General features: G+C 66.9%; 55 protein-coding genes, 1 tRNA gene and 1 pseudogene (2 of these 57 only partly in view). 28 read left to right on the top strand and 29 right to left on the bottom strand.

Features of this window, described 5'->3' with window-relative positions; genetic code table 11:
• Both OG921_RS18200 and OG921_RS18195 read left to right on the top strand, forming a co-directional pair.
• Positions 1–62 carry the 3' portion of a copper resistance D family protein gene (locus OG921_RS18200; protein ID WP_266113902.1) on the top strand. 904 nt of this gene lie to the left of the window's left edge, so only the last 62 of its 966 coding nucleotides appear in the window; the start codon falls outside the window, past its left edge; its stop codon occupies positions 60–62.
• Positions 63–197: 135 nt separating this feature from the next.
• Positions 198–1,298: a glutamate--cysteine ligase gene (locus tag OG921_RS18195; RefSeq protein ID WP_266113901.1), complete on the top strand. Its 1,101-nt coding sequence runs from the start codon at positions 198–200 to the stop codon at positions 1,296–1,298.
• Here the strand turns inward: OG921_RS18195 and OG921_RS18190 are convergent, their stop codons facing one another.
• Positions 1,299–2,852 (bottom strand): succinic semialdehyde dehydrogenase, encoded by a 1,554-nt coding sequence (locus tag OG921_RS18190; RefSeq protein ID WP_266113900.1) that lies wholly within the window; start codon positions 2,850–2,852, stop codon positions 1,299–1,301.
• A gap of 131 nt (positions 2,853–2,983) precedes the next feature.
• Between OG921_RS18190 and OG921_RS18185 the strand changes: the two genes are divergently transcribed.
• The gene (locus OG921_RS18185) at positions 2,984–3,364 is read left to right on the top strand and encodes a DUF5313 family protein (protein WP_266113898.1); all 381 of its coding nucleotides are present in this window, start codon (positions 2,984–2,986) and stop codon (positions 3,362–3,364) included.
• 35 nt (positions 3,365–3,399) lie between these two features.
• Here the strand turns inward: OG921_RS18185 and OG921_RS18180 are convergent, their stop codons facing one another.
• The 3 genes from OG921_RS18180 to OG921_RS18170 are packed head-to-tail and all read right to left on the bottom strand — an operon-like array spanning position 3,400 to position 4,691.
• Positions 3,400–3,843, bottom strand: coding sequence for an SRPBCC domain-containing protein (locus tag OG921_RS18180; protein ID WP_266113897.1), 444 nt, complete (start codon positions 3,841–3,843; stop codon positions 3,400–3,402).
• A gap of 45 nt (positions 3,844–3,888) precedes the next feature.
• Complete coding sequence (locus OG921_RS18175; protein WP_266113896.1) at positions 3,889–4,242, bottom strand: metalloregulator ArsR/SmtB family transcription factor; 354 nt, start codon at positions 4,240–4,242, stop codon at positions 3,889–3,891.
• Positions 4,239–4,691 (bottom strand): SRPBCC domain-containing protein, encoded by a 453-nt coding sequence (locus OG921_RS18170; RefSeq protein WP_266113895.1) that lies wholly within the window; start codon positions 4,689–4,691, stop codon positions 4,239–4,241. Before OG921_RS18170 ends, OG921_RS18175 begins: the two co-directional genes overlap by 4 nt.
• A gap of 151 nt (positions 4,692–4,842) precedes the next feature.
• Between OG921_RS18170 and OG921_RS18165 the strand changes: the two genes are divergently transcribed.
• A complete protein-coding gene (locus tag OG921_RS18165; RefSeq protein ID WP_266113894.1) occupies positions 4,843–5,244 on the top strand; it encodes a MarR family winged helix-turn-helix transcriptional regulator in 402 nt (133 codons plus the stop codon).
• A gap of 35 nt (positions 5,245–5,279) precedes the next feature.
• On the opposite strand, the gene OG921_RS18160 is transcribed toward OG921_RS18165, so the two are convergent.
• Together OG921_RS18160 and OG921_RS18155 are read right to left on the bottom strand one after the other, a co-directional pair.
• On the bottom strand, positions 5,280–6,131 hold the full coding sequence (locus tag OG921_RS18160) for a CoA ester lyase (RefSeq protein ID WP_266113893.1): 852 nt from the start codon (positions 6,129–6,131) through the stop codon (positions 5,280–5,282).
• A gap of 108 nt (positions 6,132–6,239) precedes the next feature.
• Positions 6,240–6,476: pseudogene (locus OG921_RS18155) on the bottom strand (3-phenylpropionate dioxygenase); the annotation flags it as partial.
• A gap of 26 nt (positions 6,477–6,502) precedes the next feature.
• On the opposite strand from OG921_RS18155, the gene rraA reads away from it, so the two are divergent.
• Positions 6,503–7,000 (top strand): ribonuclease E activity regulator RraA, encoded by a 498-nt coding sequence (rraA, locus tag OG921_RS18150; protein WP_266113892.1) that lies wholly within the window; start codon positions 6,503–6,505, stop codon positions 6,998–7,000.
• Positions 7,001–7,023: 23 nt separating this feature from the next.
• Here the strand turns inward: rraA and OG921_RS18145 are convergent, their stop codons facing one another.
• Positions 7,024–7,851, bottom strand: a complete 828-nt coding sequence (locus OG921_RS18145) for a hypothetical protein (RefSeq protein WP_266113891.1) — start codon at positions 7,849–7,851, stop codon at positions 7,024–7,026.
• A 204-nt stretch (positions 7,852–8,055) separates the two neighbouring features.
• Positions 8,056–8,277, bottom strand: a complete 222-nt coding sequence (locus tag OG921_RS18140) for an RNA-binding S4 domain-containing protein (RefSeq protein ID WP_266113890.1) — start codon at positions 8,275–8,277, stop codon at positions 8,056–8,058.
• A gap of 145 nt (positions 8,278–8,422) precedes the next feature.
• Here OG921_RS18140 and lysX point away from each other — a divergent pair, with 145 nt between their 5' ends.
• Entirely contained in the window at positions 8,423–11,668 is a 3,246-nt protein-coding gene (gene lysX, locus OG921_RS18135) for a bifunctional lysylphosphatidylglycerol synthetase/lysine--tRNA ligase LysX (protein ID WP_266113951.1), read from the top strand.
• 21 nt (positions 11,669–11,689) lie between these two features.
• Entirely contained in the window at positions 11,690–12,367 is a 678-nt protein-coding gene (locus tag OG921_RS18130) for a histidine phosphatase family protein (RefSeq protein WP_266113889.1), read from the top strand.
• On the opposite strand, the gene OG921_RS18125 is transcribed toward OG921_RS18130, so the two are convergent.
• The 3 genes from OG921_RS18125 to OG921_RS18115 form a co-directional block, all read right to left on the bottom strand.
• The gene (locus OG921_RS18125; protein ID WP_266113888.1) at positions 12,292–12,978 is read right to left on the bottom strand and encodes a ZIP family metal transporter; all 687 of its coding nucleotides are present in this window, start codon (positions 12,976–12,978) and stop codon (positions 12,292–12,294) included. The two genes, OG921_RS18130 and OG921_RS18125, sit on opposite strands and share 76 nt — an antisense overlap.
• Before the next feature lie 72 nt (positions 12,979–13,050).
• Positions 13,051–13,953 (bottom strand): cutinase family protein, encoded by a 903-nt coding sequence (locus tag OG921_RS18120; RefSeq protein ID WP_266113886.1) that lies wholly within the window; start codon positions 13,951–13,953, stop codon positions 13,051–13,053.
• A gap of 149 nt (positions 13,954–14,102) precedes the next feature.
• Positions 14,103–14,618, bottom strand: coding sequence for a hypothetical protein (locus OG921_RS18115; protein ID WP_266113885.1), 516 nt, complete (start codon positions 14,616–14,618; stop codon positions 14,103–14,105).
• An 84-nt stretch (positions 14,619–14,702) separates the two neighbouring features.
• Here OG921_RS18115 and OG921_RS18110 point away from each other — a divergent pair, with 84 nt between their 5' ends.
• On the top strand, positions 14,703–15,041 hold the full coding sequence (locus tag OG921_RS18110; RefSeq protein WP_266113883.1) for a helix-turn-helix domain-containing protein: 339 nt from the start codon (positions 14,703–14,705) through the stop codon (positions 15,039–15,041).
• Here OG921_RS18110 and OG921_RS18105 read toward each other — a convergent pair.
• Together OG921_RS18105 and OG921_RS18100 are read right to left on the bottom strand one after the other, a co-directional pair.
• Positions 15,038–15,193 (bottom strand): ClpP family protease, encoded by a 156-nt coding sequence (locus OG921_RS18105; RefSeq protein ID WP_266113882.1) that lies wholly within the window; start codon positions 15,191–15,193, stop codon positions 15,038–15,040. The genes OG921_RS18110 and OG921_RS18105 overlap by 4 nt on opposite strands.
• Before the next feature lie 20 nt (positions 15,194–15,213).
• Positions 15,214–15,822 carry a ClpP family protease gene (locus OG921_RS18100; protein WP_266113881.1) on the bottom strand — a complete coding sequence of 203 codons (609 nt, stop codon included), beginning with the start codon at positions 15,820–15,822 and terminating at the stop codon, positions 15,214–15,216.
• A 9-nt stretch (positions 15,823–15,831) separates the two neighbouring features.
• On the opposite strand from OG921_RS18100, the gene OG921_RS18095 reads away from it, so the two are divergent.
• Positions 15,832–16,326, top strand: a complete 495-nt coding sequence (locus tag OG921_RS18095; RefSeq protein ID WP_266113880.1) for a VOC family protein — start codon at positions 15,832–15,834, stop codon at positions 16,324–16,326.
• A gap of 368 nt (positions 16,327–16,694) precedes the next feature.
• Here the strand turns inward: OG921_RS18095 and OG921_RS18090 are convergent, their stop codons facing one another.
• The 6 genes from OG921_RS18090 to gltB form a co-directional block, all read right to left on the bottom strand.
• Positions 16,695–17,021, bottom strand: a complete 327-nt coding sequence (locus tag OG921_RS18090) for a hypothetical protein (protein WP_266113879.1) — start codon at positions 17,019–17,021, stop codon at positions 16,695–16,697.
• On the bottom strand, positions 17,022–18,371 hold the full coding sequence (locus OG921_RS18085; RefSeq protein ID WP_266113878.1) for a hypothetical protein: 1,350 nt from the start codon (positions 18,369–18,371) through the stop codon (positions 17,022–17,024).
• A 1-nt stretch (position 18,372) separates the two neighbouring features.
• The gene (locus OG921_RS18080) at positions 18,373–18,672 is read right to left on the bottom strand and encodes a WXG100 family type VII secretion target (RefSeq protein ID WP_266113877.1); all 300 of its coding nucleotides are present in this window, start codon (positions 18,670–18,672) and stop codon (positions 18,373–18,375) included.
• A 5-nt stretch (positions 18,673–18,677) separates the two neighbouring features.
• The gene (locus OG921_RS18075; RefSeq protein WP_266113876.1) at positions 18,678–18,998 is read right to left on the bottom strand and encodes a WXG100 family type VII secretion target; all 321 of its coding nucleotides are present in this window, start codon (positions 18,996–18,998) and stop codon (positions 18,678–18,680) included.
• A 149-nt stretch (positions 18,999–19,147) separates the two neighbouring features.
• Positions 19,148–20,614, bottom strand: coding sequence for a glutamate synthase subunit beta (locus OG921_RS18070; protein ID WP_266113875.1), 1,467 nt, complete (start codon positions 20,612–20,614; stop codon positions 19,148–19,150).
• Positions 20,607–25,250, bottom strand: a complete 4,644-nt coding sequence (gltB, locus tag OG921_RS18065) for a glutamate synthase large subunit (RefSeq protein ID WP_266113874.1) — start codon at positions 25,248–25,250, stop codon at positions 20,607–20,609. Before gltB ends, OG921_RS18070 begins: the two co-directional genes overlap by 8 nt.
• A 607-nt stretch (positions 25,251–25,857) precedes the next feature.
• Here gltB and OG921_RS18060 point away from each other — a divergent pair.
• Positions 25,858–27,384, top strand: coding sequence for a DUF4407 domain-containing protein (locus tag OG921_RS18060; RefSeq protein ID WP_266113873.1), 1,527 nt, complete (start codon positions 25,858–25,860; stop codon positions 27,382–27,384).
• An 18-nt stretch (positions 27,385–27,402) separates the two neighbouring features.
• Here OG921_RS18060 and OG921_RS18055 read toward each other — a convergent pair whose 3' ends face one another.
• A complete protein-coding gene (locus tag OG921_RS18055) occupies positions 27,403–28,620 on the bottom strand; it encodes an acyl-CoA dehydrogenase family protein (protein WP_266113872.1) in 1,218 nt (405 codons plus the stop codon).
• 158 nt (positions 28,621–28,778) lie between these two features.
• Here OG921_RS18055 and sfnG point away from each other — a divergent pair, with 158 nt between their 5' ends.
• The 8 genes from sfnG (at position 28,779) to OG921_RS18015 (ending at position 37,696) form a co-directional block, all read left to right on the top strand.
• Positions 28,779–29,894 carry a dimethylsulfone monooxygenase SfnG gene (gene sfnG, locus OG921_RS18050; RefSeq protein ID WP_266113871.1) on the top strand — a complete coding sequence of 372 codons (1,116 nt, stop codon included), beginning with the start codon at positions 28,779–28,781 and terminating at the stop codon, positions 29,892–29,894.
• Complete coding sequence (locus OG921_RS18045) at positions 29,891–31,030, top strand: SfnB family sulfur acquisition oxidoreductase (protein WP_266113870.1); 1,140 nt, start codon at positions 29,891–29,893, stop codon at positions 31,028–31,030. Before sfnG ends, OG921_RS18045 begins: the two co-directional genes overlap by 4 nt.
• A 40-nt stretch (positions 31,031–31,070) precedes the next feature.
• Entirely contained in the window at positions 31,071–32,231 is a 1,161-nt protein-coding gene (locus tag OG921_RS18040; RefSeq protein ID WP_266113869.1) for an LLM class flavin-dependent oxidoreductase, read from the top strand.
• A 102-nt stretch (positions 32,232–32,333) separates the two neighbouring features.
• Positions 32,334–33,413, top strand: coding sequence for an ABC transporter substrate-binding protein (locus tag OG921_RS18035; RefSeq protein WP_323182813.1), 1,080 nt, complete (start codon positions 32,334–32,336; stop codon positions 33,411–33,413).
• On the top strand, positions 33,413–34,264 hold the full coding sequence (locus tag OG921_RS18030) for an ABC transporter permease (RefSeq protein WP_266113868.1): 852 nt from the start codon (positions 33,413–33,415) through the stop codon (positions 34,262–34,264). The genes OG921_RS18035 and OG921_RS18030 overlap by 1 nt, the downstream gene beginning before the upstream one ends.
• Positions 34,265–34,275: 11 nt before the next feature.
• Entirely contained in the window at positions 34,276–34,986 is a 711-nt protein-coding gene (locus tag OG921_RS18025) for an ABC transporter ATP-binding protein (protein WP_266113867.1), read from the top strand.
• A 35-nt stretch (positions 34,987–35,021) separates the two neighbouring features.
• A complete protein-coding gene (locus OG921_RS18020; RefSeq protein WP_266113866.1) occupies positions 35,022–36,410 on the top strand; it encodes an LLM class flavin-dependent oxidoreductase in 1,389 nt (462 codons plus the stop codon).
• Between the two features lie 53 nt (positions 36,411–36,463).
• A complete protein-coding gene (locus OG921_RS18015) occupies positions 36,464–37,696 on the top strand; it encodes an MFS transporter (protein ID WP_266113865.1) in 1,233 nt (410 codons plus the stop codon).
• Between the two features lie 161 nt (positions 37,697–37,857).
• Here OG921_RS18015 and OG921_RS18010 read toward each other — a convergent pair whose 3' ends face one another.
• Together OG921_RS18010 and OG921_RS18005 are read right to left on the bottom strand one after the other, a co-directional pair.
• On the bottom strand, positions 37,858–38,181 hold the full coding sequence (locus tag OG921_RS18010; RefSeq protein WP_266113863.1) for an antibiotic biosynthesis monooxygenase: 324 nt from the start codon (positions 38,179–38,181) through the stop codon (positions 37,858–37,860).
• 28 nt (positions 38,182–38,209) lie between these two features.
• Entirely contained in the window at positions 38,210–39,697 is a 1,488-nt protein-coding gene (locus OG921_RS18005) for an MFS transporter (RefSeq protein ID WP_266113949.1), read from the bottom strand.
• 213 nt (positions 39,698–39,910) lie between these two features.
• Here OG921_RS18005 and OG921_RS18000 point away from each other — a divergent pair, with 213 nt between their 5' ends.
• The 3 genes from OG921_RS18000 to OG921_RS17990 all read left to right on the top strand — a co-directional run bounded on the left by OG921_RS18000 (position 39,911) and on the right by OG921_RS17990 (position 43,208).
• Positions 39,911–40,435: a TetR/AcrR family transcriptional regulator gene (locus OG921_RS18000; protein WP_266113862.1), complete on the top strand. Its 525-nt coding sequence runs from the start codon at positions 39,911–39,913 to the stop codon at positions 40,433–40,435.
• A gap of 70 nt (positions 40,436–40,505) precedes the next feature.
• Positions 40,506–41,816, top strand: a complete 1,311-nt coding sequence (gene guaD / locus OG921_RS17995; protein ID WP_266113861.1) for a guanine deaminase — start codon at positions 40,506–40,508, stop codon at positions 41,814–41,816.
• Positions 41,817–41,933: 117 nt separating this feature from the next.
• On the top strand, positions 41,934–43,208 hold the full coding sequence (locus tag OG921_RS17990) for a nitrate/nitrite transporter (protein WP_266113860.1): 1,275 nt from the start codon (positions 41,934–41,936) through the stop codon (positions 43,206–43,208).
• Here OG921_RS17990 and OG921_RS17985 read toward each other — a convergent pair.
• The 4 genes from OG921_RS17985 to OG921_RS17970 form a co-directional block, all read right to left on the bottom strand.
• Positions 43,205–44,266 (bottom strand): putative zinc-binding metallopeptidase, encoded by a 1,062-nt coding sequence (locus OG921_RS17985; protein WP_266113859.1) that lies wholly within the window; start codon positions 44,264–44,266, stop codon positions 43,205–43,207. The two genes, OG921_RS17990 and OG921_RS17985, sit on opposite strands and share 4 nt — an antisense overlap.
• A 90-nt stretch (positions 44,267–44,356) precedes the next feature.
• Positions 44,357–45,220 carry an exodeoxyribonuclease III gene (locus OG921_RS17980; RefSeq protein ID WP_266113858.1) on the bottom strand — a complete coding sequence of 288 codons (864 nt, stop codon included), beginning with the start codon at positions 45,218–45,220 and terminating at the stop codon, positions 44,357–44,359.
• A 61-nt stretch (positions 45,221–45,281) separates the two neighbouring features.
• Positions 45,282–46,391, bottom strand: coding sequence for an ABC transporter ATP-binding protein (locus OG921_RS17975; protein WP_266113857.1), 1,110 nt, complete (start codon positions 46,389–46,391; stop codon positions 45,282–45,284).
• Between the two features lie 187 nt (positions 46,392–46,578).
• Positions 46,579–48,369, bottom strand: a complete 1,791-nt coding sequence (locus OG921_RS17970; RefSeq protein ID WP_266113856.1) for a sugar phosphate isomerase/epimerase and 4-hydroxyphenylpyruvate domain-containing protein — start codon at positions 48,367–48,369, stop codon at positions 46,579–46,581.
• Positions 48,370–48,448: 79 nt separating this feature from the next.
• Here OG921_RS17970 and OG921_RS17965 point away from each other — a divergent pair, with 79 nt between their 5' ends.
• The 5 genes from OG921_RS17965 to pcaG all read left to right on the top strand — a co-directional run bounded on the left by OG921_RS17965 (position 48,449) and on the right by pcaG (position 52,947).
• Complete coding sequence (locus tag OG921_RS17965) at positions 48,449–49,093, top strand: TetR/AcrR family transcriptional regulator (protein ID WP_266113855.1); 645 nt, start codon at positions 48,449–48,451, stop codon at positions 49,091–49,093.
• Positions 49,094–49,234: 141 nt separating this feature from the next.
• Positions 49,235–50,137 carry a shikimate dehydrogenase gene (locus tag OG921_RS17960; RefSeq protein WP_266113854.1) on the top strand — a complete coding sequence of 301 codons (903 nt, stop codon included), beginning with the start codon at positions 49,235–49,237 and terminating at the stop codon, positions 50,135–50,137.
• 42 nt (positions 50,138–50,179) lie between these two features.
• The gene (locus OG921_RS17955) at positions 50,180–51,526 is read left to right on the top strand and encodes an MFS transporter (RefSeq protein ID WP_266113853.1); all 1,347 of its coding nucleotides are present in this window, start codon (positions 50,180–50,182) and stop codon (positions 51,524–51,526) included.
• Between the two features lie 75 nt (positions 51,527–51,601).
• A complete protein-coding gene (gene pcaH / locus OG921_RS17950; RefSeq protein WP_266113852.1) occupies positions 51,602–52,396 on the top strand; it encodes a protocatechuate 3,4-dioxygenase subunit beta in 795 nt (264 codons plus the stop codon).
• Positions 52,393–52,947, top strand: a complete 555-nt coding sequence (pcaG, locus tag OG921_RS17945; RefSeq protein ID WP_266113851.1) for a protocatechuate 3,4-dioxygenase subunit alpha — start codon at positions 52,393–52,395, stop codon at positions 52,945–52,947. The genes pcaH and pcaG overlap by 4 nt, the downstream gene beginning before the upstream one ends.
• Before the next feature lie 9 nt (positions 52,948–52,956).
• Here the strand turns inward: pcaG and OG921_RS17940 are convergent, their stop codons facing one another.
• Both OG921_RS17940 and OG921_RS17935 read right to left on the bottom strand, forming a co-directional pair.
• Positions 52,957–53,961, bottom strand: coding sequence for a hypothetical protein (locus OG921_RS17940; protein WP_266113849.1), 1,005 nt, complete (start codon positions 53,959–53,961; stop codon positions 52,957–52,959).
• Between the two features lie 98 nt (positions 53,962–54,059).
• Positions 54,060–54,593 (bottom strand): LpqN/LpqT family lipoprotein, encoded by a 534-nt coding sequence (locus tag OG921_RS17935; protein ID WP_266113848.1) that lies wholly within the window; start codon positions 54,591–54,593, stop codon positions 54,060–54,062.
• 75 nt (positions 54,594–54,668) lie between these two features.
• On the opposite strand from OG921_RS17935, the gene OG921_RS17930 reads away from it, so the two are divergent.
• Complete coding sequence (locus OG921_RS17930) at positions 54,669–55,280, top strand: class I SAM-dependent methyltransferase (RefSeq protein ID WP_266113847.1); 612 nt, start codon at positions 54,669–54,671, stop codon at positions 55,278–55,280.
• A gap of 95 nt (positions 55,281–55,375) precedes the next feature.
• Here OG921_RS17930 and OG921_RS17925 read toward each other — a convergent pair.
• A tRNA-Leu gene (locus tag OG921_RS17925) sits at positions 55,376–55,458 on the bottom strand.
• Positions 55,459–55,689: 231 nt separating this feature from the next.
• Between OG921_RS17925 and OG921_RS17920 the strand changes: the two genes are divergently transcribed.
• On the top strand, positions 55,690–56,715 hold the 5' portion of the coding sequence (locus tag OG921_RS17920; protein ID WP_266113846.1) for an FhaA domain-containing protein. 498 nt of this gene lie beyond the right edge of the window; 1,026 of the gene's 1,524 nt are visible here — the first part of the coding sequence; it begins with the start codon at positions 55,690–55,692; its stop codon lies beyond the right edge, outside the window.

The following is a 56,715-nucleotide window of genomic DNA, read 5'->3' as shown; positions in this document are numbered from 1 at the left end:
CGGAGGTGTGCGCCACCGCCGCGGTCTTCGGGCTGGCCGCCGTGCTCGCCACCGCCGCCTGACCGTGCGCACCCCCTTTCTTGCCGACTGAACGGAACCGTTCAGTCGATCTGATCGCATGAACGGTACGTTCAGTCGATCCGGGCGCGCCCTCCCAGCTTGGGTGTGGCGGGGTTGAAACCGGGTATTCCGGACTCGTGAGCGCGAGCGCGGGTGAACTGCCGACCATCGGTGTCGAGGAGGAGCTGCTCCTCGTCGACCGGGCGACGGGGCATCCATCCGACCGCAATCGCGACGTGGCCGATGCCGCGGACGCGCTCGGTCTGGAGCTGCAACTCGAACTGACAAGTTGTCAGGTGGAGACCACGACGCCGGTCGTGTCGAGCAGCGCCGAGTTGCGTCACCACCTCGTCGAGCTGCGGTCGAAGGTCGTCGAGGCCGCGGGGTCGGTTGGGCTCGTCGTGCTCGCCGTCGGTATCCCGCCCGCGGTGCCCGACGGGTTCCCCATCACCGACACCCCGCGCTACCGACGGATCGCGCAGCACTACGGGATGATCGCCCATGAGCAGGGCATTTCCGGGTGCCACGTCCATGTCGCGGTCCCGGATCGCGAGGCCGCCGTGCAGGTGAGCAATCATCTGCGTCCGGCCCTGCCGATTCTGCTTGCCCTGACGGCGAATTCGGCGGTGTACCGCGCGGCAGACAGCGGATTCGCCAGTTGGCGGCACATCCTGTGGTCGCGCTGGCCGGCCGCCGGTCCCCCGCCGCACCTTCACTCCGCCGCGCACTACGACGCGCACAAACAGATGCTGCTCGACACGGGCTTGCTGCTCGACGACGGCATGCTCTACTGGGATGTCCGTGCCTCGGAGAACTTCCCCACCGTCGAGGTTCGGGTCAGCGATGTTCCGGCGACTGTCGACGAAACCGTCACCTACGCGACGATCGTGCGCGCGCTTGTGCTGACCGCGCTGCGTGAACTGGAAGCCGGGCGCACAGCGAACGAGGTTGCCGACGCGCAACTGAATGCAGCGCTGTGGCTCGCCGCCCGGGATGGGCTGTCGGGCAATGGAATCGACCCGGCTACCGGGGCCGCTCGACCGGCCACCGACCTGCTGGATACGCTGCTCGAACGGATTCGCCCAGCGCTCGAAGACCTCGGCGAGTACGACAAGACCGTCATGGATCTGCGTGAGCGAAAGGCGAATGGCAACGGCGCAATCCGGCAACGTCGCGCGTTCCTCGACGGCGGCATCGACGCGGTGCTCACCGAGTCCGCCCGCCTCACTCGAGCGTGATCAGCGCCCGGGCAGGCGCTGCACCACACGGAACAGCGGGACGAACGAGCGCTGCCACACGTTCTGCGACACACCCTTCGGTGGATCCAGGGTCATCACCCGACTGGTCGCAACGGTCTGCGATTCGGTGTACTTCAGCAGACCGTCCGGCCCGTGCCGCCGTCCGACACCCGACGCCTTCATGCCACCCATCGGCGCGGCGGTGCTGCCGAACGCCGGTGCGTACCCCTCGTCGACATTCACCGTGCCGCTGCGCAATCGGGCGGCGATCGCCTCGCCCTCGGCCTTGCTACCGGCCCAAACACTGGCGTTGAGTCCGTATTCGGTGTCATTGGCGCGGTCGATGGCCTCGTCGACGCTGTCCACCGGATAGATCGACACGAGCGGTCCGAACGTCTCGTTGCGCGCACACTCCATTTCGTCGGTGACTCCGGTGAGCACGGTCGGCTCGTAGAACAGCGGGCCGACATCGGGGCGCGCCTTGCCACCCGCAATCACCTTGGCGCCCTTGACCTTCGCATCGTCGACGTGCCCCGAGACGGTCTTCACCTGGTCCTCGGAGATGAGACTGCCCATGTCCGCGGCGAAGTCGTAACCGGCACCAAGTTTCATCGCGCGGACGCGGGCGCCGAACTTCTCGGTGAACTCGTCGGCCACCGCGCGGTCGACGTAGATCCGCTCGATCGAGATGCACAGCTGCCCCGCGTTGGAGAAGCACGCCCGGGTCGCGGCGCGCGCGACCACGTCGAGGTTCGCGCCCTTGGTGACGATCATCGGGTTCTTGCCGCCGAGTTCGGCCGAGAATCCGATCAACCGCCGGCCGCACTGCTCGGCCAGCGTCCGGCCTGTGCCGGTGGATCCGGTGAACATCAGGAAGTCACAGTTGTCCACGATGGCGGTGCCCACCACCGAACCGGGGCCGGGCACCACGGCGAACACGTCGCGCGGCAGTCCGGCCTGGTACAGCAGTTCTGCGCAGGCGAGGGTGCAGTACGGCGTCTGGCTGTCCGGTTTCACGACAACGGCGTTGCCCGCGATTAGCGCCGGAATCGAATCCGAGATCGAGAGCGTGATCGGGTAGTTCCAGGGCGAAATGACGCCGACCACGCCCTTGGGGTGGTAGTTGACGACGGCCTTGGTGAGCGAGGGCAGCAGGCCCTGCACACGCTTGGAGCCGAGCAGCTTCGGCGCGGTCCGTGCGTAGTAGCGCGTGTTGAGCAGGACGTCGACGACCTCTTCCTGCGCCGCGGCACGAGCCTTGCCGGTCTCGGCCTGCGCGACGTTCATGAGGAACTCGCGCTTGGCGACGACGAGCTCACGGAATCGCTCGAACACCGCGACGCGATCGCGTACCGGCAGCTTCGCCCAGCGCTCCTGCGCCGCGCGCGCCTTGGCGAACGCCGCGGTCACGTCCTCGGCGGTGCCCACCGGGATCGTGGCGATCTCCTTACCGGTGAAGACCTCCTCGACGGATCGGGACTGCCGCGCGGCGGGGTCCTCGATCGCGGCGAGGCCGCGCATACGGGCGAAATCGGCAGCGGACGGAGCAGGCATCGTCGCTCTCCTACTAATCAGTAACTCGGGGTTACACACAAACTACCCCTGCCGGCCGAGTGAGACGAGCCTCAGGTCGGGAATGATGCGCTGATTTGGCGTTTTGTCCCATCCGAGGCAGTCTTTATTGCATGTCCGCACCGACCCGCCCAACCTGGATACAGCGCATCCGGTACACGTGCGGGGCAACCCTGCCCGACTCGATGCGCGACTGGGTGTTGGCCGACCTGACCGGCCCGGGCGCCACCCGCCGCTACCTGATGCGGTTCCTGCTCCCGATGATCCCGGTACTCGCGCTGTTTCTGCTCGTCCCGGGACCGATGTGGATGGGGTGGGCGATGATGGCCCTGCTGTTCATCCCGCTGGTCTACTTCACGATCGCCCTGATGTACGTCTATCGCAGGCACCGACTGGTCAAGCATGGCCTCGACCCGGAGCTCGCCAACTCGGCCGGGCGTGCCCGCGATGATGCGGTCCGCTCCGACTATGAGCGCCGGCACGGTCGCGGCTGAACCGGGGCGCGCTCCCGGTCCGAGCCCACGAACAGTTATTTCCAGTTTCCGAGCCTGACGTCGTTCGGATTCGGCGCGCCCTGCCCGGTTTCGAGGAGGGACTTCAGGCTCAGCAGGAAAGCCGCCCACTTGGTGCTGCAGTGGTACATGAACTCCACCGGCTGCCGCCAGCCCTGGTGCTGGAACAGCACGATGGTGTACTCGTCGGCCCGCTCGAGCCTCCAGTCGATATGCGTGCCGATCCACTCCTCCGGTCCGTCGATGACCTCCCACAACACGTGTTCGTTGGGTGCGAGATCGAGGACCTTCATGTCGAATCCGCCTTCCTCGAAGCGGAATTGGAGTACGCCGCCGGTCGCGCCGCCCTCGCCGGTGGTGTCGTCGGTCCACCAAGCGGCGAGTCCCTCGGCGGTGGTCAATGCCGAATAGACCTCGGCCAGCGGCGCTTTGACGCCGATCCTGTGCAAGATGTCCACCATTTCGGATCTTCCTTTCTGCGTGTTTCTTACTGTCCGTTTCTCTTGCTAGGACTCTTCTTTTCGTTCGTCCTTCGCGAACTGGATCGCCTCGGCGATCCGCTTGATCCGTTGCAGTCGCGCGTCCCACGCCGTTCCCACCGAGTTCAGTTGCGCGACCGCGCGAGCAAGTTGCGCCTCGTCCACGCGGTACCTCCGCTCTCGCCCGACCGGCACGACGTACACGAGACCGACCCGATCGAGCACTCCGAGATGCTTGGCGATGGCCTGCCGGGTCACGGGCAGGTGCTCGCTCAGGCTCGTGGCGGTGCCATCACCGCCGGCAAGGAGCAGATCCAGCATCCGCCGACGGGTCGGATCGCCTATCGCGGACCATAATTCGTCGTCGACGATGTTGCTCACTGACTTCGCACCAGCCGCGCGAGGTACTCGCCGAGCCGGGGCAGGTAATGATCCCAGCCGGTGACATGCTCACCGTGCTGCTCCGCGACCTTTGCCTCCTCCCAGCCCATCTCGCGGAATCCGGTTTCGGTGAGCAGGATTCGCGTACCGGTGCCGGACGCAACGAGTTCGAAGGTGACCAGCAAGGACGCGGCGCCGTCCTCGACCTTGTCGCCGGGGTAGCACCAGCGGAACGAAAACAGCCGGGGCGGATCGGCGTCGACCACGGCCATCGCACGGACTTCGACCCGGTCGCCCCACACGAGCTCCCCGACCGCCCCCGGTGCCGAATCGAAGTGCGCGTCGTCGGTCCACCACTGTGACACGTGCTCGGGCTTGCTGACCACCTCGTAGACCACCTCGGGCGAGGCCTCGACGTAGATCTCGCGTTCGATGCTGCCGTATTCCATTCCGGTCACCCTCCGATGTGCAACGTTTGGTTGCACATCACGGTAGACCAGGTCCGAGTGTCGCGCAACCATTGGTTGCACTGCCCGCAGTTGAATCGACGCCCAGGTGTTCGGCCGCCTGCACCGCATCTATCTGCGGTAACAGTCGTCGTTGGCGGCGGCGTTCGAGGAGCACGGCATCAACATGGCCTCGTTCGATGTGTCTGCCGCACTTCGTCGCTCGGGACCGCCGTTCCGGAAGACATCGGGCCAGCCGGCCGAGAGTTCGCTGGTCACCACCGGTGGGATCACGCTGCGGGTGGACCGGTTGGAAAAGGCCGGACTGGTCGTGCGCGTGCGCGATCCGGAGGACCGCCGGGTGGTCTACGCGTGCCTCACCGAGGAGGGCCTGCGCGTCATCGACGCGACCGCCGCGGCGCACTTCGGCAACGAATCCCGAATGCTGGCCGGCCATTCCGCGGACAAGCGCAAGCAGCTCGCCAGGCTACTGCAAGAGTTGGAGCCCTCCATCGTCACCAACGAATCCGCTGAGCTGGAAGAGGATTCGGTGTAACCCTGGGAAACGCGCAGCTACTACGGTAAGAAGGATCAGCCCAAGCCATAGGCGTCGGCGAGTTCGCAGACTCGCCGCGATCTGCCGAGCGCCGGGAGCTCGCTGCCGTCGGCAACGTCCCCGCCCCGGTCCTCGAAACTGCGCAGCAGCCGGCGGGCGCGTGTCACCTCGGCCGTGCTGGGGCTGGCCGCCTGGTTGATCACCGGCGCCTGCGTTTCATCGAGCGTCAGTTTGCCGGTCATGCCGAGCTCGATCGCGGTCCGAGTCCGAGCACGAACCACGTCGTGGTCGGGGTCGAGCGTCGGGCCGTCGATCGGGCCGGGCAGCGTGGCGATCCGACTGGCGATCACGAGCCGACTGCGCGGGTAGGCCATGGCAAGGTCGGTCGCGGCGGTGCCCGTGTCGCGGCGGTAATCGCCGGTGCCGAAGGCGAGGCGAAAGACGCCGGGCACCTGGGCGATTCGTACCGCCTCCTCGACGCCGAGGGCGGACTCGATCAATGCGATCACCGGCAAGCGATCGCCCAGCGCGTTCCGGGTCCGGGCAACGTGTTCGCCCGATTCGGACTTGGCGAGCATGACCCCCTGCACACCCTGCCAGGTACCGACCGCGGCGATGTCGGCGCGCCAATGCGGTGTGTCGACGGCATTGATCCGCACCCACGCACAGCCACCGGCGGCAAACCACCGTGCTGCCGTCACCCGTGCCGCATCCTTGTGGGCCGCGGGCACGCCGTCCTCGAGGTCGAGCACGACGGCGTCCGCCCGTTGCCGCGCTTCGGCCTCCGGTGGGCGGGTGGCCGCTCGCAACAGCCAGGTCCGCGCATACTCCGGGGCAACCCGCATCGCCACATCCTGCGTTGTCGCCACATCCTGCGTTGCAGTCATCGGCGGCATCCTTTCCTCGACGTCTACGTCAACGACTACCGAGTTGGGCGCGCGAGCTGAAGTTACTGTGCAAAATGTTCACAACCGCTAGGCGTTGACGGGCTCGGGCGCCATGCCGTCCAGCATCACCCGATCCTGTTCGAGCACCACCCAGTACCGCTCTTCGAGAACCGTGCGGTAGAGGAAACGCCACACATCGCGCTCCCAGCCCGTCACCCGGCGGTAGCGCCAGAAGAACTCCGCGGTGGTCTCCGCGTCGATCGGGGTCCCCATGCCGACGATGCCGAACGGCCCGCCCGGGCCAGGTCGATTGCCGATTTCCACGTACTCCGCGCCGACCAACAGCGCGCCCGGTGACTACCGTGTTCGGCGTGACCGAATCCTCCACATCCGAGATCAAGAACATCGCCACCGCCGACCTCGCCGACGAGATCGGCCCGGACATCCGCAGCTGTGACACCCAGTTCATCCAGTACGGACGGCGCGAGGCGTTCTCCGGCCGGATCACCACCATTCGATGCTTCCAGGACAACCTGCTGGTCAAGCAGACCCTCAGCGAGGCGGGAAACGGCGGCGTCCTCGTCGTGGACGGCGGCGCCAGCGTGCACACCGCCCTGGTCGGCGACATCATCGCCGGCCGCGGGGTGGACAACGGCTGGTCGGGTGTCATCGTCAACGGCGCCGTCCGCGACTCCGCGATCCTGCGCACCCTCGACATCGGCATCAAGGCGCTCGGCACCAACCCGCGCAAGAGCACGCAGACCGGATCGGGCGAGAAGAACGTGCCGGTCGAGATCGGCGGCGTCACCTTCGTGCCGGGCGAGATGGTCTACAGCGACAGCGACGGCGTGGTGGCGCGCGCCGAGTAGCGCGACCGCATCGCTCTGGGCGGTCAGGAAACCTCGGTGATACCCACGGTCGGGAAGAAGAAGCACGACGTTTCGCCGTTGCGGACCGTGCCGAAGACCGCGGCGAGCACCGTGCCTTCGCCGGTCTCCACCGGCACCGCACGCACGCCACCGAGCGGCATGCTCGCGGTGAGGAACGACGTGACGGCCTGGGCAACCATCGGACGCACCGCGGTCGGCACAGTGGTCGGGATCGCCGCCTCGGCGGTCTCGGCGACCGTGCCCATCGGTGCGAAGCCACCCTTGAGCGTGCTCAGGTTGAACCACGCCACCTGCATCCCGCCGGTCTTCGCCGCCTGATCACCGGCCGGCGTGGCGGGATCGGAGGCCAGACCGTAGGGGACGAATGCGAACAGCGTCTGGCCGGGTTGCACCGCGTTCACCGGTCCGAGCAGCGGCACATTGAGCTTCGGCCACGGTCCGGGCACCGCGCCCGCCGCGGCGGGCGTCGCGTGGAGCGGTAGTGCCGATCCGCCTGCGCAGAACGGCGCCGCCGTTGGGTACAGGAACGGGTCGATGCCGAGCTTGGCGAGTCCCTGCACAGCCGACTGGTAGCCGGTCATCAGGTCGGATGCATTGGCTGCCTCCGCGACGCCCATCGCGATGATCGACTCCGCAGCACCGAGGCTCGTCGGATCGTCGTTTCGGGCCTCGAGCGTGTCGACCGCGACGGCTAGCGCGGACGGCGCCGGACCGGGGTCACTGTTCGCGATCCCCGGCATGACGAGACCCACCCCGGTCGGGACGGCGATGCCGGTACCAGCGAGGCACACCAGCCAGAACCTGGCACGAAGGATCCGAGACAAGCGCATGAGGGCTCCCTGCACGCAAGGCCACAGCCGACCCTGTGACTGGTGTTACTAATGTGACAGTTGTTACTGCTGTGATTAGTGTGGGTACAGGGTTGGACTCGTGCAATCTCTGCCGCGCGCCGTTACCGAACCGGAACGCTCGGCGCTGTCAGGCCGCGACGACGCGGACGGCGCTGTCAGGCCGCGACGACGCGGACGGCGCTCTCAGGCCGCGACGACCCGCGCCGTGTGGCCCGCGACCGTGACCAGGTCCCCCGTGCGCAGTTGCCGCCCGCGACGGAGCTCGACTTCGTCGTTCACCCGCACGAGTCCCTCGGCGATCAGGCCCTTGGCCTCCGAGCCGCTCTCGATGAGATTGGCGAGCTTGAGGAACTGGCCGAGCCTGATGGAATCATCGCGAATCGGCACATCGGTTGGATCGGACACGCCTCCATCCTTCCGCGTCCACGCCACACGCGAAAGCCGGGGTCGAAGCACGGAAATCGGGGCGCTGACCCGCTAGTTTCGACTCGTGACCGCGACTGTCGACCCACCCGCGACCGATACCTCCGCTCTGCCGCCGCGGCGCGTGATCGGACACAAACATGGGCGGCTGAACCAAGTGCCGCATATCGCCGGTTTGGTGATGGGCGTCTTCGCCCTGCTGTGCGTGCTGTGGAGCATCTCACCCGCACTGCGGTACGTCGTTCACGACCTGCGCGAGTACATCGACAAGTACTACTTCGACGCGCCGGACACCAGCCTCGCGTGGGCGCTCGTCCTCGCGCTCCTCGCGGGCGCACTGGCCTCGCGCAAACGCATCGCGTGGTGGCTCCTCACGACGTATCTGGTGCTGATCGCGCTGGTGAACCTTGCCACCGTGCTCCAGGAAGACAACGTCCACGCCGCCATCGCACTCGGCGTGCACGTCGTGGTCATCGGCATCCTCATCGCTTCCTACCGCGAGTTCTACACACACGTGCGGCGTGGCGCGGTGTGGAAGGCGCTGGGCGTGCTGATCGCCGGCCTCGCGCTGGGCACCCTGGTCGGCTGGGGCATCGTCGCGCTGTTCCCCGGCACCCTGCCCGAGGACCAGACGTTCTTCTGGGCAGCCAACCGCGTCACCACCCTGGTGTTCTTCGACAACGACCAGTTCGATGGACGCCCGCACGGGTTTGTGAACACACTGCTCGGCCTGCTCGGCGCCCTGGCGCTGCTCGCTGCGGTGATCACGCTGTTCCGGTCCCAACGCGCCAGCAACGCACTCACCGGGACGGACGAGTCCGCGCTGCGCGGGCTGCTCGACCGCTCCGACGTCGAGGATTCACTGGGCTACTTCGCCACCCGTCGCGACAAGGCAGTCGTGTTCGCCGCGTCCGGCAAAGCCGCGGTGACCTACCGCGTCGAGTTCGGCGTGTGCTTGGCCAGTGGCGACCCGATCGGCCAGCACGAGGCCTGGCCGCAGGCCATCGATGCCTGGCTCGAACTTGCCGAGAATTTTGGTTGGACACCCGCCGTGATGGGCGCAAGCGAACTCGGCGCCACCGAATACAGTCGCGCCGGGTTGAACGTGCTGCAACTAGGTGACGAGGCGATCATCCAGTGCAAGGGCTACTCGCTGAGCGGGCCGGAGATGAAACCGGTACGCCAGGCGGTCAACCGGGTGCACAAACTCGGCGTCACCGTTCGGATCCGGCGGCACCGCGACATCCCGGACGACGAGCTGGCACAGGTCGTCCGGTGCGCCGACGACTGGCGCGACACCGAAACCGAGCGGGGCTTCTCGATGGCCCTCGGCCGCCTCGGCGACTCGACCGACGGCGACTGCCTGCTTGTCGAGGGGGTCGATCCGAGCGGCACCGTGCTCGGCATGCTTTCACTGGTGCCGTGGGGGCGAACCGGCGCATCGCTCGACTTGATGCGACGAAACCCCAAGGCGCCCAACGGAATCATCGAAATGATGGTGTCCGAACTCGCGCTGTCCGGGGTGGTCGCCAGGATCTCGTTGAACTTCGCGGTGTTCCGGTCGGTATTCGAGGAGGGTGGTCGCATCGGCGCCGGCCCGATCCTGCGGATGTGGCGGGGTGTACTGCTGTTCTTCTCCCGCTGGTGGCAGCTCGAAGCGCTATACCGATCGAACGTCAAGTTTCAGCCGGAGTGGGCGCCGCGTTACCTGTGCTTCGAGGACAACCGGCAGATCCCACGGGTGGGGATCGCCTCGGCGCTGGCGGAGGGATTCCTGCCCCGGCTAATACACGACGACACCCACAGCCACACCGGCGTCCGGGCCGCGGTGCCGCCGACCGTCGCCGGCCTGCATGCCGACGGCAGCGCACCGGATTTCGTCCAAGCCGAAGCGCAGGTCCTTTCCACCGGGCCGCGCCGACCGGAGCAGGTTCGCGTCCGCATGGCGAAGCTCGATCGGATCGAGTCCGCGGGAATCGACCCATACCCGGTCGCCTACCCACCGACGCACTCCGTGGCGGCGGCACTCGAACTGCCGAGCGGGACAATGGTTCGCCTCGCCGGACGGCTGCTGCGGATCCGTGACTACGGCGGCGTCACCTTTGGGCTGCTGCGCGACTGGTCCGGCGATATTCAACTGCTGATCGAACGGTCCCGCGCGGGCGCGGAGGCGTGCGACGAATTCGGCGCAGAGTTCGACCTGGGCGACCTGATCGAGGTGAGCGGCAAGCTGGGCCGCAGCCGGCGCGGCGAGTTCTCCATCCTGGCGACGGACTGGCGGATGATCGGCAAATGCCTGCACCCGCTGCCGGACAAGTGGAAGGGCTTGTCCGATCCCGAGACTCGGGTGCGGCAGCGCTACGTCGACCTCACGATCAATCAGCACTCGCGCGAATTGCTGGTCATGCGCAGTGCGGTGGTGAAGTCGCTGCGCGATTCGCTGGCCGCGCGCGGATTCCTCGAGGTGGAGACCCCGATCCTGCAGCAGGTGCACGGCGGGGCGAATGCGGCACCGTTCCGCACCCATATCAACGCCTACGACCTGGACCTGTATCTGCGCATCGCACCCGAGCTGTACCTCAAGCGGCTGTGCGTCGCGGGAATGGAGAAGGTCTTCGAGATCGGCCGGGTGTTCCGTAACGAAGGGGTCGACTTCAAGCACAACCCGGAGTTCACCATCCTGGAGGCCTACGAGGCGCACAGCGACTACGAGCACATGATGGTGCTGTGCCGCAAGCTGATTCAGGCTGCCGCGCTGGCCGCGCACGGCCGCGAGATCATTCTGCGGCCCGGACCCGACGGGGAGATGGTCGAAGTCGACATCTCCGGGGAGTGGCCGGTGCAGACGATGCACGGCGCTGTCGCCGAGAAGCTCGGGGTCGACGTGACGCCGCAGACCCCGCTCGACGAACTGCGCAGGCTCTGCGACGAGAACGAGATCCCCTACCAGCCCGGCTGGGACGAGGGCGCGGTCGCGCAGGAGATGTACGAGCACCTGGTGGAGGATCACACCGAGTTCCCGACGTTCTACACCAACTTCCCCACCTCGATGTCACCACTCACCCGCCCACATCCGACCATTCCCGGTGTCGCGGCGAAATGGGACCTCGTCGCGTGGGGCATCGAACTCGGGACTGCCTACAGCGAACTCACCGATCCGGTCGATCAGCGCAACCGCCTCACCGAGCAGTCGATGCTCGCCGCCGGTGGTGACGAGGAGGCGATGGAACTCGACGAGGACTTCCTGCAGGCGCTCGAGCACGCGATGCCGCCGACCGGTGGGCTCGGGATGGGTGTGGACCGGATCGTCATGCTGATCACCGGCGGGAGCATTCGCGAGACGCTGGCCTTCCCGCTGGCGAAGCCGAAGTAGCTCACCGCATACGGTATCGGTGTGCAGTTGCTCCTGATCAGGCACGGCCTGCCCGAACACAGCCCCGGCGACAGTGACCCCGTCCTCGACGAACTCGGTCGTCGCCAGGCCGAGCGCGTTCCCGACGCCATCGCCCGGCACAACGTGTCGCGGATCGTGAGCAGCCCGCAGCGCCGCGCCCACCAGACTGCCGAGCCCACCGCCGAAAGGCTCGGTCTCGATGTGGAGATCGTGGACGGCCTCGCCGAGTATGACCGTGAGCTGCCGTTCTACATCCCGGTCGAGGACGCCAAACGCCAAGCCGGCTTCGAGCGGCTCATGCAGGGCGAGCTGCCCGAGCAGATCGATGTGCCGGCGTTCAAGAAGCGCGTGATCGAGGCGACCGACGGCGTGATCGACTCGTCGGAGCACAGCGCGTCGGTCGCGCTGTTCGCGCACGGCGGCGTGATCAACTGCTATCTCCAGCATGTGCTCGGCAACGAGAAGAGCCTCGGGTTTCAGATCGACTACTGCTCTGTGACGCGGATCCTGGTCTCGCGCAGCGGCCGCCGCGCTGTCGCGGCGGTGAACGAGACCGAGCATGTGTGGGATCTGCTGCCGCGCAATATTTCCCGCAACACCGCTCAGGCGCCAAGGGAGAACGCGACAACGAATCCCGCCGCGGTGGAGATGCCGACCCACCAACCACCCTCACGGTAGGCCTCCGGCATCAACGAGTCGGCCAGCACCGCGATGGTCGCGCCGCCGGCGAAGGCCTGAACGGTCGCGATGGCACCCGCGGGTATTTCGTCGGCCACCAGGTTCGCCGCAGGCACCACGAGCGCGAGCACCACCGCGGTCGCCGTCCACATCCCGAGCGCCCGCGGCATCGCGAACCCGGGTTTGCCGCGCATCGACGCCGCGCCCGCGACTGCCTCTGGCAGATTGCCGACCGCCACCGCGACCAGCAACACGAGCCCGCCCTCCGACAGCGAAACTCCGAGTGCCGTGTTCTCCGGGATACCGTCAAGCAGCGCGCCGATCATCAACGCGGGGCCCAGCGCCGCCGGACCGAGCTTGTTCTCAACCAGACGATCGGCCACGACGTAGACCACCGCGCCGAGCAGCAGCGTGCCGCCCGCGATCAGCATGCCTTCCTGCTCGAATGCGGGCGCGAACAGCTCGGTGCTCACCGCCGCCACCATTGCCCCGGAGCCGAACGCCATCAGCGCGGCGAGCACTGGGCGTGGCAGTTGGTAGCGCAGACCGACAACCGCGCCGAGCAGGATGGGCAGGGCTGTGCCCAGCCCGTACAGAATCGCTTTGGTCACCGGCGGGCCTTACCCTCGGCGCAGCAATCCCGAAACATCAAGCGACGGCGCGAATTCCCGCAGATCGGACATTTACGCCACGTCCAGCAACCAGTTTCGCAACCATTGCGTTGCGGTCGCGCCGTTCCGATCCACGACGTAGTTGCGGTAGTCCTGATGGATGCCGGACTGGTAGAAGGTGCGCAGTTCCTGCTCCCGCCGCTCGTTGGCCTGGTCGTTGAACTGCTGTTGCAGCACGCCGACGCCGCCCGCGGCGAGCAGGTCGTTGACGATCGCGCCGCCCTCCTGTGAGTACCGCCAGATATTTGCCGGGCTCGGATCCGATAGCTGCGCAAAGAAACCGGCACCCCTGACGAAGAAGTCGTCACTGGCGGTCGAGCAGTAGAGATCGCCCGCGGCGCAGAAGGTGCGGGTCTGCTGGCTCACCCAACCGAACCCGCCGACTCGAGGCCCGCCTGCACCCGCGCCGCCGACCGGCGGACCGACGAGCGCATCGGTCGGTGAGCGCCGCGGATCGGAGAGCAATCCGACCGCGGCGACCTTGTTCGCCGGTATCGCACCGATACCCGTGCCGATCTCCGCGGCCAGGTCACCGGCGGCGTCGGCACCCTGGCTGTACCCAAGCAACGCGATTCGGGTGCCCGGACACGCGCCGACCATCGACGTCACCATGCCCCGCGCGTTGTTCACCGCCTGCTGCTTCGAGACGCCGTACACGTCGGCTTCCCAGGGGAACGCGGTCGCCGGGTATCCGACGTAGTCGGTGCGAATGTTGCGCGGCAGGCCGTTGGTGACCGCGCCGAGCAGGCCCACGTCGTTGCCGTGTTCCCAGGTGCCGGGGATCGCCACGACGTACAGGCTCGGGCAGCCGGGTTGGGCGGCAGCAGATCCGGCGCCGACCGTGGAGCCGACGACCGCTGCCGCCGCGAGGCAGGCAAAAGTGGAGAACAGTGCGAGGGCTTTGCGTGCGCGCATCGTGACCGGCTTTCAGCGAAATCACCGACGCCACCTCGGCGTCCACCACCCCGCACCGTGGCCGATGCGGGATCGGCATTTGAAAAGTACCCCCGGTCGAGCGGTCGCGCCAGGAAGCGTCACGGAGATTCATGTGCTGGTTACGCCGATCAGCCGACCGTCACTCCGGAGAGCCGGGCGAAGTGCGCCGCGATCCGCCACTCGGCCCAGCCGTGCGCCTCCGCGATGCCGTCCGCGATCGTCCGCAAGTACGCCTCGACCGGCCGCGTCGGGGCCACCTCGGCGCTGCCGTGCGTGCTCGTGAACGTGTACATCGGGGCGTCATCGAGGACACCCACCTCGAGCACTCGGTCGTACACCGGCGGTTCCTGTGCTCGGATGTCGTCGAACTGCTCGCGCGTCACCAGGTAGCCCCGCGCGGGCGTCGGACCCGGTACGAGCGGGTCGTAGTAGGCGCGGCCACCGCCCCAGGTGTGGGATTCGCCGGCGAAGAAGACCGATCCGGGCAGCGTGATCGGCACCATCCGCCGCGGTGCGGCGCTGTCTCTGGCGCCGGTGTGCTCGATGCGGCCACCTGGTGGGCGGCCGCCCTCCAGGTAGCACGCCAGCCGTGCGGCCGACATGTTCGAGCCGTAGGCCACGTACCAGACACGCGATGTGGTCACATTTCGAGTCTGGCACGAGAGCGCGCCGCTCTGCTCTCAGCGGAACGCCTGCCACGGTTGGTCACGGCGGTGCCACCATGGGTCATGGCCGACATCCTGCGCTTTCACCCGAACCGCAATGCACCGGAACGCGAGCACGAGCCCGAACCGCTCTGGCGGGAGGCACTCGGGCGCAGCCTGCGCGCCGCTCGTGAGGACCGCGGCGATCGGCTCGTCGACATCGCCGACCGGGCCGGGATCTCGCCGCAGTACCTGTCCGAGATCGAACGCGGGCGCAAGGAACCGTCGAGCGAGATGATCGCCGCGGTCACCGGCGCACTCGGCATCGGCCTCGGCGGGTTGCTCGGCGGGATCGCCGACGAGCTGAACCAGCGCTGCATGCCGAGCCGCCGACCGGCCGGACCGGTCCTGCTGGCCGCTTAGACCCGCTCGTCGAGCACGTGGTCGGCCAGTCCGTAGCCGACGGCGGCTGCCGCATCGAACACCCGGTCCCGGTCGGTGTCGTGGCGCAGTTCCTCGACGGTGCGCCCGGTGTGTTTGGACAGGATCGCCTCGAGCTGCGCACGGATCCGCACCACCTCGTCGGCCGCCAGGATCAGGTCCGGGATGGTGCCGCGGCCCTGTGGCGAACCGGCATGACCTGGCCGAACTCGTCGACGATGTGGTCGATGAAGCCGTAATCGCGGGCCTGCGCGGCGGTGAACCACCGGTCGTGCAGCGAGTCGGCGAAGATCCGGTCGGGCGGCTGCCCGGTGTCGGCGGCGATGAGGCCGAGCACGGTGTCGCGGGTATGGCGCAGATCGTCGGCCTGCACCTCGACCTCGACGGCCGAACCGCCGATGCCCGCCGACCCCTGATGCATCAGGATCCGTGCGTGCGGCAGCGCGAACCGCTTACCGGGCGTGCCCGAGGAGAGCAGGAACTGCCCTGCGCTGCATGCCAATCCGAGGGCCATGGTGGCGACATCGCACGGTGCAAGCCGCATCACGTCCCGGATCGCCAGCATCGAGGGCACCGATCCGCCGGGCGAGTGGATCCAGAAGGCGATGTCCTGCTCCGGATCTTCCGCGGCCAGCGACAGAATCTGCGTCGCGAGGACAGTGCCGTTGTCGTCGTCGAGTGGTCCGTCGAGCACCACCACGCGCTGATGGAACAGCCGCTCGCGCAGCCGGTAGTCGAACATCGGAGTCTTGTCGTCGCTCATGTTTCGACAATGCCTGCCGCCGTGCAGGTTTGGGACGCCGTGCTGCGCTGGGCAGATCTGCCGTGGGCAGCGCCCTTGACAATCCCTCGTACGCTCGAATCTATGCGCCTATTCCGAGTGATTGTTCCAGTGCTCGACATCGATCAAGCGGCGACGTTCTACTCTGCGCTGTTGGGAAATCGCGGTGAACGAGTGACCAGCGGACGCCACTACTTCGACTGCGAGGGAATGCTTCTCGCCTGCCTTGATTCGTTGGCCGATGGTGACTCTCAGGCGTCCCCTCCGAATACCGGGCATTGCTACATCTCGACGAACGAACAACTCGACGCCGTCCGCGAGCGTGCCATCCTGGCTGGCGCCAAACCAGATCCTAAGCGCGGCGACATAACCGTCCAACCGTGGGGTGAGCGGTCTTTCTACGCGCGCGATCCGTGGGGGAACCCCTTCGCAATCGTCGAAGCGGGCACCGAGTACGTAGGTGGAGAGTTCAACTGGCCGGGGTAGCGCGCGCGCCGGGGCTCCAGGTTGGTTCGTGACACAAAACGGAAGCCGCAGGTCTTGACAATATCTTCAGCTTGGGACCGAATATCAGCCGATCGGCACCTCGGTGAGCTTCCAGGATGCCGCGGCGCCCTAGTGCTCCGAACCGGGCGAACTGAGCTGCATCAGCAGCAACCGGACTGTCGCGCCGTGCTGGCGGGCCAGTGCGTCTCCGGCCTGGCTGCGTTTCGGCTCCACCCCGCGCGACACCCGCAAGTCGGCTGGGTGCGGGCGAATTCGACGACATGTTCGGTCAGCCGGGCGTTCGCTTCGTCGGCGGTGTGTGTGCATCCATGTCGAAGGTGTAGGAAATCACCATCCGATTCTTCGCGCTAGCGACGATCTTCCAGGTGCGAGGTCATGAACTCGATGAACTCCCCCAGGTACTCCGCTGCCCCATCGCGTACCGGCTCTTCGGTCGGCGTGCCCGCGAGCACATCTGCGCGCAGCGAGACCGCGCCCTGCAGAATGGCATCACCCACCCGGGCGCGCTCGTCGGCCTCCATGCGAAACAACGAGACTGCCTCGTAGTAGTCCTGCAGCGTCTCGACGTCGGCGGGATCGCTCACAGACCGACGGGCACGCGACAAAACCATGCGGTACAGGGCTTTTCGCAGGGTGAACGTGCCTTCGTCGGTCTGGGCGAAAATGATTGCCATCTAGAATCCAATCCTCAAAATCTTGGCCTGCTCCTTCGGAGGTAACGAGTCCACGTACTCTCCGATCGCTTCCCTCGACTCCTCGCTGAAGCCGGTCAAGTCTATGATCGTGCCGTCGTTCGATTTTCGCAGGTGGGCGTCGATCGAATCCTCGAACTGTTGTTCCGCTCTTGGACTCCAGTGGTCCGAGGTTGCCGGATTGCCCATCTGGTCGTAGGTGTTGCCGTTCTTGTCGACGTATTCGCCGTCGCGCTCGTCGGGAACCCCGCGTAACCCCAGCTCCGGCCACGCCTCCTGGGCGCGACGCAACGTCTCCTGCTCGGCCGGGCGAAGTCGGTCGAAGTTCGGGTCCTCGGCCGGGTTGTTCGCGCCCGGCGCGTCACCGGCAACGGACGCGACGGTCAACGCCGTGATCGCGGACAGCGCGACGATGCTCAGTGCTTCACTGCTGAAGGTAATTCCGCCCAGAGCCGCAAGGAACGTTCCGCCCAGCGACGCGATCGTCCCGGCGGCCATGTCCAGTGCCGCTCCGGACACCGCCAACGATCCTGCTCCCGCGACGATCACGACGGCGATTACCGCGATCGAGATCGCCGCACCCACAATCATCGCGGTTACCTGCGTATCCACCTCGTCGCGGAACTCCACCAAGGCGCCATGGTGAGCGAACACGGAGTTGGACATGTCGTTCGAGACGAGTTGGATATCGGTCACGTTCCTGGCGAGGGTCTCGATGTGCCCGCTGAGATTCTTGATGTCCGGGGAATCGAATCGGGCCAGCGAGTCGCGCAGCGAATTGAGCTTTGCGGGGGCACCGCTGATCGTCTGGTGATCGGCAAAGGTGCGCCACGCCGTCGCGGCCTTGCTCAGCTTGTCCGTGTCGCCGTCCGGAATCTCGCCGCCGGCGATCTTCGCGGTCGCCTTCTCGAGCAGCTCCGGGTAGTTGGTGTCCAGACCGTTGCCGTTTTTCTTCGAAGAAGCCACGCCGGTGACGGAGAACGGCCCATAAGGCAGGTCGGTCGGCACCTTGCTGGGGCGTGTCGGAGCCGGCCCTCGATTCGGGTCGCGGTTCGCGCTGTAGTTGTGCCAGTCCCAGTTGTATCCGCAGGCGATGAAGATGTCACCGAGACGTTGTGTCGCCCGGGCGAATTCCGTGGCTGCGGACGTGAACGCGACTGCGCGATCGTCGTAGCTCTTCGCCCACGCCATGGCGGCCTGGTAGCCGCCGGCCATCCCGCCGGTGGCCAGCAGCGTCGACTGCAGTGGGTTGTATGCCGATTGGAATTCCTTCGACAGTTGGTAGCACGTCGTCGCGGCATCGTAGTACGACTGTGGTTCGACAGCGACCATGTCAGCCTTCCGTCATTCTCCGGTTGGCTTCCATTGCGGTCGAATAGCTTTCGTGCGCGTTGCGGGCGGCGGTCTCCATGTCCGTCAGCCCGTCGACGATCTCACGCACCGCCACCGCCCAATCGCGGTGCTCATCGGCGTACGCGTCCGCCGCGTAGCCACTCCACTTGCCCTCCTGGATCAACTGGGCCACCCGCGCGTCCAGCGACTCGAGCAGGTCGGTGACGAATCCGCCGAAACCCCGCACCGCCGAGGTCACCCGGTCGATCTCGTCGAGATCGAATTCGAATTTCGAGGTCATGGCGGTCAGTCGACCGCGACCGAGCGGACCGTCGCGGCGTTGGCATCGTCGGTCGCCTGATAGCCGGCTGCGCTGACGCCGAGCTTTTCGGCCAGGTCGGTCAGTGCATCCCATACCCCGAGCGCACCCTTGTGCACCTCGTCCCAACCGGAGCGATAGCCATCGGCCGCGGTGCCCTTCCACGTGTCCAGCAGTTGCGCGACGTCGCGATCGAGCGCTCCCGAGCCCGATTTCAACTGCTCGGCAACGTCGGCGGCGAATTGTCCGAGCGCCTGCACCTCTTCGGGGACGACGTGGACATGCGGGCGTGCGTCACCAGAAGTCATTTCCCCACCCCCCGGTCGGTAACAGGCAGGAGTCTAGCGCGCGTCGGACGTCCCGCGCGCCCAGGCTTCGGACGGACACCCGCAAAAACCGAAGGCCACCCGGCACGATGCTGCGCGGGTGGCCTTCGGTGAGCTCGAATCGAGCGAAACTACCTCTGCGCGACCATTGTCGGAACGATCGGTGCGGGCAGCGCGCTATGGCCCTCGAGGAACTTGTCCACGGCGGCCGCGGCGGCGCGACCCTCGGCGATGGCCCACACGATCAGCGACTGGCCACGGCCCGCGTCACCGGCGACGAAGACGCCCGGCACGTTGGTTGCCCAGTCGTCGGTGCGTGCGACGTTGCCGCGGTCGGTGTACTCCACACCGAGACCGTCGAGCAGCCCGGCCTTTTCGGGTCCGATGAAGCCCATGGCGAACAGCACCAGGTCCGCTTCGAGGGTGAACTCGGAGCCCTCGACCTTCTCGAACCTGCCGTCGACCATCTGCACTTCGTGCGCTTCGAGGGCGGTGACCTTCCCGTCCTTGCCGACGAACTGCTCGGTGTTGACCGAGTAGACCCGCTCGCCACCCTCTTCGTGCGCCGAAGACACCCGGTAGATCATCGGGTAGGTCGGCCACGGGTTGTTGACGCCGCGCAGTTCGGGCGGCTGCGCCATGATCTCGAACTGGTGAACGCTCTCGGCGCCCTGCCGATGCGAGGTGCCGAGGCAGTCCGCGCCGGTGTCGCCGCCGCCGATGATGACGACCTTCTTGCCCTTCGCGGTGATCGGCGGCTGGCCGCTCTCGTCGAGCACGTCGTCGCCCTGCTGCACGCGGTTGGCCCACGGCAGGAATTCCATCGCCTGGTGGATGCCGTCGAGTTCGCGGCCCGGGATCGGCAGGTCGCGGCCCACGGTGGAGCCGTTGGCCAGCACGATGGCGTCGAAGTCTGCGCGCAGCTGCGCGGCCGAGATGTCGACACCCGCGTTGACGCCGGCGCGGAAGACAGTGCCCTCGGCCTCCATCTGCGCGAGCCTGCGGTCGATGTGCCGCTTCTCCATCTTGAATTCGGGGATGCCGTAGCGCATCAGGCCGCCGATGCGGTCCGCACGCTCGAACACCGTCACGGTGTGTCCCGCGCGGGTCAGCTGCTGCGCGGCCGCGAGACCCGCTGGGCCCGAACCGATCACGGCGACCTTCTTACCGGTCAGCCCAGTCGGGTACACCGGCTGCACCCAGCCCTCGTCGAAGGCGTGGTCGATGATCTCGACCTCGACCTGCTTGATCGTGACCGGATCCTGGTTGATGCCGAGCACGCACGAACCCTCACACGGCGCCGGGCACAGCCGCCCGGTGAACTCCGGGAAGTTGTTGGTCGCGTGCAGGCGGTCGATCGCCTCGCGCCACCGGTCCTTGTAGACCAGGTCGTTCCACTCCGGAATCAGGTTCCCGAGCGGACAGCCGTTGTGGCAGAACGGGATACCGCAGTCCATGCAACGGCTGGCCTGACGCTGCAGAGTGGCGTCGTCGAAGTCTTCGTAGACCTCTTTCCAGTCCATCAGGCGCAGCGGCACCGGGCGACGCTGAGGTAGCTCCCGCGACGTGTGCTTCATAAATCCGCTGGGGTCACCCACGAGCTGCCTCCATGATCGCCTCGTCCACGTCGACGCCGTTCTTCTCGGCCTCGGAAATGGCGAGCAGTACCTTCTTGTAGTCGCGCGGCATCACCTTCACGAAGTGATTCACCTGCTGCGACCAGTCGCTCACGATGCGCTCGGCAACCGGTGAGCCCGTCTCGTCGCGATGCCGCGCGATAATGTCGCGCAGCCACGCGAAGTCGTCACCCTCGAGTTCTTCGAGGTCGACCAACTCGGTGTTGAGGTTGGCCTCGAAAGTGCCGTTCGGGTTGTAGATGTAGGCGACACCACCGGACATCCCGGCACCGAAGTTGCGACCGGTCTCACCGAGCACGACCACCTTGCCGCCGGTCATGTACTCGCAGCCGTGGTCGCCAACGCCCTCGACGACTGCGGTCGCACCGGAGTTGCGCACGCCGAATCGCTCACCCACGATGCCGCGGATCAATGCCTCGCCGTTGGTGGCACCGAACAGGATCACGTTGCCCGCGATGATGTTCTCCTCGGCGACGAACGCGGCCGGCGCGTCGAGCGGCGGACGCACCACGAGGTGGCCGCCGGACAGGCCCTTGCCGACGTAGTCGTTCGCATCGCCGAAGACGCGCAACGTGATTCCGGCCGGGACGAACGCGCCGAAGCTATTGCCCGCCGATCCGGTGAAGGTGATGTCGATGGTGTTGTCGGGCAGGCCGGCGCCACCATAGAGCTTGGTCACCTCGTGGCCGAGCATGGTGCCGACCGTCCGGTTCACGTTGGTGATCTTGGTGTCGAACTTGACCGGCTTGCCACGCTCGAGCGCATCGCGGCTCTGCGTGATCAGCTGCTGATCGAGTGCCTTGTCCAGGCTGTGGTCCTGCGACTTGGTGCAATACAGGTCCTGGGACATGAACGGCGTCTCGACCGTGGTCAGGATCGGCGAGAGGTCCAGCTTGCTCGCCTTCCAGTGCTCCTTGGCCTTGGTCGTGTCGAGCAGGTGCACCTGCCCGATTGCCTCGTTCATGGTGCGGAAGCCAAGTGCGGCAAGCAGTTCGCGCACCTCTTCGGCGATGAACTTGAAGAAGTTCTCGACGAATTCGGGCTTGCCGTCGAAGCGCTGGCGCAGCACCGGGTTCTGGGTTGCGACGCCGACCGGACAGGTGTCGAGGTGGCAGACCCGCATCATGATGCAGCCGGACACCACCAGCGGTGCGGTCGCGAAACCGAATTCCTCGGCGCCGAGCAGCGCGGCAACGACGACGTCACGGCCGGTCTTGAGCTGGCCGTCGACCTGCACGACGATACGGTCGCGCAGACCGTTGAGTAGCAGCGTCTGCTGCGTTTCGGCGAGGCCGAGCTCCCACGGGCCACCCGCGTGCTTCATCGAGGTCAACGGTGTAGCGCCGGTGCCGCCATCGTGCCCGGAGATGAGCACGACGTCGGAGTGCGCCTTGGACACACCCGCGGCGACCGTGCCGACACCCGGCTCGGACACAAGTTTCACGTGAATCCGAGCAGCCGGGTTCGCGTTCTTCAGGTCGTGGATCAGCTGGGCGAGATCCTCGATCGAGTAGATGTCGTGATGCGGCGGTGGCGAGATCAGCCCGACGCCCGGGGTGGAGCCACGGACCTCGGCGACCCACGGGTACACCTTGTGCGGCGGCAGCTGGCCACCCTCGCCGGGCTTCGCGCCCTGCGCCATCTTGATCTGGATGTCCGTGCAGTTGGTCAGGTAGTGCGCGGTGACACCGAAGCGGCCGGACGCGACCTGCTTGATCGCGCTGCGTCGCCAGTCACCGTTCTCCTCGACCTCGAAGCGCCGCGGATCCTCGCCGCCCTCACCGGAATTGGACCGGCCGCCGAGCCGGTTCATCGCGATGGCGAGCGTCTCGTGCGCCTCCGCCGAGATGGAGCCGTAGCTCATCGCACCGGTGGAGAACCGCTTGACGATGTCCGATACCGGCTCGACCTCGTCGATCGAGATCGGCGCGCGCTCCTCGGTGCGGAAGCGGAACAGGCCGCGCAACGATGCCAGCCGCGCGGACTGATCGTCGACGAGCTTCGTGTACTCCTTGAAGATCGAGTACTGCCCGCTGCGGGTGGAGTGCTGCAGCTTGAACACCGTGTCCGGGTTGAACAGGTGATACTCGCCCTCGCGACGCCACTGGTACTCGCCGCCCACCTCGAGCTCGCGGTGTGCGCGCTCCTTCGGGTTGGGCAGGAATGCGGTCGCGTGCCGCGCGGCGACGTCGCCGGCGATCTCGTCGAGGCCGATGCCGCCGAGGTGGCTGCGCAGGCCGGTGAAGTACTCGTCGACGAGTTCCTGCGACAGGCCGATGACCTGGAACAGCTGTGCACCGGTGTAGGACGCCAGCGTGGAGATGCCCATCTTCGACATCACCTTTAGCACGCCCTTGCCGGCCGCCTTGACGAAGTTCGCGACCGCCTTGTCGTAGTCGATGCCGGTCAGCCCACCACGGTCGAGCATGTCCTCGATCGACTCGAAGGCCATGTACGGGTTGATCGCGGACGCGCCAAAGCCGACCAGCATCGCGAAGTGGTGCACCTCACGGGCGTCACCCGCCTCCACGATCAGGCCGACCATGGTGCGGGTCTTCTCCCGGACCAGGTGGTGATGCACGGCGGCAGTCAGCAGCAGCGACGGGATCGGCGCCATCTTCTCGTTCGACTCGCGGTCGGACAGCACGATGATGCGGGCACCGCCGGCGATCGCCGTCGAGACCTGGGTCTGAATCGCCTCCAGCGACTTGCGCAGCCCCTCGCCGCCCTCGGCGACCGGGTACAGCCCGCGCACGACCACGGAACGCAGTTCGTTCCTGGTGCCCTCGTCGTTGATGTGGACGAGCTTCGCGAGGTCGTCGTTGTCCAGGATCGGCTGCGGCAGCACGACCTGCTTACACGATTGCGGACCCGGGTTGAGCAGGTCGCTCTCCGGACCGAGAACGCCCCCGATGCTGGTGACAACCTCTTCGCGGATGGCGTCCAGCGGCGGATTGGTGACCTGCGCGAACAGCTGCGAGAAGTAGTCGAACAGCAACCGCGGCCGAGCGGAAAGGACCGCGATCGGCGTATCGGTGCCCATCGAACCGATGGCCTCGGCGCCGGTCTTCGCCATCGGCGTGAGCAGGATGTTCAGCTCTTCGTTGGTGTAGCCGAAGATCTGCTGGCGGATCAGCACGCGGTCGTGCGACATGTGGATGTGCGGGCGGTCCGGCAACTTGTCGATCATGGTCAGGCCGGCGTCGAGCCACTCCTGGTAGGGGTGCTCGGCGGCGAGTGCGTCCTTCACCTCGTCGTCACCGACGATGCGGCCCAGCTCGGTGTCGACGAGGAACATCCGGCCCGGCTGCAGACGGATCTTCTGCACGACCTTCGACGGCTCGATGTCGAGCACGCCGACCTCGGAGGCCATCACGACGAGGCCGTCGTCGGTGACCCAGATGCGGCTCGGGCGCAGTCCGTTGCGGTCGAGCACGGCACCGACCACGGTGCCGTCGGTGAAGGTGACCGACGCCGGGCCGTCCCACGGCTCCATCAGCGTCGAGTGGAATTGGTAGAACGCCCGCCGCGCGGGGTCCATCGTGTCCTGCTTCTCCCACGCCTCGGGAATCATCATCAACACGGCGTGCGGCAGGCTGCGCCCACCCAGGTGCAGCATTTCGAGCACCTCGTCGAAACGCGCGGTGTCGCTGGCACCCGGGGTACAGATCGGGAAGATCTTCTCCAGCTTGTCCGTGCCACCGAACACGTCCGAGGAGATGAGCGCCTCGCGGGCGCGCATCCAGTTCTCGTTTCCGGTGACGGTGTTGATCTCACCGTTGTGCGCGACACGCCGGAACGGGTGCGCCAGCGGCCAGGACGGGAACGTATTGGTGGAGAAGCGGGAGTGCACCAGGCCGAGCGCGCTCTCCACGCGCTCGTCCTGCAGATCCAGGTAGAACGCCTTGAGCTGCGGCGTGGTCAGCATGCCCTTGTAGACGATGGTCCGGCCGGACAAGCTCGGGAAGTAGACACCCTCCGGCACCGAGCTGCCGCGATGTGCGTTGGAGGCGAGTTCGTGCTCGATGCGCTTGCGGATGACGAACGCGCGACGCTCGAGGTCCATGCCGGTGACGGGGATGCGCGAACCCGGCCGCGGGCCGATGAACAGCTGATGCAGCGTCGGCATCGCGTCGCGTGCGAGCGCGCCCAGCGACGATTCGTCGGTGGGCACGGCACGCCAGCCGAGGACGGCGAGGCCCTCTTCTTCGACGATCTGCTCGACACCGATGCCGGCTTTGCGCGCCTCGGCGCGGGCCTGCGGAAGGAACGCGATGCCGGTGGCGTAGGAGCCCTCTTCGGGAAGTTCGAAGTCCACGACGGCGCGGTAGAACTTGTCCGGAACCTGCAGGAGAATTCCGGCGCCGTCACCCGTGTTGGGTTCGGCGCCCGCGGCACCACGATGCTCGAGATTCACCAGGGCGGTGATGGCCTTCTCGACGATGTCCCGGCTGCGACGACCATGCATATCGACAACGAAAGCGACACCACAGGCGTCGTGCTCGTTGATAGGGTCGTAGAGGCCGACCGGTCCGGGGGACCTGTGGCCTGGAAGCGCGGTCTGCCCGCTGCGCGGGCTCCGCTCGAATTCCTTCATACCTAGCCTTCGTATGCATCGATAACCAGCGCCGTCGGTGGTCATCCCGGTGCAGAGGGATCTGCGATTGTCGACCTGCAACGCCGCAGGACTGCGTTGTCTGCCTGCAACGTCGCAGGACTGCGCTGTCTGCCTGCAACTTCGCAGGACGTCGGGTCGCGACACGATCTCGCGATCGATATTGCGGATAGCGACTACCCGAACGCTGGTAGTTCTTCGAGCGATGTCTACAGCGTCGTCGACAGCGCCCCGGTAAATCTGCTTTCCGCACGCAGACACCGAAGGTCATTCGGCATCAGTTCGCAACGATAAGTCAAAACCTTGGGAAACTACCAACCAAGGGCATCCTTATAGACCCTTCTACCTGGGAAATGTCGGCGCCGGTGCCGCATTTGGTTAACCCCAGTGTAAGGCAGGTTTTGCACACCTCTGCACGAACAAGGTTGTGGCGCTACCGACAAGTAAGAAGCTTGTGAACCTTCCCACAGCGGGGTACCCGGACCGGTTCTCGCAGACCGGTTGCTGAGATGGTGGAGAGAGCAAGATCACGCCCGCCCCGCTCGATGGGGAGTGCTTTCCGGCGGGCATGAAATTGAAGGGGGAAGTCGTGAACTCGGAAGTAACGTCGCGACCGAAATCGGCCGGCGCACGCGCGTCCGAATCGGTCGGCGCACGCGCCGGGGCCGGACTCACCTGGCTCGGCGGCGGGCACCGGGCAGAGCTGCCCGAAGCAGACGAGCGATCCACCTTCGCCGTCGTGGGGGCACTCGTCGCGCTCGTCGGAATACTGTCCTGGCTGGTCGCGAGTGCCGCGCTCGTACAGGCGACGACCTGGCCGTGGCCTGCTGCGGGATTCGCCGCGATTCCGATCGGCCTCCTGGTCAGCGCGGTGGCCAGGGCGATCTCGGGCGGTGCACGCGACAGCCGCGGCCTCGCCGGCCGGGTCGGTGTCGCGCTCGTCGTGGGCGTCGTCGTCGGCGAACTGCTCGCCACCGTCTTGTTCTCCGGCGCCGTGGACCGCCGGCTTGCCGACGCGGCACAGGCCGACGCCGCGACCGCGCCGGCCGTCGTGCGGGCGCAGGACGAACTCGACCGGGCGCGCGCGGATCGCGTCGCCCTCGACACCGCGGTCACCGAGGCACGGACGCTGCGCGACGAGGCCCTGATCACGGCGCGCTGCGAATTCAACCCGTCGCCCGAATGCCCGCCCGCCCAGATCACCGGCGTGCCCGGGAGTGGGCCGGAGGCGCTGACCGCCAACGAACGGCTCGACGACGCGCAGGCGGAACTCAACTCCGCGATCGATGCCCGCGACGAACGGGCGCAGCAGCTCGAATCGACGATCACCGACCGCGACGCGGCGCTGACGCAGGCACACGACGCCGCGGCGGTCCAGGCTTCGAACGGACTCGGCGACCGGTGGGCGGCGATGAACAGCTACACCGCGGACAACCCCGGGGCGCTCGTGCTGCGGCTGGTGTCGATCGCCTTCATGACGATGCTGACCCTGCTTCCCATGCTGCTGCGTCGTTGGCGAGGCGAAACCACACAGGATCGGCATGTCGCCGCTCGCGCCGCGCAGGATCGCGCGGTGGTCGCGGCCGATACCGCGATCGTGCAGAACCGTGAGCAGGCCCGCGTCGCGGTGCTATCGGGTCCTTCCGCAGGCCCCACTCCCGTGTCTTCGGAGCGGGTGCAGCCGGACCGCGCGCTCGAAGCCGGACCTGCATCAGCCCCATCAACCGAACTGGTGCCTGCGCCGAGTGGTTCGTCGAGCCCGGCCCTGCTCGACTCGATCGAATCGGTGACCAAGGCCGCCACCCGCTGGGTGAGCCCCTTCGTCCCGCAGGCCGTCGCCCGTGCGATCGACAGCACCGCCAACTATCCGGTGCGGATGGCGCGAACGGTCATCGAAGAAGTCGAGGAGTTCACCGTCACGGTCAAGCGCACCTCCCGCGTCACCGTGCACACCGAGGAGGTCGGGCCCAGCGACGACCAGCAACCGATCATTCTCGACGAGGCACAGCACGATGACGTTCGGCACGCGCAGCTGCAACGGACGGAGCCCCCGACCGAGCGCCGTTCGGCACTGGTCGAGGGCTCCCCACCGCGCACCCTTCCCCGGGGCCGCTGATCCGGCCCCTCCAACCGGTCAGCTGTACCAGGTGGGCTGCGGCAGTTCTCCGGTCAGCACCCAGCGGCCGACCTCGCGGCGCTTGTACGCCACGGGGTCGTGCAGCGTGTGCGTACGCACGTTGCGCCAGAACCGGTCGAAGCCGTACTTGCTCGCCGTAGCTCGTGCGCCGAGCGCCTCGAACACCGTCGAGGTGATCTCGAGCGACACCTCGGTCGCCCGCGCCTTGACCGCCGCGACGCGAACCTCGTGATCGCCGCGCTGCTGTTCGGTGATGTTCCACGCGTCGTCGTGAATCCGCTGCCCCTCCTGCGCGACCGCGTCGGCAAGAGCTTCGGCCGCCCACAGCTTCGCGGTGAGATCGCCGTAGATGTCGATGATGTAGGGCTCGTCGACGGCCTTGTCCACCGTGCTGTGTAGCCATGCCCGCGTGTTGGAGCGCGTGTAAGCGGCGGCGGTTTCCAGTGCGCCGCGGGCGATGCCGAGATAGAAGTTGACGAACACCAGCTGGATCGTCGGGACGTTGAGGGTGTTGTAGACCCTTGGCTGGAACTGCTTGTCGACGAAGCCCGCCGCGTCCGACCAGGGCACCCGCACACCGTCGATCCGCACGCCACCGCTCTCGGTGACGCGCTGACCGATGTTGTCCCAGTCGTCGAGGAACTCGAGGCCCGTCGAATCCGAGGGCACGATCGCGAAGATATGCGTCTCCGTGCCTTTCAAGACACCTTCGAGCACCGTCACATCGGAAACCCGACTGCCGGTGGAGAAACTCTTGCGCCCGTTGAAAACCAGGGTGTCGCCCTCGTCGATGATCACGACGTCCTCGTCGCGTGGGTTCACCGCACCGCCGAAGAACCACGCCTGCGCCGTCGCCGCCGCCTCCACCTGCTCGATCTGCTCGCGGGTGCCGACCAGCCGGGCAGCCCAGAACCACAGATAGTGGTAGCCGAGCAGTTGGCCCAACGACCCGTCCGCGCCGGCGATGATCCGGATCACGCGGTACGCGGTCGGCCAATCCTGGCCTCCGCCACCGTGTTCGGTGGGCCCGAGCAGCGTGACCAGCCCGGATTCCTTGAGCAACCGGACTTCCTCGACCGGCGCCTCGGCCGCGCGGTCGCGCTCCACTGCGTCGACGGCGAGCAGCGCCGCCACCTCCGAGGCGCGAGTCAGCCACTGTTCGGGGGTCTCGGGCCGGGTCGTCCAGTTGCGGTTGCGATTCTCGATGGTCGTCATGCCAGGTAGTCAACGTCGCAGAGCGGGACCCACCCCACACTTCTGCTCGGCGTGACGCGAACCGGAGTGCTGTTCATGGGAGTTTCGGACTGTCAACACTTTTGCGCAACACATTCCTATCGGTTGGTCGGCACGCCGGGGCCGGACACCCTGCATGAATGAGTACCGAGCGCATCGCCGAACAGATCAAGTTCGCATACTGGGTGCCGAACGTCAGCGGCGGCCTGGTGACCAGCGATATCGAACAACGCACAAGCTGGGACTACGAGTACAACAAGAAGCTCGCGCAAACCGCGGAGAACAACGGCTTCGAGTACGCACTGAGCCAGGTCCGCTACGAGGCGAGCTACGGCGCCGAATACCAGCACGAGTCGACCAGCTTCAGCCTCGCGCTGTTGCTGGCCACCGAACGACTCAAGGTGATCGCCGCGGTACATCCCGGCCTGTGGCAGCCCGCCGTGCTGGCAAAGCTCGGTGCCACCGCCGACCACCTGTCTAACGGCCGGTTCGCAGTGAACGTCGTCAGCGGCTGGTTCAAGGATGAATTCACCCATCTCGGCGAGCCGTGGCTCGAGCACGATGAGCGGTACCGACGCAGCGCGGAATTCCTGCAGGTGCTGCGCAAGATCTGGACCGAAGACGACGTCGACTTCCGGGGCGACTTCTACCGCATCCACGACTTCACCCTGAAGCCGAAGCCGCTCAACACCCCCGAACGACCGAATCCCGAACTGTTCCAAGGTGGTAACTCCGCCGCGGCTCGCCGCAATGCCGGACGGTTCTCGGACTGGTACTTCAGCAACGGCAAGGACTACGACGGGGTCACCGAACAGCTCGACGACGTGCGCACCGTCGCGCGCGAACACGATCGCGAGGTGCGGTTCGGGCTGAACGGCTTCATCATCGCCCGCGACACCGAGAAGGAAGCCCGCGAGACACTGCGCGAAATCATCGCCAAGGCGAACAAGCCTGCCGTCGAAGGCTTCCGCAACGCCGTCCAGCAGGCGGGTGCGTCGACCGCGGACAAGCAAGGCATGTGGGCGGATTCGAGCTTCGACGATCTCGTGCAGTACAACGACGGCTTCCGGTCCCAGCTGATCGGCACGCCGGAGCAGATCGCCGAACGAATCGTGCACTACCGCACCCTCGGGGTCGATCTCGTCCTGGGCGGCTTCCTGCATTTCCAGGAGGAGATCGAATACTTCGGCGCCCGCGTGCTGCCATTGGTGCGCGAACTCGAGGCCGACCGCCGGCTCGCACCCGCCGGCGCATGACGCTCCTCGGCACTGCCGCAAAGCTGGCCGACTCGTTTCGCGAGTCGGCCGGCGTGCGTGATGCCCACCATTCGTTGCCCTACACCGAGATCGAGGAGCTGTCCGCCGCGGGCGTCTACGCGGCGAGCGTGCCCGCCGAATACGGCGGCGCGGACCTACCGCCCTCCCAGATCGCGGAGATTCTGCGCCTGCTTGCGGTCGCCGACCCGAACATTGCGCAAATCCCGCATAGCCACTTCGTCTACGTGCACCTGCTGAAGCTCGCCGGCACGCACGAGCAGAAAGAGTTCTTCTTCCGGGAATTGCTCGACGGCAAGCGATTCGCGAATGCGCAGTCCGAACGCAACACCCGCACCATCGCCGAGGTCAACACGCGCTACCGCGACGGCCGACTCGACGGGATCAAGTACTACTGCACCGGAACACCTTTCGCGCACTGGATTCCGGTGCTGGCGCAGAGTGCGGCCGGACAGGTCGTGATCTTCGTGCCCGCCGACGCGTCGGGGGTGCAAGTGGACGAGGACTGGGATGCGCTCGGTCAGCGCACCACCGGAAGCGGCACGGTCACCGTCGACAACGTGGCCGTCCGGCCCGAATGGGTGATCCCGCGCGCACCGGCGTTCGACGGCCCGACCGGCTTCGGTGCATATGCGCAATTGCTGCACGCCGCGATCGACACCGGCATCGCGCGGGGAGCCCTCGAAGATGCGGTCGCGTTCGTACAGACGAAAGCCCGGCCCTGGTTCGAGGCGGAGGTAGAACGAGCAGTCGATGATCCGTTGCTTGTGCAACGGTTCGGTGAACTCGGTGTCGCGGTCGCCTCGGCCGAAGCCACGCTGGCCGCTGCCGGGCGCGCGGTGGATCGGGTGGTGGCCGAACGGACCGACACCGCAGCGACCGAGGCATCCATGGCCGTCGCGGTGGCGAAGGTGGTCTCCGATCGCAGCGCGCTCGAGGTGTCTTCTGCGCTGTTCGAGGCAGGTGGAACTCGAAGTGCAGCAGCTGGTTCCGGACTCGATCGACACTGGCGCAACGCCCGGACGCACACCCTGCACGATCCGATTCGCTGGAAGTACCAGCACATCGGGCGCTCCGTGCTGCGCGGCGAAGCACCCCCGCGCCACGGCCTTGTCTGAATCGCCGCCGTATCTGAATTGCCCACAGAGGAGTTTTCGAATGAGCTTGTCATTTCACTGGTTTCTCCCGACCTACGGTGATTCGCGCGGACTGATCGCCGGCGGGCACGGCACCTCGATGTCCGGGGACCGGCCCGCCACGTTGCGCTACCTCAACCAGATCGGTGCGGCGGCCGAGGACAACGGTTTCGATGCCGTACTCACCCCGACCGGTGCTTGGTGTGAGGATGCGTGGCTCACCACGGCCGCGATGATCGAAACCACCGAGACGCTAAGGTTTCTCGTCGCATTCCGTCCCGGCCTGGTCAGCCCGACACTCGCCGCGCAGATGGCGGCCACGTTCCAATGGCAGTCGAATGGCCGCCTGCTGCTCAATGTCGTCACCGGCGGCGAGGCGCACGAGCAGCAGGCCTACGGTGACTTCCTCGGCAAGGACGAGCGCTACCAACGCTGCGGCGAATTCCTCGACGTCGTGCGCAGCCTGTGGACCTCGGACGAGCCGGTAACATTCGAGGGCCGCCACATTCGGGTACGCAACGCCCAGCTCGGCCGCCGCCCCGACCCCCTCCCCCCGGTGTTCTTCGGCGGCTCGTCCGGCCCCGCCGGCCCGGTCGCGGCGAAGTACGCCGACACCTACCTCACCTGGGGTGAACCACCGGCCGCGGTGGCCAAGAAGCTGGACTGGATACGTGGTCTGGCCGTCGACAACGGTCGCATCCTGGACTACGGCCTCCGCGTACACGTGATCAGCCGGGACACCTCCGAAGCCGCGTGGGCCGAGGCCGACCGACTGCTCGACGGCATCAACCCCGCCGATATCGAACGGGTGCAAGCGAACCTGCGCCGCAGCGAGTCCGAGGGTCAGCGCCGAATGCGCGAACTTCATGACGGGGCACTGTCGTCCGACCACTCCGACCGTCGCCGGCTCGAGGTGGCACCGAACCTGTGGGCCGGTGTCGGGCTGGTGCGCGGCGGCGCGGGCACGGCCCTGGTCGGCTCGCACGGGGAGGTCGCCGACCGCCTTGCCGAGTACGCACGGACCGGCATCCGGCATTTCATCCTGTCCGGCTACCCGCACCTCGAGGAGGCGTACTGGTTCGGCGAGGGAGTGCTGCCGATCCTGGAGCGACGCGGGCTGTGGACCCACCCACACCGGGCCGATCGCGGGCCGGTGTCGGTCCCGTTCGCCTCGGCACACTGAGTTCGCGCAGATTCGGGCAATCACGATTCCGGGATGTCGCGGGTTCCGATCACGGCAACGTAAACGGTGTTGCGGTGCCGCGATTCCGGTTGGAATCGGGGCATGTATGCCATACGCCGGTGGGGCCGAGTCCCGGTCCTGCTCCTCGCCGCAACCGCCGTCGTCGCCTCGTTGTCCACCGGTTGCTCGTCGGAGGACGAGCCCGACAACGCGGTCTCCGCGGACGCCCCGCTGCCCACCGAGATCCCGCCGGGAACGAAGCTCGTGATCGCCGATCAGTCCGAGCGGCAGCAGGGTTTCCTCGGCGCGTCCGGCGAGCGCGAGAAGCTGCCGTTCGCGGCCGAGTTCGCGAATTTCGTCGGTGGTCCGGCGATCCTGGAGGCGTTCCGCGCCGGTGCCGCCGATGTCGCCCTGGTCGGTGATACCCCGCCGATCCAGGCGCAGCTCGCCGGCCAGGACGTACCGATCATCGCGGCATTCCAGGCCGATCCGAACAGCATTCGGATCACCGTCGGACCCGACAAGAACATCAATTCGCTCGCCGACCTGAAGGGCCACAAGATCGCGTTCGCGGAAGGCACCGCGCAGCAGGTCGTGGTGCTGCGCGCGCTGGAGAAGGCGAATCTCAAACCCGACGACGTGGAGCTGGTCCGGTTGCAGCTCTCCGAGTTTCCCGACGCGGTGCGCACCGGCCAGGTCGATGCGGCGCCGCTCAGCGAGCCCACGCTCACCCGCGTACTGCGCACCCCCGGGACGCACACGATCTCCGAAGCGGAGGCCGAAGGCACCGCAACCGGACTGAGCTTCCTCTACGCGCGTCGCGAAGCACTGCAGGATCCGGCGAAGGCCGCCGCATTGCGCGCCTACGTCGCCTCGCTGATTCGTGCGGTGCAGTGGACCAACGAACACCCCGACGAATTCATCGCGAAGTACTACGTCGGCGGGCAGAAGCTGAAGCCGGAAGAGGGTGAGGCGATCGTGGACTCGCTTGGTGCCTACGCGTTCCCGCATCTCGACCAGGAACTCGTCGACCGGCAGCAGGACACCATCGACGTCATCGACCGCGCGGGTCAGTTACCCAAGGAGATCGAGGCCGCAGACGGATTCGACCTGCGCTTCGACGAGGTGATCACGCAGACCGTCACAGAGACCGGAGCCGGCTTCGAGCGGGAGACCAGTTGATGGCCGTACACGCGGCGCCCCGAGTCCGTCCGGTCCCGCGCAACACAACCCGGCTCCCGCTGCGAAAAGCGACCGGGCGCAGGCTCGGACCCGGTCGTCCCATCCCGTTCGGTGTCGCCCTCGGTCCCCTACTGCTCGTACTTGCGTGGGTGATCAGCTCGGCGGCCGGCGTGCTCGATCCCGAAACCTTGCCCGCGCCTTGGACCGTCGCTCAGACGGCAGGCGACCTGATCGCCGACGGCCGCCTGCAAAGCAATCTGCTGACCTCGGTGCAACGAGCGGCGATCTCGCTGGTGCTCGGTGTGGTGATCGGTGTCGTCCTCGCGCTGCTGGCCGGGCTCACCCGGCTCGGTGAGGCGATCGTGGACGGGCCGGTCCAGATCAAGCGAGCCATCCCGACGCTCGCCCTCATCCCGCTGTTCATCGTGTGGTTCGGCATCGGTGAGCAGATGAAGATCATCGTAATCACCACCAGCGTGCTGATCCCGGTGTACATCAACACGCACGCCCAACTGCGCGGCGTCGATGGCCGGTACGTGGAACTCGCAGAGACCGTCGGACTTTCGCGCTGGCAGTTCGTTCGCCATGTTGCGCTGCCCGGCTCGCTGCCCGGATTCTTCACCGGACTGCGCATGGCGGTGACGATCTCGTGGCTCGCGCTCGTCGTGGTGGAACAGGTCAACGCGACCAGTGGCATCGGCTATCTGATGACGCAGGCCCGCACCTACGGCCAAATCGACGTGATCGTCGTCGGGCTCGTCGTCTACGCCCTGTTCGGGTTGATCAGCGACACCGCGGTGCGCCGACTCGAGCGGAGGACATTGTCGTGGCGACAGTCACTGGGCGATTGAACAGCGAGAGATTGACAAGCGCGCGACTGAGTGTCCGGACCCGCGATCTGGTCCGGGGTTTCGACGACCGGGCCGTGCTTCGCGGTGTCGACGTCGATATCGCCGCTGGTGAGTTCGTCGCGCTGCTGGGACGCAGTGGGTCGGGAAAGAGCACGCTGCTGCGCGCACTCGCGCAGCTCGACCACGGCGTGCCCGGTTCCGGCGAGTTGGATGTCCCCACGAAACGGGCTGTGGTGTTTCAGGATTCCCGCCTGCTGCCATGGGCACGGGTACTGGACAACGTGATCCTCGGTCTGCGCGGACCGAACGCCCGCGAGCGCGGCAAACAGGCACTCGAGGAGGTAGGCCTGGCGGGACGGGACGGTGCGTGGCCGAAGGAACTCTCCGGCGGCGAACAGCAGCGGGTCGCGTTGGCGCGCTCACTGGTCCGCGAACCCGAACTGCTGCTGGCCGACGAGCCCTTCGGCGCGCTCGACGCGCTCACCCGCATCAAAATGCATGTGCTGCTGCAGGAGCTGTGCGCACGGCACCGCCCGGCGGTTCTGCTCGTGACCCATGACGTCGACGAGGCAGTGCTGCTCGCCGACCGAGTGCTCGTGCTCGACGACGGTCGGATCGCGCTCGACCGCCGGATCGACCTCCCCCGGCCGCGGACACACGCCGACGCCGGCTTCGCCGCCCTGCGCCGAGAACTACTGACCAGTTTGGGTGTTGGCGCGTAGGCGTCCCCCGATATCCACCGGATCCAAGGAGAAAAGTGACCCCCCGTCCCGAGACCCAGCCGCGCCAGCTCAACCTGAACGCGTTCATCTACCCGTCCGGTCATCACGAGGCCGCCTGGCGGCACCCCGACAGCCGCCCGGACCGGATCTACGACGTCAGCTACTACCAGGAGATCGGCCGAACCGCCGAGGCCGCAAAGTTCGACGCGGTGTTCTTCGCCGACGGACCGGCGTTGCGGCAGAACGTCAAGCACTTCGCGGCACCCGGCCTCGAGCCGATCACGCTGCTCACCGCCATCGCGACCGCGACCACGCACCTCGGCCTGATCGCGACTGCGTCCACGACCTACTACGAGCCCTACAACCTGGCGCGCTTGTTTTCCTCGCTCGATCACATCTCCGGCGGACGCGCGGGCTGGAACATCGTCACCACCGGAACCGATGTGGCGGCAGCGAACTTCGGCCTCGACGAGCACCCGGCCCACACCGACCGGTACGCACGTGCCCGCGAATTCGTCGACGCCGTGGTCGCGCTGTGGGACAGCTGGGAGGACGACGCAATCCTGCTCGATCGCGCCGCGGGGATCTACGCCGATCCGGACAAGATCCACGAGATCAACCATGCGGGTGAGCATCTGCGGGTGCGCGGCCCGTTCAATTCGGCGCGCACGCCACAGGGTTACCCGGTGCTGGTCCAGGCCGGCGCGTCCAACGAGGGTCGCGGCTTCGCCGGCCGCTACGCCGAGGCGATCTTCACCGCGCACCAGCGGCTCACCGATGCCCAGGCGTTCTACGCCGACATCAAGCGCCGCGCAGCGGGATTCGGCCGCAACCCCGACCATGTGAAGATCCTGCCGGGGATCAGCCCGTTCATCGGCGACACCGAGAAGGAGGCGAAAGCGCTCGAGCAGGAGTTCAACGAGCTGACTGTGCCCGAGTACGGCCTGACCCAGGTGGAGAAGATGTTCGGGTTCAGCCTGCGCCATCTCGACCTCGACGAGCCGATCCCGCTGGAACTGTTCGCCGACGCCGGCGACGTCACCGACAACGAACGCAGCCGCGTGCAGGTGATCGCGGGAATCGTGCAGCGCGAAAAGCCGACGGTGCACGGACTGCTGCACCGGCTCGCCGGCGCCCGTGGCCACCGCGTCTTCACCGGCACCCCCGAGCAGGTCGCCGACACCATCGAGGAATGGTTCACCCATGGCGCAGCCGACGGCTTCAACGTGATGCCGCCGCTGTACCCCGGCGGGTTGGAGAAGTTCGCGAGCACAGTGGTGCCGATCCTGCAGGACCGCGGACTGTTCCGCACCGAGTACACCGGCACGACGCTGCGTGACCACTTCGGCCTGCCGCGCCCGGAGAGCCAGTTCGCCTCGACTGCAACGATTTCCGAGCCGCAGCTCAGCGCAGCGGCGCGGTGAGTGGCTGTACCACCGAATCACCCGACATAGCGCCGCCGACGCGGCTGCGGGAGATGGCCCTACCGGTCTTCATTCCCGCAGCCGTGTACGGCATCGGCCAAGGCGCCGCGACACCCGTGTATGCCTTGCGCGCACTCGAGCTCGGCGCATCGGCCGGCGTCGCGGGCCTGGTCGTCGCGCTGGCCGGACTGGGTCTCGTCCTCGGCGACCTGCCCGCCGGGCGGGTCGTCGGCCGGCTGGGTGAACGCTGGTCGGTGGGACTCGGATCGGCCCTCGGTGCGATCGGGGTCGCACTGTGCCTGTGCGCGAACTCGTTGGCAATGCTCGGGATTGGGCTGCTGCTCACCGGTCTGGCGAACGCAGTGTGGGGATTGGCCCGCCAGACCTATGTGGTCGCGGCGGTCGCTCCCGTCGATCGGGGCAAGGCGCTTTCGGCGATGGCCGGCTCTATGCGGTTCGGATTCTTCGCCGGACCGTTCCTCGGTGCGTGGGCGGTGCATCTGCTCGGCCTTGCGGGCGGGCTGTGGGTGCAGTTGGTTGCGACGCTCGTGGCCGGCGCGCTGATGATCTCGTTGCAGGATCCAACCGAAACCGAAACGTCGCCGTCGCCGTCGCGATCACTGACTGCGGTCGTCGTCGAGAACCGCCGACTATTGACGACGCTCGGCTCCGGCGCGTTGGCGATGGGCGCGGCGCGGGCGTCGCGCAACGCGCTCGTCCCGCTGTGGGCGGCGCACAGCGGACTCGACGCGACCACCACGAGCCTCATCTTCGGGGTGAGCGGTGCGGTCGACGTCCTCATGTCCTACCCGGCCGGGATCTGCATGGACCGCTTCGGTCGCCGCGCCGTGGCGGTGCCGTCCATGATGTTGTTCGGCCTCGGTTACGTGGTGCTGCCGTTCACCCACGGTGCCGTCGCGATCGGCGCGGCGGCGATCCTGCTCGGCCTGGCAAACGGGTTGAGCAACGGTGTCATCATGACGCTCGGCGCGGACGCCGCTCCCCCGCATCAGCGCGCCGAGTTTCTCGGTGCGTGGCGCCTCACCCACGACATCGGCATGTTCGCCGGCCCCATCGCGATCGGGGTGATCAGTGGAGTGGCCGCGCTCGCTGTCTCGGCACTGGTCATCGGCGGCGTGTCCGGGCTCGGCGCGGCGGCACTAGCGCGATGGATCGGCGCCGGGCAGACCGGCGCGGCCGTGAATGGAAGATTTGCTGCGTTGAGCGGAGTGAACGATTCCGTTCACTCCGAAAACGCGGCCGAGGCCGACCGCGCAAAGACGTGAAAAGGGCCGGTGCGTTCGGTCGCCTCTCGGCGAAAGGCGCAACGCAGTTCCAGCCGAACGGAACTCTGCGAAGGCAGCAGGTTTGAGCCCGGGGGACACGGAACGCACCGACCAGACCTTTCCAACACGATCCGTCGCGGCACTATTCCACCCGCCCCTCCTCAGAGCTGGAACCGGCGGTGCCGTTCTTCCACGCAGACCGAGATCGCGTACTCGGTGTAGAACTCCGCGCGTCCGCGTTGCTGTGCGGCACGATGTTCCGGGTCGTCCCGCCACCCGGCGTGGTGGTCGTGGCTGTCGAAGACGACGATCGACACCCGCTCGCCGTCGTCGGCGGTGAACACTTTGTACGACATGAAGCCGGGCATCGCAGCCGCGCGCTGCTTCATGTGCTCCGCGAGTTCGCCGTAACCGTTCGCATGCGCGTCGGGCCGCAGGCGTGAGCGGAACACGGTGACGACGGGCTTTTCTCGATCGGGCTGCACGACTCACATCATGCCGCGCCATATGGAATCAGCGCAGCCGAGCCGCGCTGATCGCGGCGATCACGAGTACGACGACCGTAATCGCCGCAGCGACATGCATACCGGAGACGAACGTGTGCTGCATCGACTCGACGAACGGCGCCGGGTCGGCCAGCTCGGCCGCGACGGCATGTGCGCCGCCGAGGGTTTCGGCCGCGCCCGCCTGAGCCGAGGTCAGCGCACCGGTGTCGAGCCCGCGTCGGAACACGCCCATCACGATGCTGCCGAGGATCGCGACGCCGGACGCGGTGCCCAGTTCGTACGCCGTTTCCGCGACGGCGGACGCGGCACCTGCCCGCGCAGTCGGCACCGAGCTCACCACGAGGTTCGAGGTGGTCGTCAGCGCGATACCGACCCCAGCACCGATAAGCACGAAGCCGACCACGAACACCCCCGCGCCGGAGTCGGCCGACGTGCCGAGCATGATCGCCGCACCTATCGCGGACAGCGCCACCGCGCCCGCGAGGACCGCTCCGACCCGGTAGCGGCGGAGCAGCCACGCGCCGAGGAGCGAGGCGAGCACGCTGGTCGCAGTGCCGGGCAGCATCAGCAGTCCCGCCTGCAGCGGCGAGTTGCCGAGCACCAGTTGCAGGTACTGTGCGCCGAAGAAGAGCACTCCGGCGAGCGCGAATACCGACAGGAAGTCGGTGCCGACGGCGGTGCGGAACCGCGGCCGGCGGAACAGCCGCAGATCGATCATCGGCTGCTCGAGGATGCGCTGGCGTTGCGCGAATGCGACGCCCGCGCCGATACCGACGAGTCCGATCATGGCCAGCGTGATGCTCGGGCCGTGCGCCGCAGTTTCCTTGATCGCGTACACGATCGGCAGCATCGTCGCCATCGACAGCAGCGCGCTGGGAATGTCGAAGCGGCCCGGATTGGGGTCGCGCGATTCGGGGATCAACATCGGGCCGAGCACGATCAGCACGAGCATCAGCGGGATGTTCACCAGGAACACCGAGCCCCACCAGAAGTGCTCGAGCAGCCAGCCGCCGACCAACGGACCGACCGCGGCGCCGCCGCCGGCCATCGCGCTCCACACCGCGATCGCGGTGACGCGTTGACGCGCGTCGGCAAAGATCGCGCGGATCAGTCCGAGGGTGGCCGGCATCAGCGTCGCACCGGCGATGCCCTGTAGCGCGCGGGCCGCAATCAGCATCATCGGGCTCACCGCGAATGCGGCGAGCAGCGACGCGAGACCGAATCCGGCGGCACCGATCAGCAGCAGCCGGCGTCGCCCGATCCGGTCGCCGAGCGACCCCATGGTGACGAGTAGGCCGGCGAGGACGAACGAGTAGACGTCGATGATCCACAGCAACTGCGGACTGCTCGGCGCGAGGTCGGCGCTGATGAACGGGAGCGCGACATCGAGCACCGTGGCGTCGATCGCGATCAGCAGGACCGCGAACGCCAGGACCACCAGCCCTGCCCATTCACGTACGCCTGCCCGCGCATGCACCGCCGTGGGGGCGGTCATGACCGTCACTTCGCTCACCTCTCTTGGGCGCACGGACCTCGCCGCACACCCTCTTATTTCTGACTGAACGGAACCGTTCAGTCGATCTGATCGACTGAACGGTTCCGTTCAGTCGATCCCCGGGGTGGCCACAACAGTGGTGAACCGTCCAGCCGGTACACCAAGACTAGCACTAAACCGTCCAGCCGGTACAGTGCCTGATACCGTGACGGCATGAACTCCACCACCCGCGACCGGATCCTGGATGCCGTCGAACAACTCCTGCTCGACCGGGGCGTACAGCAGGTGACCCTGGAGGCGGTCGCCAACGAAGCGGGCGTTTCCAAGGGTGGGTTGCTCTATCACTTCAACAACAAGGACGCCCTGCTCGCCGGCATGGTGCGCCGCCTTGGTGAGCGCGCGGACCGCCAGCTCGCCGACGCGGTGCAGGCAGGTGAGTCCGTCGCCGAGTGGTACCTCGCGCCGGGTGATTCCAACGACGAGCTCGAGGTCGCCCTGTTCCGCTCGATGCTCGCGGTCATGCGCAGCGTCGACGCCCCGGACAGCGAGGTGCAGCGGGCGATGGTCGACGTGATGCGGTCCTGGGATTCCGGGGTGCAACGCGAGATCGACGACCCGGTGCAGGCCGAGATCGTGCGGCTCGTCGGCGACGGCCTGTACCTCGGCGCGCTGCTCGGGCTGCCCGACCCCGATCCCGAGCTGCACCGGCAGGTCGTGGCCCGGTTGCTCGGACGCTGATCGCTCGGCGCGCGCGTCCGGGCCGCTCGTCGTAGGTTCGGGCGAATACCCGCCGACGCGAGGAGCCGCCGTGACCGCAACCGCCGTGCGCGGCCACGCAATCTCGTTCCGCGGCGACCCGTTTCTCGTCGCGGACGCCCTGATCGACATCGAGGACGCGCTGATCCTTACCGAGGACGGCATCATCACCGCGTTCGGCCCGTGGGTGCAGTTTCGCGACCGGGTCCCGGACGGCGTCGACGTCGTGCACTACCCCGACGCGATCCTGTGCGCCGGATTCGTCGACACCCATGTGCATTACGTGCAGACCGCGATCATCGGTGCATTCGGTGCGCAGCTGATCGACTGGCTCAACAGCTACACGTTCAAGGCCGAGCAGCGCTTCGCGGACCGGGCGCATGCGCAGGCCGCGGCGACCGTGTTCTTCGACGCGCTGCTCGCGAACGGCACCACCACAGCACTCGCGTTCGCCGCCATGTATCCGCAGTCGGTGGACGCATTCTTCGAGGAGTCGCTGCGCCGCGGCACCCGGATGATCGGCGGCAAGGTGCTGATGGACCGCAACGCCCCGGAGCCGCTACTCGACTCGCCGCAGACCGGTTACGACGACTCGAAGGCGCTCATCGCCAAATGGCACGGCCGCGGCCGCAACCAGTACGCGATCACACCACGCTTCGCGCCGACGAGTAGCCCGAAACAGCTCGAACTCGCCGGCACACTCTGGCGCGAGTCGCCGGGAACCTACGTGCACACCCACGTCTCGGAGAACTTGAACGAAATCAGTTGGGTGCGTGAGCTTTTCCCGGAACGATCGGGCTATCTCGACGTGTACGACCACTACGGTCTGCTCGGCCCGCGCACCGTCCTCGCGCACGGCGTGCATCTCACCGACGCCGAGCGACGGCGGGTCTTCGACGCCGGGGCCGCGATCGCGCACTGCCCGACGTCCAACCTGTTTCTCGGCAGCGGGCTGTTCGCGCTCGGTGCGGCGAAGGATCCGGCGGCGCCGCTGCACGTGGGGTTCGGCACCGACATCGGTGCAGGCACGACCTTTTCGCTGCTGACCACGATGAACGAGGCCTACAAGGTGGCCGCGCTGAACTCCTATCGGCTCGATGCAGTGAAGTCGTTCTACCTTGCCACCCTGGGTGGGGCGACGGCGCTCGCGCTGGACGACAAGATCGGCTCGCTCGCGGTCGGCAAGGAGGCCGACTTCATCGTCCTCGACACCAAGGCCACCCCGCTGCTCGAATATCGCACTGCACATACGGATTCAGTGGAGGAACTCTTGTTCGTGTTGTCCATCATGGGCGACGACCGGGCGGTGGCCGCGACCTACATCGCCGGCACACCGGCCTACCTGCGCCACGCCGCACGCTAGGCGCGCCTCGGCAGCAGGCTCACATACGGCGGTGGCGGCGAAACACCACGCCTGAGGCTCTCCCACCTGGGACCATGGCGGCAGAGGCACCCACCACCGCTGATCGAAGGACGACCGATGTCGGACTCTCACTCCGGCTATGCGCGGGCGACAACCACGTTTTTCGCCGACCGCGTCGCCGGGCGGCTCGGCGGCCCGGAAGCCTGGACCATCTGGATCCTCGCGACCGTATTCGTGGTCTGGCTGTTCGCAATTCAGACCGGCTACGCGGTCGTGTCGCCGCAGATCCAGCAGGACGCCGGCCTCAGCCTCGCCCAGATCGCCACGGCCGCATCGACCTACACGGTGACGTTCGCGATCTGTCAGTTCTTCTCGGGTGCCCTGCTCGACCGCTACGGCACCCGCCCGCTGCTCGCCGGCGCCGTCGCGCTGGTCACCGCGGGCGCCTTCCTCTACGCCGCGACCACCGGGTTCGCCGTGCTGCTCCTCGCGCAGGTGGTGCTCGCGATCGGCGCGTCGTTCGGCTTCGTCGGCGCCGGCTATGTCGGCGGGAAGTGGTTCGCGGCGGCACGGTACGGACTGATGTTCGGGCTGGTGCAGATGTGTGCGTCGCTCGGTTCGGCGATCGGTCAGCCGGTGATGTCGGCGTTGCTCACGCTGATGACGTGGCAGCAGCTGCTCGCCGGATTCGCCTCCGCCGGTGTGCTGCTCACCATCGCGTTCGCACTGCTCGTGCGCAACCCGGTCGCAACCGAGACCGGCCGTGCACACGGCAATGTCGGCACCGAGATCGTGCACAACCTCGCCGCCTGCTTCCGCAACCGACAGGTCGTGCTGTGCGCGGTGTTCGCCGGGGCGTCGTTCGGGACGATGCTGTCCGTCGGTGTGCTGTGGGGTCCGCGGGTTCAGGAAGCTCGCGGTGCCACAGCGGGTTTCGCAGCCGTGCTCACCGCACTGGCTTGGCTCGGCCTGGCCCTTGGTGCGCCCGCGATCAACCTCGTCTCGAATCGCTGGCACTCCCGCAAGCTGCCCGCCGAAGTCGGTCTGCTGCTCGAGGCGGTCGCGGTCGTGCTGTTCATCTACGGCCCGGCCAACGGTCCGGGCGCGAGCGTCGTGGTGATGTTCGCGGTCGGTCTGTTCGCGGGCACGCACATGCTCGGCTTCACCATCGCGGGTGAATCGGTCCCACCGAACCTGCTCGGCAGCGCCGCCGCCGTCGTCAACGGCGTCTGCTTCCTGGTCGGCGGAGCACTGCAGGCGATTCCCGGCTATCTACTTCCGGACGATCCCGATCTCGCGGACTTCCGCAGGGCGCTGTGGATCATGCCCCTGACATTGCTGATCGGGCTGGTGGCGACGCTCGGGCTGCGGGACCGCAGTAGCAGTAGCTAGGCGGTCGCGACCTCGGGCAGCGTCGCGCTCACCACCACCTCGTGCACGAATCCGAGTTTCGCGGCCACGGCACTGTTGAGGTCGAACGGGTAGAGGTCGCGCTTGCCCATCGACTTGTTGATGAGATTGAAGAACACGGTGGCTCGCTTCCAGTCCCACACCATCCGACCGATGGGCTCGTCGCGATAGTTGCGCAGCGGCACCACATCTTCGATCGGATACCCGCGCTCGAGGTTGGCGTGGAACACCACATCGGCCGCGGCGGTGGTCTGCAGGGTGTCCGCGATGTGCAGGTAGTGCGCGAAGCATTCCGCGAAGTCCTCCCACGGGTGCATCGTCGCGTACTCGGAGATGTGCGATCGCCGCCAGTCCTCGGGCGGGCCGAACTTGTAATGCCGGTCGATCGCGTCCTGGTAGCTCGCGCGTTCGTCGCCGAACACCTCGCGGCATCGGTCGATCATCGGACCGTTCTCCACGAGCACGCTCTGGTAGTAGTGGCCGATCTCGTGGCGGAAGTGACCGAGCATGGTTCGATACGGCTCGCCGAGTGCCACCCGCAGCCGCTCCCGGTAGTCGTCGCGGGTTTCCACGAGGTCGATGGTGATCACGCCGTTCGCGTGCCCGATCATCACCTTTTCACCGTTGGAGTAGCTCGACACCAGGTCGAAGGCCAGCCCACCCTCGCGCTCGTAGTAGGGCACGATCGGCAGGCCGAGATCCCGCAACTGAAACACCAGGCGGCGCAGCGCCATCCGCGCATCGGCGAGTTTCTCCATGGCAATCGTGTCGTCCGGGTCGGGCCGGCGCCGGACCAGCGAGCAGGCCAGGCACAACGCGGTGTCGGCGTCGTCGGCGACGAGCCAATTGCACCGCCAGTGCCGGTTCGCACAGGGGTGCCACTGCGTTCCGTCGACCTCGATACCGATGTCCTCGTCGTCGTCGACCCGCACCATCCTCTCGCTCGGCAGGTGCAGGCCGACCTGCGTGCCGCAGGATTTGCACGACTCATCCTCGAACGCGATGAATCCACGGCAACGCGGGCAAGAGAACGCGATCATCGAGTGCCTCCCGACTCTGGGACACGTGAGCTCAAACCAAGACAGCGAGAGTCTGACAGTTTCGGCGCGCGGGCGGGAGGTTTCGATGCCTTACCGTGACTGCGGCAATTTCGTTCGACCACGCGGTGCCGGCTTGGCCGACGGCGGCGGCACCATCGGCCCGATATCACCGTCTGGTGCCTCGTCGAGATCCACCATCACCGGTGCGTGGTCGCTCGGCCCGGTGCCCTTGCGCGCCTGCCGATCGATCCACGCGGCCCGCACCCGCTCGGCGACCGGTGCACCGGCGAGCACGAGGTCGATGCGCATACCGAGGTTCTTGTGGAACATCCCGGCGCGGTAATCCCAGTAGCTGAACACCCGCTCGTTCGGCCAGCGGTCGCGGACCACATCGTGCAGGCCGATGTCCTGCAGTTCGGCTAGCGCGGCACGCTCCGCCGGGGTGACGTGGGTCTGACCGACATACGCGTCGGGATCGAACACGTCCGCATCGGTGGGGGCGATGTTCATGTCACCGCAGACCAGGACCTCGGGCGGCCCGGCTGCGACGTTCGCGCGCAACTTCGCCAGCCATTCGAGCTTGTACTGGTAATGCTCGGAGTCCGGCACTCGACCGTTCGGCACGTACAGCGAGTGCACCCGGACACCGCCACAGGTGGCCGACACGGCGCGCGCCTCGACATGCGGAAAGCCGGGGGCGCCGGGCAGCCCGGTCACCACGTCGGTCAGTCCGACTTTCGAGAGGATCGCGACGCCGTTCCATTGCGGCTCGCCATTGGCGGCGAACTCGTAGCCCCGCTCGGCCAGCTGATCACCGAGCAGGTCCGCGAAGGCCTCGGTGCCGACCTTGAGTTCCTGCAGGCACACCACGTCCGGACTGCGTTCGTCCAGCCAGGGCAGCAGCCGAGGCAGCCGCTGCTTGACCGAGTTCACATTCCACGTCACGACCCGCATGTGCCCACCGTAGCGGGCACCCGGGCGCGGTTCGAGGGTGTCGTGGTGGGTGCGGGCGCCGCTAGCCGGCGCTCGTGTAGTTCTGCCCCCGGTAGTTCTGGTCCTGGTGGTATTCCTGGCCGTCGTAATTCTGCTCGTCGTAGGACCGGTTGTCGGTATCCGACTCGTCGTCGTAGTAATCGTCGTACTCGTCGGGATTGTCGAGGCTGTCCTGGATGGCGGCCTGTGCCTCCGGCGGCAGGTTGTTCAGAATCTGGCGGACCCGCTCCCGGCGCCGGCCCACAGCCTTACGCTCGGGCATCCCCGGCGTCGCCTTGATCTGCGGAATGATCCCCGTGACCTCTTCCGCGCCACCATGATGATGACCCGCATCCGCCATGGCCTGCTCCTCGGCCATCTGCGACTCGTCCTTCTCCTCGCTCATCCCGATCGGCCCCAACCGCCGACCATTGATGAACTGCTTGACCACCGGCTCCTCGCTGGTCAACAACACCTCACGCGGACCGAACATCACCAACTGCCGACGAAACAACATCCCGATGTTGTCGGGCACCGTCCGCGCCAAGTTGATGTTGTGCGTCACGATCAGAATCGTCGCGTCGATCTGCGCATTGATATCGATCAACAACTGCGACAAATACGCCGTACGCACCGGATCCAGACCCGAGTCCGGCTCATCGACCAGAATGATCTGCGGATCCAACACCAACGACCGCGCCAACCCCGCCCGCTTACGCATACCACCGGAAATCTCACCCGGCAGCTTGTTCTCCGCCCCCAACAAACCCGTCAGCTCGAGCTTCTCCATCACGACCTTGCGGATATCGGACTCCGACTTCTTCGTATGCTCACGCAACGGGAACGCCACGTTGTCATACAAATCCATCGACCCGAACAACGCGCCATCCTGAAACAGCACACCGAACAGCTTGCGGATCTCGTAAAGCTCCTTGTGCGAACACGTCGTGATATCGGTGCCGTCGATCATGATCGAGCCCTCTTCCGGGCGCAGCAAACCGATCAACGACTTCAAAAACACCGACTTACCCGTACCCGACGGACCCAGCAACGCCGACACCTCACCCGAAGGCAACGTCAACGACACGTCCTGCCAAATCGTCTGCGAACCGAATCGCTTCGTCACGTGATGGGTGCTGACCTCGACGCCCACGCTTGTCCTCCCCAGGTCGATCGGCAAGCAACACCCGCCGAAGTTGTGGCTTCGGTCACCATACCTGACAGAATGTTTTACCAGTCTCTCGAGTTCGACATTGTGCCGCACCCGTAGGCGAAGTGAGGCTCCGCCGTGGCAATGCGGTGGACCCTCGAACTGGTCAGGTGACCGATACCCTGGGGGTTTAGGCCCGCACCCTCGGCCGCTGCGCGGCGAGCCGGACCGGCGCATTGTCGACGCCGTAGCCGTCGTAGCCGTCGAATCGCTGCAGGAACTCGAAAAACACCCCACCGACCGTGCGGGTATAGAAATGCACGAAGTACCCGCCATCGCGGCCGGGGCCCCGGTCGTAGAGCAGGCTGAGGTCGCGCAGCTCGCCGACCAAGGTCGCGTCGAGGCCGAAACGCCCGGCCAGATAGTCGTAGTAGTTGTCGGGGACATCGAGAAACGCGAGTCCGGCGGCGCGCGCTGCGCGGGCCAGTCCGATCACGTCACTGCACCCGAATGCGACGTGCTGCGGCAGCTGCGCCGCCGCGAGGACCTGCGGTGCGACGTTGAGCGGAATTCGTACGGCACCGTCGGCGGTACGAATGACCTGACTGCGGATCAGCCCGGTGGGACCCGGCAGCTGGCCGGGAGCATCCGCAGTCAGGCCGAAGACACTGGTGAGGAAGAGGACGGCGTCGTCGGCGGTCTGCCACGGCTGGGACAGGTTGACGTGGTCGATGCCCTGCACGGCGCTCGGCCCCTCGGGCAGGCCGTCACGGAACTCGCCGACCCAGGCCGGCGTCCCGGTCGGCGGATCGGTGACCCAGAAGAGCTCGGTCCCGTCGGGGGCGATCGCCGCACCGAAGGATTGCTCGGTGGCGTAGGTCCGTCGATAAGCGACCGGCGCCATCAGTTCCGCCGCGCGACGCGAGGTCGCGTCGGCGTCGGGCACCCGCAGTCCGACCGCGGCGACATGCGGCAGTTGGTCACGCGCCTGCTGCTCATTGAGGACCACTCGCGCCGATCCGGCACTCCACAACGACACCGGCTTGCTGCGATGTCGGCCGCGCGGGGTGAAACCGAGCTGTCCGAGCAGCACCTCCACCTCGCTCGTGTCCTCGGCTTTGATCTCGACGAAATCGAACCCGTTGGGCGGCTTCGCCTCGGTCATCGGGATGAGCTGCAGTTCGTCCTGTAGCCACAGCAACGATCGCAACGCGTGCACCGCGGTGGGACCGGGGTCGGTCTGCCGGAAGGTGTCGTTGAAGACCTCGAGCGACAACGGGCCGTCGTATCCGGCGGCGATCACGTGCCGGACGAACCCCGCAAGGTCGAAGGCCCCTTCACCGGGGAACAGGCGATGGTGCCGACTCCACGACAACACGTCCATGCTCAATGCGGGTGCGTCGGCGAGTTGCAGGAAGAGGATCTTGTCGGCCGGAATCTGCTCGATCCCGGCCGGATCGTGGCCGCGCGAGAGAACGTGGAAGCTGTCCAGGCAGACCCCGACCGCGGGGTGGTCCGCGAGTTCGACGATGCGCCAGGCGCGCCGATAGTCGTCGACGAAACGCCCCCACGCCAGCGCCTCGAAGGCGATGCGGATGCCGTACTCCGTGGCCAAGTCGCCGATGCGGCGCAGCTGATCGGCCGATACCTCGTCGGAGTCGATAGTCGCCGTGGCGACGTTGCTGCACACCAGGACCAGGTCGATGCCGAGCCGCTGCGCGGTGGCGAAGGTCGCGCCGGCGCGCCGCAGGTTGTCGGCGAAGGTCTGCTCGTCCACACCCTCGAGATCGCGCAGCGGTTGGTAGAGGTACAGCTTCAGGCCGAGCCGACCGGCCAGCGCACGGATCTCTTCCGGCGAATGGTCGCTCGCGATCAGGTCCGGTTCGAAGATCTCGACTCCGTCGAATCCCGCCGCCGCGCACGCATGCAACTTCTCGACGAGTGATCCGGACAGCGAGACGGTCGCGATCGAGGCTTCCATCACACAAATGTACCAATTGGTTAATTGTCGAACAAGGCCTCGACAACGCCCGGCCCCGCTCGCAGTAAGCTCATCCGCCGTGGCCGCAAAGCCGAAAGCCGAACTCCAGCGCGATGCCGAACGCACCCGGGCCGAGTTGCTGACGGTCGCCACCGAGGTGTTCGCCGAGTCCGGGTACTCGGGCGCCCGAGTGGACGAGATCGCCGAGCGCACCCGCACCACCAAGCGCATGATCTACTACTACTTCGGCGGTAAAGAGGGCCTCTACCTGGCCGTTCTGGAGCAGGCCTACCGCGGCATCCGCGAGGCCGAACAGCGCTTGAAGGTCGATCATCGCGATCCCGTGGAGGCGATCCGGCGCCTCGCCGAGGTCACCTTCGACCATCACATCGCCCACGACGCGTTCATCCGCCTGGTCTCGATCGAGAACATTCACCGCGGCGAATTCATCCGCAAGCTGGCCGACCTGCCACAGCTGTCGGCGCCGGCGACATCGCTGCTCGACGAGATACTGCGCGACGGCCGCGCGGCCGGTGTGTTCCGCAACGACGTCGTCGCCTTGGATGTGCACCTCCTGATCAGCTCCTATTGCGTGTTCCAGGTCGCCAACAAGTTCACCTTCGGCTACCTCTTCGACGTCGACCTCACCGAAACGTCACAGCGCGCTCACCTGCGCAGAATGATCGGCGACGTCGTCGTCGGCTGGCTCACCAGCAACGCCTGAGCAGAACTCGACGCTCTCCGACTCGGTCGTCCGACCAGCGAACTCTCCGAGATTCCCCTCACACTTTTCTCTTGACGCGACGCGGAACACAGTGCTCTAATTTTGCGAACGTACTAGTTCGTACATTACGGAGAGTGGCACATGACGCAGCGTCCGAACGGTTACCTCGTCGGTTTGATCGGCACCGGCGTCGGCCCATCGCTCACCCCGGCCCTGCACATGGCCGAGGGCCGGGCACAGGGCCTCGACTACGTGTACCGGACCATCGATCTGGACACGCTGCAGATCGCGCCGAACCGCATCGGTGAGGTCCTCGACTGGGTGCGCACGCTCGGCTTCGACGCGGTGAACATCACCCACCCGTGCAAGCAGATCGCGCTCGCGCACCTCGACCGGATCGATCCGGCCGCCGCCGCCCTCGGCGCGGTCAACACCGTGCGCTTCACTCCCGACGGCACCGTCGGCCACAACACCGACACCACCGGGTTCGCGCACGGATTCGTCGAAGGCCTGCCCGATGCACCCGTCGACGACGTCGTGCTGGTCGGTGCCGGCGGCGCCGGCACCGCCGTCGCGGACGCACTGCTGCGGCTGGGCGTCGGACATCTCACCGTCGTCGATGTCGACGTCGACCGGGCCACGCAGCTTGCTGCCGCACTGGCCGAGCGCCACCTGCTCGCCCACGTCGATGCCTCGTCGTTCGACAAGTTGTCGGTGCTGCTCCCCGCCGCCGACGGCGTCGTGCACGCGACGCCGATGGGCATGGCCGAGCACCCCGGCATCGCGTTCGATCCGGCGCTGCTGCACCCACGCCCGGAGCGGAGCCTGCGGAGCGACCACAAGCCCTGGGTGGCCGACATCGTCTACCGCCCGCTCGACACCGCGCTGTTGCAGGCCGCGCGCGCAGCCGGGTGCCGGACGCTCGACGGCGGCCACATGGCCGTCCATCAGGCCGTCGACGCCTTCGCCCTGATCACCGGCATCACCCCGGACGCGGAGCGCATGTCGCGTCATTTCCGCCGACTCGTCGCAATCCCTTCCTGAACCCTGTCGCAGCCACGAGAATCCATACCTAGGAGCCCCGACATGACCACCACTTCCCGACCACACCCGCAGGCGCCTGGAGAACGCACGCCACGCCGAGCGGCGCTGGCCAGCTTCATGGGCAGCGCCGTGGAGTACTACGACTTCTTCCTGTTCGGCGCGGCCGCGGCGCTCATCTTCCCGCACGTGTTCTTTCCCTCCGACGACGACGCGGCGCTGGTCATGTCGTTCGCGACCTTCGGGTTCGCCTACATCGCCCGACCGATCGGGGCGGTCATCCTCGGTCACTTCGGTGACCGCGTCGGACGCCAACGAGTACTGATGTTCACCCTCGTGCTCATGGGTCTCTCGACGTTCCTGGTCGGCTGCCTGCCCAGCTACGACAGGATCGGCTGGCTGGCTCCCGTGCTGCTGGTCCTGTGCCGGCTGATGCAGGGCCTGTCCGCGGCCGGCGAACAGGCCGGCGCGAGTTCACTGACCCTCGAACACTCCCCCGACCATCAACGTTCCTTCTTCACCTCCTGGACGTTGACCGGAACCCAGGGCGGATTGATCCTGGCCTCGCTCATCATGATTCCGTTCATGGCGCTGCCCGATGAGGCGAAGTACAGCTGGGGCTGGCGGGTGCCGTTCTGGCTGTCCGCCGTGGTTGTGGTCGTCGCCTACTTCATTCGCCGTCAGCTGCACGAGACCCCGGAATTCACCCAGGCCAAGGAAGCCGGCGAGATCGCGAAGATGCCGCTCGTCCCGCTCATGCGCGATCATTGGCGCGACGTGCTGCGCGTGATCCTCTGCGCGTTCATCGCCGTCGTCTCAACGGTTTTCGCCAACCTCGCGCTCGCCTACGGCAAGAAGGTGGGCCTCGACGCGGACCTCACGCTATGGCTCGTGGTCGTCGCGAATGTCGGCGCCCTGCTCACCCAGCCGTTCTTCGGCAAGCTCGCCGACCGGATCGGCCGCAAGCCGGTGTTCATCTACGGCGCGCTGTCCTCGGCGGCGTTGATGCCCTTCTACATGATCTCCATGAGCCAGGGGAACCACCTGATCACGTTCGCGCTCGCCGTCGCCACCTTCTCGTTCGGCTACGCGGCAGCCAACGCGGTGTGGCCCTCGTTCTACGGCGAGATGTTCTCCACCCGGGTCCGCTTCTCCGGCATGGCAATCGGCACCCAGCTCGGCTTCCTGATGGCCGGTTTCGCGCCGTCGATCGTGACCGCACTCGGCGGCGTCCGGGAGGGCGGCTGGACCGTCATCAGCATCTTCACCGCCGTCATCTGCCTCATCGCCGCGGCCGCCGCGCTCACCGCGCGGGAGACCAAGGACGTGCCTACCGCGCAGCTCGGCACGCGCACCGACGCTGTGTCCCCAAAAGAGCTCGTCCTCCGGTAGGACCGATCCCCGCTTAGCACCAGATCCCCCTCGGACACTGAAGCAATCGGGCACTGAAGCAATCGGAGTACTGACATGACTCGCATCCTGAACACCGACCCGGACAGCGCGTCGGCGAGCCAGGCCGGCATCACCAAAGAGATCGCCGCCATCGAGTCCGCGTACCAGCAGGCGGGAATCGAGGAGACGCAACCCCGTCTCGACTACGCCCCGTATCGCAGCAGCCTGCTGCGTCATCCCACCAGGGAGCTGCAGCACGCGGACCCGGAGACCCTCGAACTCTGGTCGCCGGTGTTCGGTGCGCGGGACGTGGACAAGCTGGAATCCGATCTCACGATCCAGCACAACGGCGAACCGATCGGCGAGCGCGCGCTGGTGACCGGGCGCATCGTCGACGGCGAGGGACGTCCGGTGCGCAGCCAGCTCGTCGAGATCTGGCAGGCCAACGCAGCCGGGCGCTATGTGCACAAGCGCGATCAGCATCCCGCACCGCTCGATCCCAACTTCACCGGAGTCGGGCGCTGCCTGACCGACGACGACGGCTGGTACAAGTTCACCACCATCAAGCCGGGGCCCTACCCGTGGAAGAACCACCACAATGCCTGGCGGCCGGCGCACATCCACTTCTCCTTGTTCGGAACCGAATTCACGCAGCGGATGATCACGCAGATGTACTTCCCCGGTGACCCACTCTTCGCGCTGGATCCGATCTACCAGTCGATCACCGACCAAAAGGCCCGCGATCGCCTCGTCGCCAGCTACGACCACGACGTGACCACGCACGAATGGTGCACCGGCTACCGCTGGGACATCGTGCTCACCGGATCGGACCGCACCACGTTCGAGAATGCCGAAGGAGAGCCGCGATGAGCCTCATTGCCGCCACACCGGGACAGACCATCGGCCCGTTCTACGGATACGCGCTGCCCTACCCGGGCGGCAACGAACTCGTGCCGGCGCAGTCCCCCGGTTCGATCCGTTTCCACGGCACCGTGACCGACGGCGACGGCATGCCCGTTCCCGACGCGATGCTGGAGATCTGGCAGGCCGACGCCACCGGCGTGGTCTCCCGCGCCGCCGGATCGCTCCGCCGGGATGGGTGGACCTTCACCGGCTGGGGGCGCGTATCCACCGATAATGCAGGCGATTTCAGCTTCACTACCGTAGAACCGGGCGCCACCGAACCCGGCAAGGCGGCGTACATCCTCGTGACCGTCTTCGGCCGAGGCCTGCTCAATCGGCTGTTCACTCGAGCATACGTCCCCGGGCCGAATATCGTGAAAGAACCACTGCTGCAATCACTTCCCGCGGACCGGCGAGACACGCTCATCGCGCAACGAGATGCGGAGGGCCTGCGCTTCGACATCCACCTGCAGGGCGAAGACGAGACCGTCTTTCTGCGGTACCCCGGGCACGGCTGAGCGAAATGTTCAGTCGCCGGTTCGGGTGCCGGCGATGTTCCATTGCGTCGTGCTGGGGCAGTCACCCGATCGGGTTTGCGTCCACACGCCGGCCAGGGTCTGCACCGGGCCGGAACCGCTGTCCGTACGGGTGAGGTCGCTGCGCATCACGACGTCCCCGCGCTGCGCGGCAGCCGGATCCCTGCCCGAGCAACTGACCGCGCGGGTCGTCATCTCCGTCACCCAGTGGCCGTCGACGTAGTCGTAGAGCAACACCTTGCGGGGCTCGACGGACGTACGCAGCGCCTTGCAGGTCACGCCGTCGCGGGTGCAGAACGAATCGAACGTGACGTCGGCGCTCTCCTGCGCCGCGTCCTGCATGCCCGGTAGGTCGGCGTCGGTCAGCTCGAGCCGGTATTTTCCGTCCAGTGCCGCGCCCGGGTACTCCGCCAACGCCGGTGCGATGGTGTCGGCGTCGGGCAACGTGATCGCGGGGTCCGCGTCCCCGATCCGGCGCAGCGATTGAACGCCCTCGGAGGAGTTGGTACACACGCCGCCGATCACCACTGTGTTCGTCGCGGTGAATGCCCCGTCACCGGCTGCCTCGTCCGGCACAATCGTCATCCGCACCCAATAGGGCTGGTTCTCGCCGAGTGGTGCACCGGTGGTCGGGTCGGTGCACGACGAACCGGTCGAGGCTTGCACCGTCGACCACTCACCGTCGCGGTAGTCGAAGACCATCGACGCCGTCTCGTTGGGCGATTTCGCGGAGACAACACTGATGCAGGGACCGGTCGCATCGTCGCAGTCGGTGCGGATCGTCCACGTCGCAGGGTTTTCCGCGGCGACCGGCTTTCCGTTCGTGCTCACCCACTTCGACGCGTAGGTGCCATTCAGCGCGAGGCCCGGGTTCGGTGCATCGGTGGCCGCGGCTTCGGAGTCCGCGTCATCGGAATCGGCGGAGCAGGCCCCGAGCGGGAACGTGAGGGCGGCGAGCGCGGCAGCGGGCAGCACGAACGCGCGGTGGCGGGGCATTGAGCGCATCATCGCCAGACCTTTCGAGGACGGGTCCGCGACCCGGGCTCAGTATGCACAGACTTGCCGGGTATGCGTAGTGCGAGCGTGCGGTTCCGCTACGACCGGCCGATCAGGTCGATGTGCAGGGTGTCGACGATCGACTCGGCCGGCGGACCGATCCGGGTGGTCGTCGTGTACGTCGCCTGAACCAGGTAGACCCAGTGGTCCTGTGTCGCAAGAACATAGCGGTTCTCGGTGAACAATGAGTGCTCTTGCAGGCGGTAGGTTCCGCGGATGCACGCCGAGCGATGACCCTGATGCAGACCCCGTTCCTCGCTCAGGGTCGTCCACGACGGGAGCTGAGAGGCATCCTGGAACGCCATGCTCAACGCCATGTCGAGGTTCCCGAAGAACGCCGCTCTTGTTATCAGCACCACGGCATTTGGTGCGAAGCCGTTCTCGGCGCTCGCGGGGTCGGCGACGATCAAGTAGGCGTCGGGAGCAATTTCGGTTCCGATCTGGACCCAGTCGGCGGGAAGCAGGAGCGAGGCGATCACCCGCTCGTCGCCCTGGCGGACGGGACTCATCTCCTGGCTCTGAGCGCGCATGTATTCGGCGAGGGTTTCCGGGACCGCGGACACGTCGTTCACGCTCGAATCCCACCTTCCCAGAGGGGATCTGTCAAAGGGCGAGTCGGCGCGGCCGATGGGAGCAAAGTTGTTCGCATGACGCAACCGGGTTACGACGCGTTCGCCGACGAATACGCGCAACGGTTCCCCGATCCGTACCAGGCACCGTTCGAGCGGCACGCAGTCGCGATCTTCGCGGAGCAGGTCCACCAAGCCAACGCACCAGGCGTGGTCGTGGACGTCGGCTGCGGCATCGGACACGTCACCGCAGATCTGTACCGGCGCGGATTACGCACACTCGGCTGCGACCCCAGTCCGGGGATGCTCCACTTCGCGCGCGAGGCTCACCCCGAACAGACCTTCGTGGACGATGACGCAACCCTGACGCTGATCACCGAGCCGATCAGCGCCATCCTCGCCCGCTTCAGCCTCATCCACATCGACCCCGCCGGGGTGGAAGCCGTCCTGCACGCCTGGGCCGCCCGCCTGCCGCGGGAAGCACCCGTTCTGATCGCCACGCAGTCGAGCGACGAACCGGGATCGGCGCTCGAGTTCGACCACGCCGTGGCTCCGGCCTGGCGATGGCATCCCGACGAACTCCATCGGGTGCTGGACGCTTGTGGCTTCGTCGAGAACTGGCGGTTGGTGAGTCGTCCCGGCGGCATTCACCGCTTCCCCTCGGTGCACTTACTCGCGCACCGCCGGTGACGTGGAACCGCGCAAGCATTGGACAAAGAAAGGGCCGAGCCGCCAATCTGCGGCCCGACCTCGTCAGCGATTCGAACCGAATCACTCATATTTTGTGGGCGAAGGGGGACTTGAACCCCCACGTCCCGAAGGACACTGGCACCTGAAGCCAGCGCGTCTGCCATTCCGCCACTCGCCCGAGCAACGAACCGGAACACTATCACGCAACCGTTTCAACCCCGAAAACGGGGGGCTGACCTGGGGCGCAGGTCATATGCACCAGTGCGGAAAGTGGTCAACGGCACGGTACGAGTGTTACCGGTGTGGGTAATGCTGGATATCATGCAGGGTACGTCCGGCACGGGTTGACACGCTGGGCGTCGGGGGCAAAAAGCGCGAAGGGCGCGGGAGTCGTCGGAAGGAGGCAGCGGTGGGGATTGTTTCGCGGTTCGAGCGCAAACTCCAGAGCGCTGTCGGCGATGCGTTCGCCCGGGTGTTCGGCGGGAGCGTGTTGCCGCAAGAGGTGGAGAGCGCGCTCGAGCGTGAGGCCGCCGATCGGGTGCGCGCACTCGACGGTGGGCACCGGCTCGCGCCCAACAGTTACGTCATCTCGATCAACTCCTCGGACCACGAGCGCCTGGCCGCCGATCACGACCTCGCGGTGCGCACCTTCTCCACGTACCTCGACTCCTACATTCGGGAGCAGGGCTGGCAAACCTACGGAGACGTGCGCGTCGAGTTCGAGGCGTCACCTAATCTGCACACCGGTCAATTTCGTGCGCACGGCCGCGTCGACCCCGACGCCGGCTCGCGTTCGCGGGAACGGCCGACCCGAGGTCCGGATCCCCATCCGAATTTCCCCCAACCAGGAGCAGGCCACATGACGCAAAACCCCGGCCACGATCCCGGCGGTGCCGCCGGGGAACCGGACGACGCCAAGCGCGGGTACGCGGCCGCCGAAGCGGGCGCCCAGCGCAACGGCGCCTACCGGGCCTCGGGGACAGCAGATGGCGCGTCCCGCGGCGGCTACCCAGGTGGAGCACCACAACAGCAGGGTGACCAGCCCGCGCCCGGTTCCGACGACCGTGGCCGCGGCCCGGGCAGCTTCTCCGACCGCAGTTTCTCCGACCGCGGCGATCAGGGCGGTCGTGGCTACCCGGACGACCGCTACGCACCGCGCGGCGGCTACCCACCCCAGCCCGGCTACGGCGCCGAGCCGTACCAGGACCGCGCCTACGAGGGCAGCTACGACGACCGCGGCCAGGAACCTTATGAGCCGCGGGGCTACGAGGACGCCTACCGCGAGCGCGGGTACCCGCCGCCGCAGCGCCAGGGCGGCAACCCCGAGGAGCGCTACGGCAACGATCCGCAGCAATCCGGCCAGCGCTACGAGCCCGGATACGCCGATCACGGCTACAGCGACCACGGCTACCCCGAGCACGAACAGGGCGAGGAG

It is taken from the genome of Aldersonia sp. NBC_00410 (assembly GCF_026342035.1).
Lineage (GTDB): Bacteria > Actinomycetota > Actinomycetes > Mycobacteriales > Mycobacteriaceae > Aldersonia.
The sequence above is the reverse complement of the archived record's forward strand: the minus strand, read 5'-3'. Positions and strand labels throughout refer to the sequence as shown.

Excerpts from the sequence above, each read along its gene's own strand:
- OG921_RS18075 (WP_266113876.1), bottom strand. The coding sequence starts at position 18,998 with ATGACTTCTGGTGACGCACGCCCGCATGTCCACGTCGTCCCCGAAGAG.
- OG921_RS18185 (WP_266113898.1), top strand. The coding sequence starts at position 2,984 with ATGTCCGCACCGACCCGCCCAACCTGGATACAGCGCATCCGGTACACG.
- OG921_RS18000 (WP_266113862.1), top strand. The coding sequence starts at position 39,911 with ATGAACTCCACCACCCGCGACCGGATCCTGGATGCCGTCGAACAACTC.
- OG921_RS18100 (WP_266113881.1), bottom strand. The coding sequence starts at position 15,822 with ATGAGCGACGACAAGACTCCGATGTTCGACTACCGGCTGCGCGAGCGG.
- OG921_RS17990 (WP_266113860.1), top strand. The coding sequence starts at position 41,934 with ATGTCGGACTCTCACTCCGGCTATGCGCGGGCGACAACCACGTTTTTC.
- OG921_RS18170 (WP_266113895.1), bottom strand. The coding sequence starts at position 4,691 with ATGGAATACGGCAGCATCGAACGCGAGATCTACGTCGAGGCCTCGCCC.
- OG921_RS18055 (WP_266113872.1), bottom strand. The coding sequence starts at position 28,620 with ATGACGACCATCGAGAATCGCAACCGCAACTGGACGACCCGGCCCGAG.
- pcaG (WP_266113851.1), top strand. The coding sequence starts at position 52,393 with ATGAGCCTCATTGCCGCCACACCGGGACAGACCATCGGCCCGTTCTAC.
- OG921_RS18090 (WP_266113879.1), bottom strand. The coding sequence starts at position 17,021 with ATGGCAATCATTTTCGCCCAGACCGACGAAGGCACGTTCACCCTGCGA.
- OG921_RS18080 (WP_266113877.1), bottom strand. The coding sequence starts at position 18,672 with ATGACCTCGAAATTCGAATTCGATCTCGACGAGATCGACCGGGTGACC.
- OG921_RS18030 (WP_266113868.1), top strand. The coding sequence starts at position 33,413 with ATGGCCGTACACGCGGCGCCCCGAGTCCGTCCGGTCCCGCGCAACACA.
- OG921_RS18145 (WP_266113891.1), bottom strand. The coding sequence starts at position 7,851 with ATGCGCTTGTCTCGGATCCTTCGTGCCAGGTTCTGGCTGGTGTGCCTC.
- OG921_RS18095 (WP_266113880.1), top strand. The coding sequence starts at position 15,832 with ATGCCTGCCGCCGTGCAGGTTTGGGACGCCGTGCTGCGCTGGGCAGAT.
- OG921_RS17980 (WP_266113858.1), bottom strand. The coding sequence starts at position 45,220 with ATGCGGGTCGTGACGTGGAATGTGAACTCGGTCAAGCAGCGGCTGCCT.
- gltB (WP_266113874.1), bottom strand. The coding sequence starts at position 25,250 with ATGAAGGAATTCGAGCGGAGCCCGCGCAGCGGGCAGACCGCGCTTCCA.
- OG921_RS18085 (WP_266113878.1), bottom strand. The coding sequence starts at position 18,371 with ATGGTCGCTGTCGAACCACAGTCGTACTACGATGCCGCGACGACGTGC.
- OG921_RS18190 (WP_266113900.1), bottom strand. The coding sequence starts at position 2,852 with ATGCCTGCTCCGTCCGCTGCCGATTTCGCCCGTATGCGCGGCCTCGCC.
- OG921_RS18045 (WP_266113870.1), top strand. The coding sequence starts at position 29,891 with ATGACGCTCCTCGGCACTGCCGCAAAGCTGGCCGACTCGTTTCGCGAG.
- OG921_RS17970 (WP_266113856.1), bottom strand. The coding sequence starts at position 48,369 with ATGGAAGCCTCGATCGCGACCGTCTCGCTGTCCGGATCACTCGTCGAG.
- OG921_RS17930 (WP_266113847.1), top strand. The coding sequence starts at position 54,669 with ATGACGCAACCGGGTTACGACGCGTTCGCCGACGAATACGCGCAACGG.
- pcaH (WP_266113852.1), top strand. The coding sequence starts at position 51,602 with ATGACTCGCATCCTGAACACCGACCCGGACAGCGCGTCGGCGAGCCAG.
- OG921_RS18035 (WP_323182813.1), top strand. The coding sequence starts at position 32,334 with ATGTATGCCATACGCCGGTGGGGCCGAGTCCCGGTCCTGCTCCTCGCC.
- OG921_RS18180 (WP_266113897.1), bottom strand. The coding sequence starts at position 3,843 with ATGGTGGACATCTTGCACAGGATCGGCGTCAAAGCGCCGCTGGCCGAG.
- OG921_RS18005 (WP_266113949.1), bottom strand. The coding sequence starts at position 39,697 with ATGACCGCCCCCACGGCGGTGCATGCGCGGGCAGGCGTACGTGAATGG.
- OG921_RS17960 (WP_266113854.1), top strand. The coding sequence starts at position 49,235 with ATGACGCAGCGTCCGAACGGTTACCTCGTCGGTTTGATCGGCACCGGC.
- OG921_RS18040 (WP_266113869.1), top strand. The coding sequence starts at position 31,071 with ATGAGCTTGTCATTTCACTGGTTTCTCCCGACCTACGGTGATTCGCGC.
- OG921_RS18120 (WP_266113886.1), bottom strand. The coding sequence starts at position 13,953 with ATGCGCGCACGCAAAGCCCTCGCACTGTTCTCCACTTTTGCCTGCCTC.
- OG921_RS17940 (WP_266113849.1), bottom strand. The coding sequence starts at position 53,961 with ATGCCCCGCCACCGCGCGTTCGTGCTGCCCGCTGCCGCGCTCGCCGCC.
- OG921_RS18160 (WP_266113893.1), bottom strand. The coding sequence starts at position 6,131 with ATGACTGCAACGCAGGATGTGGCGACAACGCAGGATGTGGCGATGCGG.
- OG921_RS17985 (WP_266113859.1), bottom strand. The coding sequence starts at position 44,266 with ATGATCGCGTTCTCTTGCCCGCGTTGCCGTGGATTCATCGCGTTCGAG.
- OG921_RS18015 (WP_266113865.1), top strand. The coding sequence starts at position 36,464 with ATGGCCCTACCGGTCTTCATTCCCGCAGCCGTGTACGGCATCGGCCAA.
- OG921_RS18110 (WP_266113883.1), top strand. The coding sequence starts at position 14,703 with ATGGCCGACATCCTGCGCTTTCACCCGAACCGCAATGCACCGGAACGC.
- sfnG (WP_266113871.1), top strand. The coding sequence starts at position 28,779 with ATGAGTACCGAGCGCATCGCCGAACAGATCAAGTTCGCATACTGGGTG.
- OG921_RS17955 (WP_266113853.1), top strand. The coding sequence starts at position 50,180 with ATGACCACCACTTCCCGACCACACCCGCAGGCGCCTGGAGAACGCACG.